General features: G+C 58.0%; 53 protein-coding genes (1 of these 53 running past the window's edge). 40 read left to right on the top strand and 13 right to left on the bottom strand.

Features of this window, described 5'->3' with window-relative positions:
* Positions 1-241: 241 nt before the first annotated feature.
* Positions 242-1,162, bottom strand: coding sequence for a proline dehydrogenase family protein (locus CLV97_RS10520; protein ID WP_106345491.1), 921 nt, complete (start codon positions 1,160-1,162; stop codon positions 242-244).
* A gap of 303 nt (positions 1,163-1,465) precedes the next feature.
* Here CLV97_RS10520 and pruA point away from each other — a divergent pair, with 303 nt between their 5' ends.
* The 13 genes from pruA (at position 1,466) to CLV97_RS10580 (ending at position 16,435) form a co-directional block, all read left to right on the top strand.
* Positions 1,466-3,013 (top strand): L-glutamate gamma-semialdehyde dehydrogenase, encoded by a 1,548-nt coding sequence (gene pruA, locus CLV97_RS10525; protein ID WP_106345492.1) that lies wholly within the window; start codon positions 1,466-1,468, stop codon positions 3,011-3,013.
* Between the two features lie 102 nt (positions 3,014-3,115).
* On the top strand, positions 3,116-3,253 hold the full coding sequence (locus tag CLV97_RS18150; RefSeq protein WP_170070458.1) for a hypothetical protein: 138 nt from the start codon (positions 3,116-3,118) through the stop codon (positions 3,251-3,253).
* Positions 3,254-3,281: 28 nt separating this feature from the next.
* Positions 3,282-5,111 carry a monovalent cation:proton antiporter family protein gene (locus CLV97_RS10530; protein WP_106345493.1) on the top strand — a complete coding sequence of 610 codons (1,830 nt, stop codon included), beginning with the start codon at positions 3,282-3,284 and terminating at the stop codon, positions 5,109-5,111.
* An 81-nt stretch (positions 5,112-5,192) separates the two neighbouring features.
* A complete protein-coding gene (locus tag CLV97_RS10535) occupies positions 5,193-7,013 on the top strand; it encodes a sigma-54-dependent Fis family transcriptional regulator (RefSeq protein WP_170070459.1) in 1,821 nt (606 codons plus the stop codon).
* Positions 7,014-7,115: 102 nt separating this feature from the next.
* Positions 7,116-8,081: a 2-keto-3-deoxygluconate permease gene (locus CLV97_RS10540; RefSeq protein WP_106345495.1), complete on the top strand. Its 966-nt coding sequence runs from the start codon at positions 7,116-7,118 to the stop codon at positions 8,079-8,081.
* A gap of 33 nt (positions 8,082-8,114) precedes the next feature.
* On the top strand, positions 8,115-9,467 hold the full coding sequence (locus CLV97_RS10545) for a four-carbon acid sugar kinase family protein (RefSeq protein ID WP_106345496.1): 1,353 nt from the start codon (positions 8,115-8,117) through the stop codon (positions 9,465-9,467).
* Positions 9,464-10,480 (top strand): 4-hydroxythreonine-4-phosphate dehydrogenase PdxA, encoded by a 1,017-nt coding sequence (gene pdxA, locus CLV97_RS10550; RefSeq protein WP_106345497.1) that lies wholly within the window; start codon positions 9,464-9,466, stop codon positions 10,478-10,480. Before CLV97_RS10545 ends, pdxA begins: the two co-directional genes overlap by 4 nt.
* Positions 10,481-10,736: 256 nt before the next feature.
* Positions 10,737-11,162 carry a PH domain-containing protein gene (locus tag CLV97_RS10555; RefSeq protein WP_106345498.1) on the top strand — a complete coding sequence of 142 codons (426 nt, stop codon included), beginning with the start codon at positions 10,737-10,739 and terminating at the stop codon, positions 11,160-11,162.
* A 450-nt stretch (positions 11,163-11,612) separates the two neighbouring features.
* A complete protein-coding gene (locus CLV97_RS10560) occupies positions 11,613-12,494 on the top strand; it encodes a metal ABC transporter solute-binding protein, Zn/Mn family (RefSeq protein ID WP_106345554.1) in 882 nt (293 codons plus the stop codon).
* Positions 12,495-12,518: 24 nt separating this feature from the next.
* Positions 12,519-13,280, top strand: a complete 762-nt coding sequence (locus tag CLV97_RS10565; RefSeq protein ID WP_106345499.1) for a metal ABC transporter ATP-binding protein — start codon at positions 12,519-12,521, stop codon at positions 13,278-13,280.
* Between the two features lie 14 nt (positions 13,281-13,294).
* Positions 13,295-14,590, top strand: coding sequence for a metal ABC transporter permease (locus CLV97_RS10570; protein ID WP_106345500.1), 1,296 nt, complete (start codon positions 13,295-13,297; stop codon positions 14,588-14,590).
* Complete coding sequence (locus tag CLV97_RS10575) at positions 14,587-15,474, top strand: metal ABC transporter permease (protein ID WP_106345501.1); 888 nt, start codon at positions 14,587-14,589, stop codon at positions 15,472-15,474. The genes CLV97_RS10570 and CLV97_RS10575 overlap by 4 nt, the downstream gene beginning before the upstream one ends.
* A gap of 178 nt (positions 15,475-15,652) precedes the next feature.
* Complete coding sequence (locus CLV97_RS10580) at positions 15,653-16,435, top strand: alpha/beta fold hydrolase (RefSeq protein WP_106345502.1); 783 nt, start codon at positions 15,653-15,655, stop codon at positions 16,433-16,435.
* Between the two features lie 57 nt (positions 16,436-16,492).
* Here CLV97_RS10580 and CLV97_RS10585 read toward each other — a convergent pair whose 3' ends face one another.
* The 6 genes from CLV97_RS10585 to CLV97_RS10605 all read right to left on the bottom strand — a co-directional run bounded on the left by CLV97_RS10585 (position 16,493) and on the right by CLV97_RS10605 (position 23,242).
* The gene (locus tag CLV97_RS10585) at positions 16,493-17,872 is read right to left on the bottom strand and encodes a DCC1-like thiol-disulfide oxidoreductase family protein (protein WP_106345503.1); all 1,380 of its coding nucleotides are present in this window, start codon (positions 17,870-17,872) and stop codon (positions 16,493-16,495) included.
* The gene (locus CLV97_RS10590; protein WP_106345504.1) at positions 17,869-18,477 is read right to left on the bottom strand and encodes a DUF5819 family protein; all 609 of its coding nucleotides are present in this window, start codon (positions 18,475-18,477) and stop codon (positions 17,869-17,871) included. The genes CLV97_RS10585 and CLV97_RS10590 overlap by 4 nt, the downstream gene beginning before the upstream one ends.
* A 334-nt stretch (positions 18,478-18,811) precedes the next feature.
* Positions 18,812-19,543 (bottom strand): hypothetical protein, encoded by a 732-nt coding sequence (locus CLV97_RS10595; RefSeq protein ID WP_106345505.1) that lies wholly within the window; start codon positions 19,541-19,543, stop codon positions 18,812-18,814.
* Positions 19,544-19,702: 159 nt separating this feature from the next.
* On the bottom strand, positions 19,703-20,668 hold the full coding sequence (locus CLV97_RS18365; protein ID WP_211295730.1) for a hypothetical protein: 966 nt from the start codon (positions 20,666-20,668) through the stop codon (positions 19,703-19,705).
* On the bottom strand, positions 20,665-21,474 hold the full coding sequence (locus CLV97_RS18370) for a GNAT family N-acetyltransferase (RefSeq protein ID WP_211295731.1): 810 nt from the start codon (positions 21,472-21,474) through the stop codon (positions 20,665-20,667). Before CLV97_RS18370 ends, CLV97_RS18365 begins: the two co-directional genes overlap by 4 nt.
* 1 nt (position 21,475) lies before the next feature.
* On the bottom strand, positions 21,476-23,242 hold the full coding sequence (locus CLV97_RS10605; RefSeq protein ID WP_106345506.1) for an N-acetylglutaminylglutamine amidotransferase: 1,767 nt from the start codon (positions 23,240-23,242) through the stop codon (positions 21,476-21,478).
* 502 nt (positions 23,243-23,744) lie between these two features.
* Between CLV97_RS10605 and CLV97_RS10610 the strand changes: the two genes are divergently transcribed.
* From CLV97_RS10610 to rlmD, 12 genes are all read left to right on the top strand, one after another.
* On the top strand, positions 23,745-24,731 hold the full coding sequence (locus tag CLV97_RS10610) for a TAXI family TRAP transporter solute-binding subunit (protein WP_211295732.1): 987 nt from the start codon (positions 23,745-23,747) through the stop codon (positions 24,729-24,731).
* Positions 24,732-24,864: 133 nt separating this feature from the next.
* Complete coding sequence (locus CLV97_RS10615) at positions 24,865-25,305, top strand: DUF1850 domain-containing protein (RefSeq protein ID WP_106345508.1); 441 nt, start codon at positions 24,865-24,867, stop codon at positions 25,303-25,305.
* Entirely contained in the window at positions 25,281-27,371 is a 2,091-nt protein-coding gene (locus CLV97_RS10620; protein ID WP_245891476.1) for a TRAP transporter permease, read from the top strand. The genes CLV97_RS10615 and CLV97_RS10620 overlap by 25 nt, the downstream gene beginning before the upstream one ends.
* 373 nt (positions 27,372-27,744) lie before the next feature.
* Complete coding sequence (locus CLV97_RS10625; protein WP_106345509.1) at positions 27,745-28,233, top strand: hypothetical protein; 489 nt, start codon at positions 27,745-27,747, stop codon at positions 28,231-28,233.
* 246 nt (positions 28,234-28,479) lie between these two features.
* On the top strand, positions 28,480-29,121 hold the full coding sequence (locus CLV97_RS17900) for a hypothetical protein (RefSeq protein WP_146130472.1): 642 nt from the start codon (positions 28,480-28,482) through the stop codon (positions 29,119-29,121).
* Between the two features lie 379 nt (positions 29,122-29,500).
* Positions 29,501-29,791: an Asp-tRNA(Asn)/Glu-tRNA(Gln) amidotransferase subunit GatC gene (gatC, locus tag CLV97_RS10645; protein ID WP_106345513.1), complete on the top strand. Its 291-nt coding sequence runs from the start codon at positions 29,501-29,503 to the stop codon at positions 29,789-29,791.
* A gap of 13 nt (positions 29,792-29,804) precedes the next feature.
* On the top strand, positions 29,805-31,271 hold the full coding sequence (gene gatA / locus CLV97_RS10650; RefSeq protein WP_106345514.1) for an Asp-tRNA(Asn)/Glu-tRNA(Gln) amidotransferase subunit GatA: 1,467 nt from the start codon (positions 29,805-29,807) through the stop codon (positions 31,269-31,271).
* A complete protein-coding gene (gatB, locus tag CLV97_RS10655; RefSeq protein WP_106345515.1) occupies positions 31,268-32,701 on the top strand; it encodes an Asp-tRNA(Asn)/Glu-tRNA(Gln) amidotransferase subunit GatB in 1,434 nt (477 codons plus the stop codon). The genes gatA and gatB overlap by 4 nt, the downstream gene beginning before the upstream one ends.
* A gap of 320 nt (positions 32,702-33,021) precedes the next feature.
* On the top strand, positions 33,022-33,321 hold the full coding sequence (locus tag CLV97_RS10660) for a hypothetical protein (protein ID WP_106345516.1): 300 nt from the start codon (positions 33,022-33,024) through the stop codon (positions 33,319-33,321).
* Positions 33,322-33,387: 66 nt separating this feature from the next.
* Positions 33,388-34,167, top strand: coding sequence for a sirohydrochlorin chelatase (locus tag CLV97_RS10665; protein WP_245891477.1), 780 nt, complete (start codon positions 33,388-33,390; stop codon positions 34,165-34,167).
* A 341-nt stretch (positions 34,168-34,508) separates the two neighbouring features.
* Positions 34,509-35,069 carry a GNAT family N-acetyltransferase gene (locus CLV97_RS10670; RefSeq protein WP_106345556.1) on the top strand — a complete coding sequence of 187 codons (561 nt, stop codon included), beginning with the start codon at positions 34,509-34,511 and terminating at the stop codon, positions 35,067-35,069.
* Between the two features lie 162 nt (positions 35,070-35,231).
* The gene (gene rlmD, locus CLV97_RS10675; RefSeq protein ID WP_106345518.1) at positions 35,232-36,596 is read left to right on the top strand and encodes a 23S rRNA (uracil(1939)-C(5))-methyltransferase RlmD; all 1,365 of its coding nucleotides are present in this window, start codon (positions 35,232-35,234) and stop codon (positions 36,594-36,596) included.
* Positions 36,597-36,764: 168 nt separating this feature from the next.
* Here the strand turns inward: rlmD and CLV97_RS10680 are convergent, their stop codons facing one another.
* On the bottom strand, positions 36,765-37,511 hold the full coding sequence (locus CLV97_RS10680) for an NADPH-dependent oxidoreductase (protein WP_106345519.1): 747 nt from the start codon (positions 37,509-37,511) through the stop codon (positions 36,765-36,767).
* A 126-nt stretch (positions 37,512-37,637) separates the two neighbouring features.
* On the opposite strand from CLV97_RS10680, the gene CLV97_RS10685 reads away from it, so the two are divergent.
* The 5 genes from CLV97_RS10685 to CLV97_RS10705 all read left to right on the top strand — a co-directional run bounded on the left by CLV97_RS10685 (position 37,638) and on the right by CLV97_RS10705 (position 42,464).
* Positions 37,638-38,129 carry a MarR family transcriptional regulator gene (locus tag CLV97_RS10685; RefSeq protein WP_170070460.1) on the top strand — a complete coding sequence of 164 codons (492 nt, stop codon included), beginning with the start codon at positions 37,638-37,640 and terminating at the stop codon, positions 38,127-38,129.
* Between the two features lie 431 nt (positions 38,130-38,560).
* Positions 38,561-39,793: an MGDG synthase family glycosyltransferase gene (locus CLV97_RS10690; protein WP_170070461.1), complete on the top strand. Its 1,233-nt coding sequence runs from the start codon at positions 38,561-38,563 to the stop codon at positions 39,791-39,793.
* Positions 39,794-39,880: 87 nt separating this feature from the next.
* Positions 39,881-41,137 carry an O-antigen ligase family protein gene (locus CLV97_RS10695; RefSeq protein WP_106345522.1) on the top strand — a complete coding sequence of 419 codons (1,257 nt, stop codon included), beginning with the start codon at positions 39,881-39,883 and terminating at the stop codon, positions 41,135-41,137.
* Between the two features lie 40 nt (positions 41,138-41,177).
* Positions 41,178-41,762 carry a 5'-deoxynucleotidase gene (yfbR, locus tag CLV97_RS10700; protein ID WP_106345523.1) on the top strand — a complete coding sequence of 195 codons (585 nt, stop codon included), beginning with the start codon at positions 41,178-41,180 and terminating at the stop codon, positions 41,760-41,762.
* 75 nt (positions 41,763-41,837) lie between these two features.
* Positions 41,838-42,464 (top strand): 3D domain-containing protein, encoded by a 627-nt coding sequence (locus tag CLV97_RS10705; RefSeq protein WP_106345524.1) that lies wholly within the window; start codon positions 41,838-41,840, stop codon positions 42,462-42,464.
* A gap of 33 nt (positions 42,465-42,497) precedes the next feature.
* On the opposite strand, the gene CLV97_RS10710 is transcribed toward CLV97_RS10705, so the two are convergent.
* On the bottom strand, positions 42,498-43,226 hold the full coding sequence (locus CLV97_RS10710) for a four-helix bundle copper-binding protein (protein WP_483878494.1): 729 nt from the start codon (positions 43,224-43,226) through the stop codon (positions 42,498-42,500).
* A 164-nt stretch (positions 43,227-43,390) separates the two neighbouring features.
* Between CLV97_RS10710 and CLV97_RS10715 the strand changes: the two genes are divergently transcribed.
* On the top strand, positions 43,391-44,284 hold the full coding sequence (locus tag CLV97_RS10715; RefSeq protein WP_106345558.1) for a DNA-3-methyladenine glycosylase family protein: 894 nt from the start codon (positions 43,391-43,393) through the stop codon (positions 44,282-44,284).
* A 1-nt stretch (position 44,285) separates the two neighbouring features.
* Positions 44,286-44,435, top strand: a complete 150-nt coding sequence (locus CLV97_RS18155; RefSeq protein WP_170070462.1) for a hypothetical protein — start codon at positions 44,286-44,288, stop codon at positions 44,433-44,435.
* Between the two features lie 29 nt (positions 44,436-44,464).
* Here the strand turns inward: CLV97_RS18155 and CLV97_RS10720 are convergent, their stop codons facing one another.
* Both CLV97_RS10720 and CLV97_RS10725 read right to left on the bottom strand, forming a co-directional pair.
* Entirely contained in the window at positions 44,465-45,400 is a 936-nt protein-coding gene (locus tag CLV97_RS10720; RefSeq protein ID WP_106345525.1) for a mechanosensitive ion channel family protein, read from the bottom strand.
* A gap of 90 nt (positions 45,401-45,490) precedes the next feature.
* Entirely contained in the window at positions 45,491-46,477 is a 987-nt protein-coding gene (locus CLV97_RS10725; protein WP_106345526.1) for a metal-dependent hydrolase, read from the bottom strand.
* Between the two features lie 148 nt (positions 46,478-46,625).
* On the opposite strand from CLV97_RS10725, the gene CLV97_RS10730 reads away from it, so the two are divergent.
* The 3 genes from CLV97_RS10730 (at position 46,626) to CLV97_RS10740 (ending at position 49,659) form a co-directional block, all read left to right on the top strand.
* On the top strand, positions 46,626-46,952 hold the full coding sequence (locus CLV97_RS10730; protein WP_106345527.1) for a hypothetical protein: 327 nt from the start codon (positions 46,626-46,628) through the stop codon (positions 46,950-46,952).
* Positions 46,953-47,025: 73 nt separating this feature from the next.
* A complete protein-coding gene (gene mutY, locus CLV97_RS10735) occupies positions 47,026-48,150 on the top strand; it encodes an A/G-specific adenine glycosylase (protein ID WP_106345528.1) in 1,125 nt (374 codons plus the stop codon).
* Between the two features lie 69 nt (positions 48,151-48,219).
* On the top strand, positions 48,220-49,659 hold the full coding sequence (locus CLV97_RS10740) for a VanW family protein (RefSeq protein WP_245891479.1): 1,440 nt from the start codon (positions 48,220-48,222) through the stop codon (positions 49,657-49,659).
* A gap of 63 nt (positions 49,660-49,722) precedes the next feature.
* Here CLV97_RS10740 and CLV97_RS10745 read toward each other — a convergent pair whose 3' ends face one another.
* On the bottom strand, positions 49,723-51,783 hold the full coding sequence (locus CLV97_RS10745; RefSeq protein ID WP_106345529.1) for a molybdopterin-containing oxidoreductase family protein: 2,061 nt from the start codon (positions 51,781-51,783) through the stop codon (positions 49,723-49,725).
* A 381-nt stretch (positions 51,784-52,164) separates the two neighbouring features.
* Between CLV97_RS10745 and CLV97_RS10750 the strand changes: the two genes are divergently transcribed.
* From CLV97_RS10750 to CLV97_RS10760, 3 genes are all read left to right on the top strand, one after another.
* On the top strand, positions 52,165-52,830 hold the full coding sequence (locus CLV97_RS10750; protein ID WP_106345530.1) for a hypothetical protein: 666 nt from the start codon (positions 52,165-52,167) through the stop codon (positions 52,828-52,830).
* Positions 52,831-52,977: 147 nt separating this feature from the next.
* Positions 52,978-53,427, top strand: coding sequence for a GNAT family N-acetyltransferase (locus CLV97_RS10755; protein WP_106345531.1), 450 nt, complete (start codon positions 52,978-52,980; stop codon positions 53,425-53,427).
* A 173-nt stretch (positions 53,428-53,600) separates the two neighbouring features.
* Positions 53,601-54,899 (top strand): S8 family peptidase, encoded by a 1,299-nt coding sequence (locus CLV97_RS10760; protein ID WP_106345532.1) that lies wholly within the window; start codon positions 53,601-53,603, stop codon positions 54,897-54,899.
* Between the two features lie 161 nt (positions 54,900-55,060).
* On the opposite strand, the gene proC is transcribed toward CLV97_RS10760, so the two are convergent.
* Positions 55,061-55,897, bottom strand: coding sequence for a pyrroline-5-carboxylate reductase (proC, locus tag CLV97_RS10765; protein WP_106345533.1), 837 nt, complete (start codon positions 55,895-55,897; stop codon positions 55,061-55,063).
* Positions 55,898-56,361: 464 nt separating this feature from the next.
* On the opposite strand from proC, the gene CLV97_RS10770 reads away from it, so the two are divergent.
* A complete protein-coding gene (locus CLV97_RS10770; RefSeq protein ID WP_170070463.1) occupies positions 56,362-56,904 on the top strand; it encodes a DUF402 domain-containing protein in 543 nt (180 codons plus the stop codon).
* 8 nt (positions 56,905-56,912) lie between these two features.
* Positions 56,913-56,930, top strand: the 5' end (the start) of a protein-coding gene (gene lepB / locus CLV97_RS10775; RefSeq protein ID WP_106345535.1) for a signal peptidase I. Its footprint extends 504 nt past the window's final position; the window shows 18 of its 522 coding nt (coding positions 1-18); it begins with the start codon at positions 56,913-56,915; the stop codon falls past the right edge of the window.

Genomic DNA, 56,930 nt, shown 5'->3' on the forward strand with positions numbered 1-56,930 from the left:
TGGGTTCGTCCTGAACATATAAAAACCTTCCTTCGGAATTGTTTTATTCCGAATTCAACAAAAAAGGCTGTTGACCCTTCTTTGTCAACAGCCTCAGGTTGCCAACATGGTTGGCAACCTTTTTTTCGACAAGCTGAAAGTCGGCTCCGCAGGCTGCGTCCCTCCGATGGCCCTGCGCGCTTTTCCGACCGAAAGGGAAAGAAAAGCGGTCCCAGGCGCGGGGGACTCATCCCTTCCTTTCTCAATCCCTGACGAGATTTTTGAGTATGAACAAGGCGTTGGCGGGCCGCTCGGCGATCCGCCGGGTGAAGTAGGGGTACCAGTCTTTCCCGTAGGGGGTGTAGACGCGAACCTTGTACCCTTCCTCGGCCAGTTGCCGCTGCAGTCCGCCCCGCACCCCGTAGAGCATCTGGAATTCGTACAAATCCTTCGGGATATGGTTTTCCTTCACGAAGGATTTGGTCCATTCGATGATCTTTTCATCATGGGTGGCCACCGCTGTGTAACAGCCGTTTTTCAGGTGCATCGCCACCAGCCGCTTGTAATTTTCATCCACGTCCCCTTTGTCCGGGTAGGCCACTTCCTTCGGTTCCTTGTAAGCCCCCTTGACGATCCGCAGGTTGACACCCAATTCACCGAGATCCTTCACGTCCGATTCGGACCGGTACAGATAAGACTGGATCACCAGGCCGATATGTTCCTTGCCCACCTTTTTCAGCAGGGTTTTGAATATGTCGATGGTGGCCTTCACCCTCGGGGAGTCCTCCATGTCGATCCGCACGAAATTTTCGCTTTCCTTGGCCTTCAGGGCGATCCGTTCCATGTTTTCCAGGCAAAACTCATAATCGATGTCGAGCCCCAGCTGGGTAAGTTTTACGGAGACGTTGGAGTCGACCCCGCTTTCCGCGATGGCGTCGAAGATGTCGATGGCGGATTGGGTGGCTTCCAGTGCTTCCTCCCGGGTGGTCACGCTTTCGCCCAGGTGGTCCAGGGTGACCAGAAGTCCGTCCCGGTTGAGGGATTTGACCGTTTCAATCGCCTGTCCCAGCGTTTCCCCCGCCACAAACCGGGAGGCCCCCAGGCGCATGCCGTACCGGGTGACGAAGCGGGACACCAGCCGGTTGCCGGCGAGGGTGAGTACAGCTCTTCGGGACAACGACATGTTTCCACCTTCTTTCGTTGGTTGAACGGGTGTCTTGAACCGTAACCATTATACGAGTCCTTCGTGGGAGTGACAATAGGAAACGCTTTCAAAGTTAGTATGGATCAGTCAGGGTTCCTTCATTTGAAGAAGAAAAAAACCTTGGGTTAAAATAAGGGGGGACTGGGGCCTGATGGAACTTCCCCGGTGGAAGATCTGTCCGGAAGGAGCGTCTTCGGGCCGCAAGCAGGTGGCCTTTTTCCGTACGGGTGAGGAAAACGGCCAATCTGCGAACTTGCCGAGCCATATCAGAGGAGGGGTAAAATGGTCGTTGATTTTCGGAACGAGCCGTTCACCGATTTTTCCAAGGAAGAGAACCGGCGGGCTTTTGAAGAGGCTTTGGAAACCGTCCGGGCCCAGCTGGGAAGGGAGTACGACCTGATCATCGGCGGCGAGCGGATTCGGACGGAGGAGAAAATCCGCTCCATCAACCCGTCCAATGTGGACGAGACGATCGGCTATGTCTCCAAGGCGAACCAGGAACTGGCGGAAAAGGCGATGCAGGCGGCGGCGAAAAAGTTCGAAGAGTGGAAAGCGGTTTCACCGGAAGCCCGCGCGCGGATTTTGTTCCGGGCGGCCGCCATCCTGCGCCGCAAGAAACACGAGTTTTCCGCGTGGATGGTGCATGAAGCGGGGAAAAGCTGGCCGGAAGCCGATGCGGATACGGCGGAGGCCATCGATTTCATGGAGTTTTACGGTCGTGAAATGATCCGGTTGAGCGAGCGGCAGCCGCTCACCCGCATTCCCGGAGAGGACAACGAATTGTACTACATTCCCCTGGGCGTGGGTGTGGTGATCCCCCCGTGGAACTTCCCGCTGGCGATCATGGTGGGGATGACGACGGCCTCGCTGGTGGCGGGAAACACGGTCGTGCTCAAACCGGCCAGCAACACGTCGGTGATCGCCGCCAAGTTCATGGAGATTTTGCAGGATGCCGGCCTTCCCGACGGTGTCGTCAATTACGTGCCCGGTCCCGGCGTGGAAGTGGGCGAGTACTTGGTGAAGCACCCCCTGACCCGGTTCATCGCCTTTACGGGATCCCGGGACGTGGGACTCCGGATCAATGAACTGGCGGCCAAAACCGTTCCCGGACAGAAATGGATCAAGCGGGTCATCGCCGAGATGGGCGGAAAGGATTCGATCATCGTCGACAAGGATGCGGACCTGGATCTGGCCGCCCAGACCATCGTCACGTCCGCCTTCGGCTTCTCCGGCCAGAAGTGCTCCGCCTGTTCCCGGGCGATTGTCCTCGAGGACGTTTATGACGAGGTGTTGAACAAGGTCGTCGCGAAGACGAAACAGCTGAAGGTGGCCGAGGCCAAATCCTTCGGCATCGACATGGGTCCGGTGATCGATGAGAACGCCTACCGGAAGATCCTCGACTACATCGAGATCGGCAAGAAGGAAGGTCGCCTGATGACCGGAGGAGGCAAGGCGGAAGGCAACGGTTACTTCATTCAGCCCACCATTTTCGCCGATGTCTCCCCCGACGCCCGGATCGCCCAGGAGGAGATCTTCGGTCCGGTGCTGGCGTTCATCAAGGCCAAGGATTTCGACGACGCTCTCCGCATCGCCAACAATACGGAATACGGCCTCACGGGATCGGTGATCAGCCGGAACCGCGCCAACCTGGAAAAGGCGCGCACCGAATTCCACGTGGGGAACCTGTACTTCAACCGCAAGTGCACCGGCGCCCTGGTGGGGGTTCATCCCTTCGGCGGCTTCAACATGTCGGGCACCGACTCCAAGGCCGGCGGCTACGATTACCTGCTCCTGTTTACCCAAGCCAAGCTGGTGTCGGAGGTGTTCTGATCACCGCCGGATTTCCCTTGTCGCTGGCATTCAAACCCCATCCCCCGGCTTCCCCGGGGAGGTGGGGTTTTTTCTTCTAGATGCGACCGGGTGGAAGCAAGCATGAAAATCCGCCTGCGATTGGCTGCCCTCCGTCCTTCCCGGGAAGGAAAGCGTCCGTTGGCAGGTTTTTCTGTTGACCGCCCCGGAAAAAGTATGATTTATTGGTTGGCGCAAAGGATATTGATGAAACATACATAAATAATCAATCCCTTTCCCGGAGGAGATCATGGAAGAATATCAATCGGTTACGTCCCTTATGATCGTGGTTCTCGTCTCCTTTTTTGTCCCGATCGCGATGCATCGGCTGAAGTTGAATTGGATTCCCGTCGTGGTGGCGGAAATCATCGTCGGGGTGGCGCTGGGCAAGAGCGGTTTCCAACTGATTCACGAGGACAATCTGCTCCAGCTTTTGTCCATGTTGGGCATCATCTACCTGATGTTTTTGAGCGGTCTGGAGATCGATTTCGATCTGATTCAGAAGAGTCGAAAGCACTCCGGCAAAAACGGAAACCCCCTGGCGATCGGCACCGTCAGCTACATCGGGATTTTGCTCCTTTCCCTGGCTCTGTCATGGATCATCCACGGGCTGGGGTATACGAAGGACGTCTTTTTCATGACGCTGATCATTTCCACCATTTCCGTCAGCATCACCTTGCCGGTGCTGAAGGACAAGGGGCTTCTCAATGATCCGGTCGGGCAATCCGTGTTGCTTACCGCCGTCATCGCCGATTTTTTCACCATGTTGATGCTGGCGGTCCATGTCTCCCTTCACCGTTCGGAGGAAGGGGCCTTCAACACCTTGTGGCTGTTGCTGCTCTTTGTCGCCTTTTTCGTCGTCTACCGCCTGGTTCGCCTCTTCCGGGCTTCCCGAATTACGGAAAAGATCAGAAGAGAGACCATTTCCATCGGCACGCGGGGCGTTTTTGCGCTGATTCTCTTTTTTGTGGCGGTATCGGAGGGGGTCGGGGCGGAGAACATTCTGGGCGCCTTTCTCGCCGGCGTGATCGTGTCCCTGATGTCCCCGAGCAAATCCTTTGTGCAGCAGCTCAATGCCTTTGGGTACGGTTTTTTGATCCCCATCTTTTTTGTGATGGTGGGGGCCGACCTGGATCTGATCGCTCTGGCGCAGGATGCGAAGGCTTTGACGGTGTTGCCTCTGCTGCTTTTGGCCTTTTATGTTTCGAGACTCCTGGTCGTTCCGATTTTCCGCCGATGGTTTTCCTGGAAAGAGTCGATCGCCTCGGGGGTGCTGCTCAGCTCCACCCTGAGTTTGGTCATTGCCGCGGCGAAGGTCGGTGAGGAGATGGGAATCCTCGATCGCACGATGAATACCGCGCTGGTGTTGTCCGCCGTGATCGCCACCCTGGTGTCCCCCGTGCTGTTCCAACGGCTGATGCCGGATCATCGCGAGGAGCGGCGGACGAAGGTCGCTCTGGTGGGCATCAACGCGGTCACCCTGTCACTTGCCCGGGACCTGGTCAGGGATCAGTACGATGTCACGCTCTACGGTTCGGACAAATCCAATCTGGAGGTCATGAATGACCGCCCCTTTGCCATCGTGCAGTTGCCCGGCGTGGAGCGGGAGCATCTGGAGTCGCACCGAGTCTTTGACAGCGACATTGTGGTGTTGTTTACCGCCGATGACAGCAAAAACTTCCGCCTTGCCCTGGATGCGGAACAGCAGGGTGTGGAGCGGATTATCGCCCGGGTGGAAAATCAAATGGAAGTAAGCCTTCCCGAGGATTCCCGGATCCGGTTGATTTCCAGCTTCTTCGCCAACAAAACGCTCCTTCGCTCCCTGATCGAGTTTCCGTCGCTGGTTCGGTTCGTTTCCGAGAGCGAGGGGTATCTGCAGGAGGTTCCCTTGTACAATCACCATTTCAACGGCCGTCGAATCCGGGATCTCCCCTTCATCGGCGACACCTTGATCATCCGCATTTACCGCGACGGCGAGGTGATCATGCCGCGGGGGGATACGGAGCTGCGGGTGGGCGACCGTCTGATCATCAGCGGGACGCCGGCCCATGTGCGCAAGGTGGAGCGGCTGTTGAGCTGAGGACCTGAGGATTGAACTTGTTCGGATTCAGAAGTTGTGATAAGTATATAGTGTTTAAATTTGCAACAAAGAGGGATGGCCATGAGGGTCAAAGCGATCGGGATCGCTCCTTATGCGGGTTTGAAGAGGCTGATGGAGGAACTGGCGAAGGAAGACCCGGAAATGGATTTGGTTGTTGAGCAGGGCGACCTGGAAGAAGGGGTGGATATCGCCAGGCGGGCGGAGAAAGAAGGGTACGAGTTGGTAATCAGTCGCGGCGGAACCGCCTCCCTCATCCGGGAAGCGGTCTCCATTCCCGTCGCCGAGATTCCGGTTTCGGGGTATGACATGCTTCGGGTCCTTACGCTCTTAAAGGATTATCGAGGAGAAGTGGCGATTGTCGGTTTCCCCAACATCACCCGGGGAGCGGCGGTGATTTGTGATTTGTTAAATCTTTCTGTGCACACCGTCACCGTCCGGAAACCTTCCGAGGTCGAGGAGCAGCTCGAATCCCGGCGAAGGCAAGGGATCCAGGTGGTGGTCGGTGACGTGGTCACTGTAAAGGCTGCCGAAAAACTTGGGATGCACGGTCTCTTGATCACTTCCGGAAGAGAGGCGGTGTTGGACGCATTCGAGGAAGGAAAGCGCGTTTATCGTCTCTTTTCCCGCCTGAGAAGGGAAGCTTCGCTGTATCGGAACATCCTGGACAGGGATCGGCGGGGCATCGTCGTGTTTGGCGGAAAGGAAAGAATCCTGTTTCGAAATCCGGCTGCGGCGCGCTTCCCCCTTTCCGCCCCCGCGGTGGAAAGGGCGATTCAGGAGTTGGTGGAGGAAAGTCTGCGGCGGGGCCAGTCCGAATCCCGCCTGCTGCCGCTGGAGGAATCCGGCGTACAGATTGCCGCGGTGCCCCTCGATGACAGGAGCGGGGAGACCAGGGTTGCCATCCATTTGGAGAAATGTCGATTCGCCGTATCACCCGAGAAATGGGGATGTGTGGAAATTCGGCACACCCGTTCCGAGCCGAAGGAAACCGCATTTCATCGGTTTGTGGGCAAAAGCGGTGCTCTTCGCGAAGCGATTCAATCCGCCCAAAAATACAGTGAGTGGGATGTCCCTGTCTGGATCTCGGGAGAAGAGGGGACCGGCAAGGAAATGTTCGCTTTGGCGATCCATCAGGCCAGTCCGCGGGGAGACCAACCCTTCATCGCGGTGGACAGCGGTTGTTTGAAACCGGAGGAATGGAACGAACTGATCGCCGATGCGGTCGCAGGTCCCTTCCGCCGGGGAACGCTGTATTTGAAAAATGCCGAGAAGATTCCGGCAAAGGTTCAAAAGCGGCTTGGCGCACTGATCGCCGATGAGGGGGATGGACCGCGTTGGCTGATTTCAACCGTCGTGGATTTGGGGAAAGAAGTTCGCCGGGGAGCTTTTGACCGCAAGCTTTATCAGTTGTTGGGGCGGGCACATCTCCCGCTGCCTCCCCTTCGAGAACGAAAAGAGGATATGGACGATTTGATCCCCCTGTTTATTGCCGAGGGCAATTCCAAGTATGGAAAATCCATCGTCGGAATGGAGAGTGAACTGATCGAAGAGTTGAAAAGGTTGACCTGGCCGGGGAACATTGAGGAGTTAAAAAGGGCGGTTGAGGCGATGGTATTGAAATCGGATGGCCATTACATCGGCCGGCGTGAAACCGCGGACATCCTGGAGCGGTTGAAACAGGAAGCATCCCGGCCGGTTGGTCGGGAGCTGGACTGGACGGGCACTTTAGAGGAAATGGAAATACAGATTATTCAAAGGGTGTTGGTTGAGGAGGGGATGAATCAAACCCGCGCCGCCCAACGCCTCGGCATCAATCGGTCCACGTTGTGGCGCAAATTGCAAAATGTCCATCGTGAAACACCTCCCGGAAATAAAAGGTAGTCCATAAAATATTGCAAAATGGCACAACATAAACTATCATTTTTAATGAAAGCGCTATTTTTCGTTGTTTTGTTGCATTTTTAAACATCCGGGGGTGTGCTGATGAGAATAAAGCGGGCCATGGAGCGAATCCCTGGTGGATTGATGGTGATTCCCCTGTTGCTGGGGGCCTTCATCAACACGTTTTTTCCCGATTTGCTCCGAATCGGAAACTTTACTCAGCAGTTGTTCGTGGATGGGTCCGGAACACTGATTGCTTTATTCCTGTTGTGTACAGGTGCGCAGATCAACTTGCGCAGTTTTGGTGTCAGTCTGGCGAAGGGGGCAACTCTGCTCACAGTTAAGTGGGTGGTGGGTGCGGCCTTCGGACTGATCGCCTATTTGTTGGCCGGACCGGACGGTCTGTGGTTGGGACTCGCACCGCTGGCGATTGTGGCGGCAATGACCAACAGCAACGGAGGATTGTATGTCGCCCTTGTCGGCCAGTATGGAAAGGAAGACGATCGGGCGGCCTATTCACTGCTTGCCTTAAACGACGGGCCTTTTTTGACCATGGTGGCGTTGGCTCTTTTCGGGGCGATGGGATTTGTCGAAGGCATGTTCTCCATAAAGGATTTTATTTCCGTGCTCCTCCCGATTCTCGTCGGGATGGTGCTGGGCAATTTGGATGAGGAAATGCGCTCCTTCCTCGCCAAGGGGAGTGACATGCTGATTCCCTTTTTCGCCTTTGCTTTGGGAATGGGCATCGATTTTGCCAAGATTGTGGAGGGTGGACTGGGTGGAATTTTGTTGGGCATCATGACGGTGTTCTTTACGGGAACGGCCGGTTATCTGGTGTTCAAGTGGTTCGGTTGGAATCCCATCGTCGGCGCCGCTGAGGGTTCAACCGCCGGAAATGCGGTGGCGACGCCGGCGGCGATCGCCGCGGCCAATGCCTCCTTCGCTTCCATCGCTCCCCTGGCCACGGTCCAGGTGGCGGCTTCAACCGTCACCACGGCGTTTCTCCTCCCGCTTTATATCGCCTTTCTGGTGAAGCGCTTGGAACGAAAAGCGGCCATGAAGAAGTGAGATCGAATCTTTCTTGAACGGAAGGGGATCCCGATGTCCGACTTTACAGGATACAAGGAAAAGGTCATGTCCAATCCAGCTTCCAACCGTTCTTTGATCACACATTCTGTCGGGATTATCGCCGATGACTTGACGGGAGCAAATGATTCGGGGAGCCAATTTTCCGCTAAGGGACTTTCCGCTGCCGTCCTGTTCGATTCCGGGCTGACAGAGGCGAAAGATCTTTCCCGGGTGGATGTGGTGGCAATCGATACGGACAGCAGGGCCTTGTCGGCCGGTCGCGCCTATGAGAAATCGCGACGGGCGGCGGAATGGTTGTACGCTGCGGGAACTCGCCATATTTATAAAAAGATCGACTCTTCACTTCGGGGGAATTGGGGAGCAGAGGTGGATGCCGTAATGGATGTTTTTCGTCCGGATTTTGCGGTCATTGCCCCCGCTTTCCCCCGGATGGGGCGAACCACACGGAACGGGATTCATCAAATTGACGGGATTCCCGTGGACCGGACGGAAATGTCCCGGGATCCCAAGACTCCGGTGACCGAATCCGATCTGCTCCGGATATTGTCCGCGCAATCCCGTCGAAGGGCGCACCTCGTCAGCGAACAGGAGTTGGATCGGCTAAAGGAAAAGGGGTCGGAGTGGAAGCGGCGGGGCGTGGAACTATTGGTGTTTGACGCGGAAAGGGACGAACATCTGGGGAAAATCGCCCGTTCCGTCGCCCAAAGCGGGTTCCGTGTTCTCTGGGTTGGATCTGCCGGTCTGGCGGGATGGTTGCCGGAGGCCCTTTCCCTGACCGGGAAGAGTTCGATTTCCGCAACAGGGCAAAGGGCACCACAACGGCGGGCCGACCGGGTGCTGGTTGTTGCCGGGAGCCAGTCATCGGTTACGAAGAGACAAATCCTCCGTTTGGTGGAAACCAATGAGGTGCAACCGCTGGTGCTGGATGTGCCGGCAATTCTTGATCCTGCGGAATGGAAAGCGCGTCGAGGTACCTTTGTCGAAGAAGCGAACAAGGCGTTTGCTTCGGGAAAGGATGTAGCGATCACCCTGAACTCGGAAAAAAGGCGGCTGAATCAGGAGGGATGGGCGCATCGGGACGCCGCCCTTAGGATCGTCGACCGGTTGGGGGAGCTGACTTCCCGGTTGGTCGCTTTTCATCCGAGATTAGGGTTAGTATTGACGGGAGGGGATACGGCCCGGGCGGTATGCCGCCATTTGGGCATAGGAGGTATACGGTTGATGGAGGAAATGGCGCCAGGAATCCCTCTGGGACAATTGGTGGGTCCCCATCCCCTGTATGCGGTGACCAAAGCCGGGGCTTTCGGCGAAGAGGACGCATTGGTAAAGGCAGTGAATAAGTTGAAGGGAAGCGAGATGGGATGAAGGAAGATCGACCGGTAATCGGAATCACGATGGGCGATGCGGCGGGAATCGGTCCGGAAATTATCATGAAGGCATTGAACGATCCGGCATTTTATCGCATGTGCCGCCCCTTGGTTTTGGGAGATGCGAAAATGTTGGAGCGGGCCGGCAGGATTCTTGGCCTCCCCGTCGAGGTGAAGGCGGTGCACCGATTGGAGGAGGCGGAATTCCGGCACGGGGTGGTGGATTGCCTGGATCTTGATCTTCTTCCGGACGATCTTCCCTTCGGAGAGGTTTCGGCAGAAGCGGGGGATGCGGCGTTTCGCTATTTGGAAAAGGCGGTGGAGCTCGCCCGAAAAGGGAATTTGTCCGCGATCTGCACGGCTCCTTTAAACAAAGAGGCACTGCACAAGGGAGGGCACCACTATCCGGGCCATACCGAGATATTGGCACATTTAACCGGTACCAAGGAATATGCGATGATGCTGGCATCTCCTCAGTTAAAAGTGATTCATGTCACGACCCATGTCGGCTTGATTGATGCGATCCGGCGGATTAACCCCGATCGGGTATATACCGTCATCCGGTTGGCCCACGAGACACTCCGTCAAGCCGGTTTTCCCAAACCTCGAATCGGGGTATGCGGGATCAACCCCCATGCGGGGGAAAACGGGCTGTTTGGAGATGGGGAAGAAGAGGAAAAAATCGTTCCCGCCGTGACCGAAGCCAAGGCGCAGGGAATCCTCGTAAGCGGTCCCCATCCCGCCGATACCTTGTTTTATCGGGCAGTGCGGGGAGACTTCGATATCGTTGTCGCCATGTATCACGACCAAGGTCATGTTCCGGTCAAGGTGTTGGGCTTGGAAGCCGGTGTAAACATCACCGTGGGTTTACCGATCCTCCGAACCAGTGTGGATCATGGAACCGCCTTTGATATCGCGGGAAAAGGGATTGCCGACGAGGGCAGCCTGAAGGAAGCGATTCGTCAAGCGGTATTATTGTCCTCGAAAGAAAACGTGTCACGGTCAGACTAAATGCAGAATCCTTCCCGAAAGACCGGGAGAAAACGGCTTACCATGCTTTAGTCCGGAGTCGTCATCCTGTCCCATGACCACGTAGCGGCGGAGTTCCCTTCACATCTCCGTCCGCTCGGAAAACGAGGAAAGTTTTTGGATGCTTTTCAGCTTCTCATCGGTGGCTTTTCAATTGACGTTTTCGTTTCCCTTGACACTTCGCCGGGAAGAGATAGAGTGAAAATAGCGGGAAATAACCGGTGAGAGGAGAGTCTGCATGCAGGAAGAAACGATTTGGGAAGGGTCCCCCTCCCACGTGGCCCGATTGGGAACCTATATTCTCTGTCTGTTGTTCTGTTGGTTGATCGTTCCCATCTTCATCGGCCTGTGGACGGCCTTGAAGCTGAAGACGACGAAGTATAAGCTGACGACGGAACGGCTTCGGGTAACCGAGGGGATCTTGTCCAAGCGGACGGAAGATCTGGAATTGTACCGGGTCCGGGACATCACCCTGGAAAAGCCCTTCATCTTCCGTCTGTTTTCCAAGGGGAACATCCGCTTGATCACCTCGGATCACAGCTCTCCCGACGCCCTGCTGATGGCCGTTCCGGAAGCGGACGAATTGATGGACCTGATCCGCAAGCACGTGGAAATCTGCCGCGACCGCAAGCGGGTCCGGGAGATCGGCATCGATACGCTTTAACGGGCAGGGATCGGCCCAAGCCGAAAGGCTTGGGCTTTTTTTCGGGTGCAAACTCTTCAGATATGACGGCCGAGGGAACACAATCCCGCGCACAATCCCCCGGCCGTTTCGATTTTTTCGGGTCAGAGAGGCTTGCATGCTTCCGCCGCCTCCGCGCTTGGCCGCCGGAGGCTGGACATTTTTCTGGGCGCATTGACACCTCCCTCGCCCCTTTAATAAAATGGAAATAAAGATTTGCACTACGGAAACTTATGTGCTCTACAGCAAATATCTTGACCTAGAGCCAATCAGGGCTTCGGGACTCCCTTGTGGCCATGCATGACTTGAATTCCCGCAGGAGAAACTGTTGGTTCCAGGTAAGATCGCCGTCGGCTTTAGAGGAGGAATTTCGCCGTGAAATTTCCGGAAAAGATCGGTCGGAGCTTCGCTCTCCTTTTTCTCGTCGCGGCGATGTGGACCGTCTCCGCCTGCGGAAACACCCAGGCCGATCCTTCGGAGGACGGCGTGATACAGGTTGCCGCAACGACGGGGATGGTGGCGGACATCGTCAGGGAGGTGGGCGGAGACCGCGTCCGGGTGACCAGCCTGATGGGGCCCGGCGTCGATCCGCATCTGTACAAGGCCACCCATGGGGATATGGTCAAACTGGACCGGGCGGAGCTGATCTTTTACAACGGGTTGCATCTGGAAGGGAAAATGACCAAGATCTTTGAACGGATGGGACGGATCAAACCGGTAGTCCCCGTCGCGGAAACGATCGATCCGAAGCGGCTGATCCGAACGGAAGACGGTCAGCCCGACCCGCACGTCTGGTTTGACGTCCGGCTGTGGATCACCGCCGTGGAAACGGTCCGGGACCAGCTGATCCAGGCGGATCCCGAGCGGAAGGCGGATTACGAAGCCCGCGCCGCCGCATATATCAAGGAATTGGAGGAACTGGACCGGTATGTCCGGGAGCAAATCGCCTCCATTCCCGAAAAGCGAAGGGTCCTGGTCACGGCCCATGACGCCTTCAGCTATTTCGGCCGGGCCTACGATATCGAGGTGGTCGGCCTGCAGGGCATCAACACCGCTTCCGAATACGGGCTGAGAGATGTGCAACAACTGGTGAATCTGCTGACGGAACGAAAGATCAAGGCCGTCTTTGTCGAGTCGAGCGTTCCGAAACGCTCCATCGAAGCGGTGGTCAAGGGGTCCTCGGAGAAGGGACACCGGGTGAGGATCGGCGGGGAGCTGTTCTCCGACGCCCTGGGAGAAGCGGGGACGCCGGAAGGAACGTATGTCGGCATGATCCGACACAATGTGGATGCCATCGTCTCGGCGCTGAAATGAGGAAATCGTGGGAGGGAGAAGGACATGGAGAAGGAGTCGGTTCCCATATCGGTGCGAAATTTGTCCGTCGCTTACCACCGCAAGCCGGTGCTCCGGGACGTTTCCTTTGAAACGCCGGAAGGGAAGCTGATCGGGATCGTCGGTCCGAACGGTGCCGGAAAATCGACGCTGATCAAGTCGATTCTCGGCCTTTTGCCCCTGACGTCCGGACAGGTCCGCATTTATGGAAAGCGATACGAAGAACAGCGGTCCATCGTCGGTTACGTCCCTCAGCGGGAATCCGTCGATTGGGATTTTCCGACCGATGCGCTGGATGTCGTCCTGATGGGGCGGTACGGACGGCTGGGGTGGCTGAGACGGCCCGGGAAAGCCGATAAGGAATTCGCCCTCGCCTGTCTGGAGAAGGTGGGCATGGCCGACTACGCTCACCGCCAGATCAGCCAGCTTTCGGGCGGACAGCAACAGCGGGTTTTCCTGGCCCGCGCCCTGGCGCAGGACGCCAGAATCTACTTGATGGATGAACCCTTTGCGGGTGTGGACGCCGCCACGGAAAAGGCAATCATCCAGGTGCTGAACGACCTGAAAGGGCGGGGGAAGACGGTGATGGTGGTTCATCACGACCTGCAGACGGTCAGGGAATATTTCGACTGGCTGCTCATGCTGAACATCCGTCCGATCGCCTTCGGCCCCGCCTCCCAGGTGTTCACCGCGGACAATCTGCAAAAAACCTACGGAGGCCGGTTGACCGCCCTGCCCGAACTGGCGGACCCGGCCTATACGGGGTGAGGACGGTGGATGGAATGGCCGCCCTTCGCACCTTTTTCACCGATCCGAACGCCCTGTGGGTTTTGGGAGGGACCACCCTGCTCGGCGTGAGCAGCGGGGCGATCGGCTCCTTCGCCTTTTTGCGAAAGCGCGGGTTGATGGGCGACGTGCTGGCCCACGCCGCCCTGCCCGGCATCTGCATCGCCTTTATGTTGACCGGTTTGAAGCACCCCCTGGTCTTTCTGGTCGGGGCGATCGCGACGGGAATTTTGGCTTCCCTGTCCATCAACGGGATCCTTCGCCATTCGCGCATCAAGGAGGACACCGCCCTCGCGCTGGTGCTGTCTGTCTTTTTCGGCGCGGGAATTGTCCTCCTCACCCTGATTCAGCAGAGCGGAGCGGGAAACCAGAGCGGTCTCGACAAGTTCCTGTTCGGTCAGGCCGCCTCCCTCGTGGATGAAGATCTGGCGGTGATGGGGGGCGTCTCCGCCCTGCTGCTCCTGATCTGCGCTCTGTTTTTCAAGGAATTGAAACTGCTCTGTTTCGATGCCGCCTTCGGCCGGAGCCTGGGTTTTCCGATGGGAGCGATCGATCTGTTGCTGATGACGATGCTGGTGATCGGCGTCGTGATCGGACTGCAGGCGGCCGGAGTCGTCCTGATGGCGGCCTTGATCATCACGCCGGCCGCCGCCGCCCGCTATTGGACGGACCGGCTGGACCGCATGGTGATTCTGTCCGCGCTGCTCGGGGGAGCGTCGGGAGCGCTGGGAACGGTGATCAGCACCTTTTCCCTTCACCTTCCCACCGGTCCGCTGATCGTCCTGGCCGCGACGGCCGTCTTCCTGTTTTCCCTCGTTTTCGCACCCCGGCGGGGACTTTTGGCCAAGGCGCTGAATCTGGCCAAAAACCGCGCGCGCACGGCCCGGGAAAACCTGTTGCGCACGCTGTATGAGGAGGGAGAGCGCACGGGGGAAAACCGGTTTTCCATCGCCGAACTGGAAACCGTCCTGGCCCTCTCCCGCCGCCGTTTGGCGGCCACCTTGCGCGCCCTCGCGAAGAAAGGGTGGATCGAGTTCCCCTCGGATACGGAAGTCGCCCTGACGGAGAAGGGATTGCAAGCCGCTTATGATATCGTTCTCCGGTGGCGGATGGTGGAGATGTGGCACATGCATGAAAGCCGGTTGGGCTCTCCCGGCGCCGATGTCGATTATCTCACCGAACGGATTCCCGTCGAGATCTTCAACCAGCTGTGGGATCTGCTGGCGGATCACGGTCGCCTGCCGAAATGGCAGCCGCTGGAGCCGGGGATGAAGGGGGGCAGGACGGGATGAGCGATTTATGGATCATTCTGACCGGCGCGCTGGTTGCCTCCGCCTGCGGATTTCTCGGCTGCTTTCTGATTCTCCGGCGGATGGCGATGGTGGGGGATGCCATCAGCCATGCGGTTCTGCCGGGGATCGCCGTCGCCTTTTTGCTCATCGGGAGCCGGGATTCGCTTCCGATGTTGCTGGGAGCGGCCGCTTTCGGCCTGCTGTGCACCTTTTTGATCCAGACGCTGCGCCGGCGCGGGGTGCAGAATGACGCGGCCATCAGCATCTCCTTCACCGCGCTGTTCGCCATCGGCGTGGTGCTCATCTCCCTCTATTCGCGCCAAGTGGATCTGGATCTCGACTGCGTTCTCTACGGGGAAATCGCCTACGTCCCCTGGGATGTCCTGATGGTGGGCGAAATCGCCATCGGCCCTAAGGCGGTCTGGGCCAACGGTATCGCCTTTTTCCTCAGCCTGGCCGTGGTCGGACTGTTTTACAAGCAGTTCAAGATTTGTGCCTTCGATCCCCAGATGGCTGCGGCCATCGGCATCCCGGTCACCTTTTTCCACTATCTGCTGATGGGCCTGGTGTCGATCACCACCGTTTCCGCCTTCGAAAGCGTCGGTGCGATCCTGGTTGTGGCCATGCTGATCGTTCCGGGGGCGACCGCCTATCTGCTGACCGACCGTTTGGGGCGGATGCTGGGTCTCAGCGTCCTGATCGGAACCCTCAGCTCCGCGCTCGGCTACGCCTTGGCCGTGTGGCTCAATGTCTCCATCGCCGGTGCGATGACGGTTGCCGCCGCCCTGCTGTTTCTCCTGGCGTTTCTGTTCTCGCCTCTCCACGGAATCGTCACCCGCCGGATGATCCTGCGGCGGCTGAAAGCGTCCGGCGCGGAAAAATGACCGGGAGCGCCCGATCGGTTGGCTTTCCCCTGACGACTGGGCCGCGGTTTCGGCCGCGCTCCCGCCGAGTACGGCAAAAAAAAGAACCTCCGCACACATGGTCGTCTTTGCGGATACTCACCCATGCATTCCGGGTGAGTATTTTAATTGAGACGACAAATGGAACGGAGGGATCGGCATGGGTTATTTTGTCTGTGTGGAACCGGGAGTGAGCCTGTACGTGGAGGACCTCAACCCTGCGGGAGAAAAGACCGTCGTGTTTCTGCACGGCTGGCCGTTCAGCCACAAACAGTTTGAGTACCAGTTCAATGTGCTTCCCGCCAAGGGATACCGCTTAATAGGGATTGACTGGAGAGGTTTCGGCAAGTCGGACAAACCGGCGAACGGGTACAATTACGACCGGCTGGCTGATGACATCCGGGAAGTGGTCGACGCGCTCCTGCTGGACGACTTCACCCTCGTGGGCCATTCCACGGGCGGAGCGATTGCCATCCGTTATGCGGCCAGGTATCGCGGTGGCGGGGCCTCCAAGCTCGTCCTCATGGACGCGGCGGCTCCCAGAGGCTTTACGAAAGGGACTGCCGATCAGCTTCTCGCCCAATCGCTAAACGACCGACCCAAGATGGTGCGGGGAGTGATCGACGACTTTTTCTTTCAGTATATCAGCAGGCCCTTTTCGGACTGGTTTTTCCAATTGGGCCTGCAAGCGGCGGGATGGTCGACGGCGGCGATCATCCGGACGCTGAGAGATGAGAGGCTGGATGCCGATCTGCCCAAAATCCATATCCCCACTTTGATCATTCACGGCGTGCACGACAAAGTAATTCCCTTTTCCCAGGCCGAGGAACTGAATCAAAAAATAAGCAATTCACGGCTGGTCCCGTTTCGGTACAGCGGTCACGGCCCATTCTGGGAGGAGCGGGACAAGGTGAACCGGCTGCTGATGAAATTTGTCGGATGATCTTCCTTCGTACGGTCTGAAGGACCCGCCCTGAGAAAGACCCCGCGCGAAACCGGGTCACTCGCCGAGGGTGACCGATTCCTTTTTCCCTTCTTCCAGCGAGCAATGTTTGCCGCACCCGCCGGTGAGAAGAATCGTGCGCCGGCTGGCGATGAAGTCGTAGGCTCGCTGGCCGATTCCGATCCATCGGGCGAGCAGGAGAAGGGGAACCGCCGGCCACAGGGGGAGGAGCCGGGTGGCCATCTGGATCACGGCGTCGATTCCCTCGGCGAATCGCCGCCCGTCCGCCGTGCTGTGCATGCGTCGTTCCGCCTTGTCTGCGTCCAGTCCGTACTGTTGGATGACGCCGGGTTCCCGGAAGGAAACGAACCGGATCAGGGAAAACCAGTCCAGCTTTTTGGAGGAGGCGACGCTGGCCCGGCACAGGGGGCACCAGCCGTCGTAAAAGACGATCATCTGCCTGCGCTGAACCGCGGGAAGGGCGGAGATTTTCTCCCCCAGGCGGCGGAACGGTCCGGCGGCCCTCGCTCCCACCCTCCGCGCGGCGGTGCCGATGAGGCGGTAATCCTTGTCGGTCAAAAGGATCAGCTCGCTTCCGATCATGATCCAGGAAAACCCGGTCAGTCCCATGAACAGGGCGATGCCCCCATGAAAGAGGATCGCGCTTCCCACGGCGATCAGTTTGGTTACACGGTTCAGGAGCAGAAAGGGAAAAGCGACCTGAAAGATCACAGTGGCGTAGCTCAGAAATACCAGAAGGAATTCCGACTTCCAGATCCATTCGCTGATCCCCGGCCAGTAGAATTCCTGGACGCGCATGGCGTAGTACAGGGCGGTTCCTTCCTGCCAGTAGGATCCCATCACTTTATACATCCCCGCCGTGAAGTACAGGAAGGCGAGCTGAACGACCGCGGCCAGGACGGCGGCGTTGTGAAGGACCGCCGACATTTCTCCGGCGATCCCCTTCTCTCCGGAAGAAGGCATGTTTCTTCTCCGGAGGGCGTCCAACGAGAAGCGCGCCCCCACCTGGGCGAACATCAGGTAAAACAGCTGGATGCGCAGGATGTTGTCTCCGCCGTTGGTGAGGTGGGGATTCCGGAAATAGAAGGACCAGAACAGGATGAAGGTGAGCACGCCGGTCAGGCGGGTGCGGTATCCGACCAGGTAGAGAAAGACGATGACAAACCCCGCGTGGTAGATCAGCTCGAAAAACCAGGAAGCTCCGCTCAGATGGAACAGGGTGAGGATCCCCCGGGTCTCGGCCATCTCCAGGAAGGAATCGTGGGGCAACAGGCCGCCGGGTCCCCACAAAAGGTGCCGTTCGGCATAATGGCTGATGAGATAAAAAAGCAGGAACAGGCCGTAGGCGATGCGGGCCAGGCTGACACCCGTGAGCAGGTGTTCGGTGGTGAGGAGGCGATACAGCTTCCGGATCACGGCTTCCGCCCCCCGGAGGCGCCCCGGGCCGTTTCCCGCACCGTCATCCAATCGGTTTCGTCAAAATAGAGGGTGCCCATTTGGTCGGGCTTTTCCCGTTCCGGATATCGCGGGAACCGATTGATCACGATCCGCACCTTGACCTGTTCCACATCCCGGAGTTCGTCATTCAGGGAGTGCAGGGCGATGCGGCGCAGCATCTGAAGGCCTTGGGCCTTCCTGTCCGGGTCCTCGCTCTGATACATCTTGATGGCGGAAGTCTGGAAGCGGAGGGCCCGGTCGCCGTTGAACAACCGGTTTTCCCACACGTCCCGAACCTGAGGCCGGGTGATGTCCTTCCACGGCGTTTCCCGTATTTCACCGGTTCCCGGATCGCGGTATTTCGCCTTGATCACGAGGGAGCGGTGCTGGGAAATCGGGTTTGGGGCAAACAATTGCCAGTTTTGAGCGAAGAGGGGGTCCATGTACCGCTGAAGGGGTTCAGAAAAGCGCCTCTTCAGCAGATTGTCGGGGGCCAGATAAAGAATGGTCATCAGGAAGTGGATTCCCAAAAGCAGCCCCAGCCCTCCCGCCCAGATCCAGACAATCCTGCGACGGCTGCGCAAACGGATCCCCCCAGTCGGCCGGCATATCCATCGTAACCATTGTAAGCTTTCTCATCCGGAGAGGAAAGGGAGGGGGAGGGTGTTCATAGATCTGTGCCATTTTGCGGAAAATTGCCGTCGGGCGGGACGGTCCGGCCCGGTGTCCCTTCGCGCCTTTCGACGGGGAGGAATCTTGTCGTCGGGGGCAGTCGGCGGGAGGTTCCGCGCCATGGACTGCGGGGGACGAGGCGTGCAACTACCGGACGATATCAGCAAACATTGTGAGGTCCGCGCGGACCATTTTTCGGACCCGCCCGCCGATATCACCTGATGAACTCCCTTTCCGGCTTGCGAGTCAAAGAGGCGACCGCGTTTTCGAGGTTGATTCCGCCCCAGGAAGGGATCCCGGATCGTCCCGCAGTCCCAACGCGGGATCGATGCCCAACCGGGCGAGGGCGTGGCGGTATTCCTCACGCAATTCGGCTTTCCCCCAAACCTTTGACCACAAGATCTTGGCCGCCTGTCCCTCGCGCCCCACATCCAGGCAGGCCGCCACCATCCGGATCCAACCGTCCGGCGGAGGGCCCAATCGCTCGTCGCCGGCTTCCCATCCGTCGACGATGTCCCGGCAGGATCGGTAGCGGTTGAGAAAGGGGATGACGTGGGTTTTCACGTATTCCCCCAGGGAATGGCCGAGGTCCGAAAGATCTTCTTCGTCGAACAGGATCCAGCGGGTATCCGCCCGATCCGGGCTGACGAGTCCCACGGACTGGTGGAGAAGGACATCCGGATCGTTCTTCATCTTCTTATTGTCCCCGAGCAGTCTTCGCATCTGTTCGCCGATGCCGGGTTTCCGGACGGTGATTCGGGGGCATATGTAGGCCAGAACCGGATCGGTCCGTTTGCGGGACATGCGGAAAGCAAATTCCAGCGTCTGGCGGCCGGACGAATTTCCCCTCCAAAAACGGAGGGACCCCCGCCAGGAGAACCCTTCCGGTTCAAGCAACGGCCAAATGTGTTCTTCCAAAACCGGTACCAACAGGTTTTTGACGTGCTGTCGCCTTTTCCGCGTCTTTTTAATGGTCATGACCGCTCTCCCTCAAATTTGGATCGCCCTTGCAGAATTCCTTGAGTCAAGGGGATAGGTCCCCTCTCGCCGGGGGATTTCTGCCGGGTTCGTTATCACGCCTTCGATTTGAATGGCCGTCTCTTTTTTCACAATTGTCTCAATATCGTGCAGGCCTTGTCAACCGGCCCGCTCCTGCGTCCTCTCCTTGGTTTCCGGAAAAAGGAAGTCGATGAACCGTTCCGCCGTAGGCTGGGGTTCATGGTTGGCCAGTCCGGGCCGTTCATTGGCTTCGATGATGGCGTATCTTTCCCCGGTAAAGTCGGGGACGATGAAATCGAAGCCGACGACGGGGATGTCGAGGATGCGGCTCGCCTCCTCGGCGATTTTCCGCAGCCGGGGGGACACCTGGTCGGTCACGTCCCGGATGGTTCCCCCCGTGTGGAAATTGGCCGTCTTGCGCAGGGGAACCGTTTTTCCCGCGGGGGGAACCGCATCCAGGTCGAAACCGGACTGCCTGACCACCCGGCGGGTCTCTCCGTCCAACGGGATTCGGGCTTCCCCGCCGGTCTGCTCCTGGAGCTTCCGGTTGGCTTCCTCCGCCAATTGACGGACGGTGTGACGACCGTCTCCGGTCACCCGGGCGGGGGTCCGCTCGATGGCCGCCACGAAGGAGTGGTCGATGGCGATGATTCGGAGATCTCTTCCCCTTACATACTGCTCCAAAACCACCTCATCCCCGCATTGCGCGGCGAAACGGAACGCCCGTTCCACCTCGTCGGGAGCGGACACATCCACGGTAATGCCTGTTCCCTGTTCGCCCCGAAGGGGTTTGACGACGGCGCTTCCCCATTTTTCCAGGTGCGTCTCCGCGGCGGAGCGGACTTCCTCCGGCTTTGCCCCCCGGCTGAGAACCACCTGTTCCGGCACGGAAAATCCCTCCCGCTTCAGGAGCCGGCGGGTGAGCGCTTTGTTTTCGCAGATGGTCATGGCGACGGCGGAGGTCCGGTCGGTGAGGGATTCCCGGCAGCGGATCCGCTTTTCTCCGTGTTCCAGGATAAACATGCCTGCCGCTTCGTCGATCACCGTCACCCGGATTCCCCGGCGCTTGGCTTCGTCGATGAGAATTTGCGCGTAGATGTTCACGGTTTGGGCCCTCCCGTGTAAAAGATCCGGTTGATTTCGTTTTTCCGTTTGACCGTGAAAACGGGCACTCGGCGGAAGCCGAGGGAGCGGTAGAGCCGGATGGCCTTGTGGTTGTCATGGAGAACGGACAGGTCCAGGTATTCCCGCCCTTTAGCCAGGTAATGTTCCGCCACGCAACGGACGAGGGCGCGGCCGACCCCCCGGGCCCGCCGGTCCGGGTCCACCGCGAGACACCAGAAGCTGGCCCCGTTTTCCGGATCGTTGAAGGCCTCCTTGTGGTCGATTCCCGTGATCGTGCCGATGATCTGCCCGTCGGCGGAGTCCTCGGCGACGAAATAGCTGAAGGTGTGGGTTTTTTGATTTTTCACGATGGTGGAGACGGGGCTTTCGATCAGGCCGCATTTCCGGTAGATGGCGTTCACCTGCTCTGCGTCCTCTTCTCCCCGGAGCAGGCGGATGCGGAAAGAGGACGGCCGTTTCCTGGGCATCCGGTAATGGTGCAGCCACAGGCGGTAGGTGTGGGAGGGATCGACGAACAGCAGGTCGGGGGCTTTAGCCAGCAGCACGTGATGGTTTTTGATGTAGATGGCCAGATCCCGCCTGCCCGCCGGCTCCGAGGAGAAGATGTCGATGATCCGGTCATGGTCGTCGAAGGTTTGGCCGAAAATCAGCCTTCCCCATCCGCAGGGGAGGGCGACGTTGCGTTTGATCCCCCGGGTTTTGACCGGAGGCGGTTCTTCGACCCATTCGGACAGGGGCGTTGAAAAGGAGCGCTTCAAATGTCGGACCAGCGTGCGCTGAGTCATGTCAACACCCCATTTCCTGGAGCCAGAATTCCAAGAGGGCGAGCTGCCACAGCTTGCTGCCTCCCAGCACGGTGATGTGCCGTTCCGGGGCGGCGAGCAGTTTTTCCACGTACGCCGGGCGGAACAGACCGCGCCTCCGCGCCCGGTCGGACAGGAGAATATCCCGGGCGAACTCCAGGTACTCTCCCCGCAGGTATTTCAGGGCGGGTACGGGGAAGTAGCCCTTTTTCCGGAAAATGATCTCGCGTGGAAGCAGGCGTTCCGCCGCTTTTTTCAGGATGGCTTTTCCTCCTCCGGACAGCTTGATTTCCGGCGGCATGGCGGCCGCCAGCTCCACCAGCTCGTGATCCAGGAAGGGCACCCGCGCCTCCAATCCCCAGCTCATGGTCATGTTGTCCACCCGCTTGAGGGGATCGTCCACCAGCATCACGGTGATGTCGAGCCGGAGGGCCTGGTCGACGGGATGGGAGGCACCGGGCGTGCCGAAGTGGTCCCGGACGAATTGTTTGGACCAGTCTTCCCCGTGATATTCCGGTTCCAGCGCCTCCAGGATTTCAAGGTGATCCCGGTCGAAAAAGGCTTTTTCGTAGCGGTCCGCCGGGTGGCCGGATCCGTCGTTTATCCGGGGATACCAGTGGTATCCCGCAAACACCTCATCGGCGCCCTGACCGCTCAGCACCACCTTCGTCTCCCGGCTCACCTCCTGGGACAGGAGATAAAATCCGACGGCGTCGTGGCTCGTCATCGGTTCGGCCATGTTTCGGATGCACTCCTGGAGGCGGGGGAGGAGCTGCTCGGAATCGATGAAAATCTTGCGGTGCTCCGTGCCGAACATCTCGGCGACCTGATCGCTGTAGCGGAACTCGTTTCCCTCTTCTCCGGCCACATCCTCAAAGCCGATGGAATAGGTCCGGAGGGACTCGGGTTCCATCCGGGCCATCAGGGCGACGATCAGGCTGGAGTCCACCCCCCCGCTCAACAGCGCGCCGACGGGAACGTCGCTCACCATCCGCCGCTTGACGCTGGTTTCAAGGGCGTGGAGGAGCCGTTCGATCCATTCCTCTTCACTCAAATTCCATTTTTCGTCGAAGTTCAGTTTCCAGTAGGTCTGCTTTCTTTTCCGCCCGTTCGATTCGATGACGAGCAGGGTGGCCGGCTCCAGCTTCCGGACATTCTCGAAAAGGGTCAGGGGAGCAGGGATGACGCCGTGAAAGGTGAGAAAGTGGTGGAGCGCCCGTTTTGAAAGCCGGGGGCGAACGACGCCCGCCCGCATCAGGGCCTGGATGTTGGAGGCGAAATAGAAGGTGCCGTTTTCATCCGCGTAATAGAGGGGCTTGATCCCCAATCGGTCGCGCCCCAGGATGCACCTCTTCCGCTTCCAATCGTAGAGGCAGAAGGCGAACATCCCCATGAGGCGGGTGACGAAGGATTCTCCCCAGGCGTGGTAGGCCTTCAGGAGGACCTCCGTGTCGCTGGAGGAGAAAAACCGGTATCCCAGGGCCGTAAGCTCCCGCTTCAATTCCCGGTAGTTGTAAATCTCTCCGTTGCACACGACGGAAAGCCCCAGCTCTTCGTCCACCATCGGCTGACGCCCTTTTTCCGTCAGATCGATGATACTGAGTCGGCGATGACCCAGGGCCACGCCGGGCCGGACCAGCCAGCCCTCATCATCGGGGCCGCGTCGCTCCAAAGAGGGGAGCATCGAGCGCAACTGATTTTTTTCCACCGGGTTCTCGTCCAGATCGATGATTCCGCAAATGCCGCACATGGGTCTTCACATCACTCCTCAATGAAAAGTTATGGGAATAGGAAAACAAAGCACCGATTGGAAAGGTGAAAGAGGGGAAAGCGGGGGTATTGAAGAGGTGTTTCGACGGATTTTTCTTCGTTCGGTCGGTGTTTCCTGTCAGATTTCGAAAAGAAGGGGGCTATGGCAGCATATAATGGGGGATGGGGCGGGTGCCCCGGTGATCGACTGGAGGAAATCATGGAAATCTCAATCGGTTATGTATTGCATGGATTGATTTTTGCATCAAACTTTGGTTTTGAAGGATAGGACGACAGGTACGGTATGTTATTTAACCGGAATCGAACCGGATCAAACGGGTTTTTTCAGGGCCGTTCAGGGGATCGATTATGCGGAATATTGAGAAATAAGAAATCGATTCCATTTACATGCAAATCGATCATATTGTACAATTATGCTGACAGTATATTGTATAATAAGTATGTTGTATCGGCTTGCATCGATCACAAAGGGGGTCATACAAGTGAAAAAGTGGTCCGTACTACTTACTCTTGCTCTCATTGCATCGGTCTTTTTGACAGCCTGCGGCCAAAGCGGGTCCGGTGGCGGTGAGAGTGGAGGAAGTCAGGATCTTTCTCTGGCGACGGGTAGTACCGGAGGCACCTACTATCCGTTGGGCGGTGCCATTGCCAACGTATGGAACAAAAATGTGGAGGGTGTGAACGTCACGGCCCAGGCGACGGGGGCGTCCGTCGAAAACCTGGCCCTTCTCGCCAAGGGGGAAGCCGATTTGGCGATGGTGGTCAACATGAACGCCGATGATGCCTACAACGGCCGGGCGGATTTCGAGGGCCAGAAGGTGACCAACTTCGGGGCGATCGGCGTCGTCTATCCGGAAGTGGTGCAGGCCGTGGTGGCCAAGGATAGCAACATTAAAACCGTTTCCGATCTCAAAGGGAAACGTGTCGCGGTAGGTCCCCAAGGAAGCGGCACGGTCAACACCACAAAACATATCCTTGAGGCTTATGGACTCACCTTTGACGATATTCAGCCCTTCTACGACAGCTTCGGCGATGCGGCCACCAAGCTGAAGGACGGCCAAGTTGATGCGATCTTCGGCTTGTTGAGCCTGCCGGCGTCCAACATCGAGGATATCACGACCGCCAAGGAAGTGCGCGTGCTCGAAGTGGACGACAAGGCGATGAAAAAATTGCAGGAAAAATACCCCTTTTACCAGCCGCTGACGATCGAGGGCGGCACCTACAAGGGGCAGGACGAAGATGTCCAGACGGCGACCCTGAAGGCCGTCATGTACGCCAACAATGATCTGAGCGAAGATCTCGTCTACAATCTGACCAAGACCATGTATGAGAAAAAGGACGATATCGCCAGCGCGCACCAGGCCGGAAACCAGATCGATCTGGAAAAAGCGTTGGAGGGTGTGACCACTCCGATCCATCCGGGTGCGAAGAAGTACTTTGAGGAAAAGGGCATTCCCCTGCCGGAGTAATCTGAATGGAAAAGCGCGGATTGAAACCCCGTCTCGGTTGGAAGAAGGGGGCCGCTCTCGGCCTCCTTCTTCTCCTGATGGGGCCCTTCTCGCTTGGTCCCTTTCCGGTTGGGCGGTGCTGGAGGTTGTGGACATGGACCGGGAACGCGTCGTGTTTTCGCGCTTGATTCCTGTCGGGGAAACCTTTTCCATGGTTCACACCCACTCCATCACCAAGCGCCCTGTCCGGGAAACATTCAGGGTGACGAAGGATCGCCGGATCGCCATCGTGGAGATGGAGTTCGACCATTTTGGAGCCAATCTGCCGGTCCGGCCGGAGAAGGACGGAAGCGGCATGACGGAGTTTCTCGTCCGGGACGGGAAATATGTGGTACGCTATGACGAAACCGTCTACCCGGCTCTGGATCTGCGGGTGGGACAGGTGGTCGCCCACCATCGCTTGCATTTCAACGACGGCACCACCGCCGACCTGGTGCGGCTTGCGGGGGGTGGCACCTATGTTCAAATTCGGGCAGGCTCCCTGATATCAGTGGTTGAGGAGGTGTTACCGTGGCAGATCAAGCGGCAAAAGTGACGGAAACCGCCAACGGTTCCAATGTGGAGCGCGTGCTGGAGAAATATGACCGGGAACATGCTTTCCGAAAAAATCTTGGAAAACTCAAATGGGTCGTCACCGTGCTGGCCGTCGGACTCGCCCTGTTTCAGCTGTACACGGCCTTTTTCGGAACCTTGCCCTCCCAGTTGCAGCGGGCTCCGCACCTGACCGTGGCGCTGGCCATTATTTTTCTGCTTTATCCCTGGAAAAAGGGAAAAACGGATAGCAAAGTATCCGTACTGGATATTTTGCTCGCCCTGCTCGCTCTGGGTACCGGCGCTTACCATGTGATCTACTATGATGAATTGGTGAACCGGTTTCTCTATACCGATCTGGATATCGCCGTCTCCGTCATCGGTGTGCTGCTGACCCTGGAGGCCGCCCGGAGGGTTGTGGGACTTCCCTTGGTAACTGTGGCGTCCCTCGCCTTGCTTTACGCCTATTTCGGGCCTTACATCCCCGGGTTTGCTCAACATCAGGGCTTCAGCCTGGAACGGATCAGCACCTTCATGTTTTTGGGGACGGAGGGGATCCTGGGTATTCCCATCGCCATTTCCTCCACGTTTATTTTTCTGTTCCTTTTCTTCGGCGTCGTGCTGCGCCATACGGGGATCAGCCAGTTTTTCAACGATCTGGCCTTTGCCATCACCGGGCGGATGGTGGGGGGGCCGGCCAAGGCGGCGGTGGTGGCCAGCGCCTTTCAGGGGATGGTCACCGGGAGCTCCGTGGCCAACACCGTCGGTTCCGGCAGTTTCACCATCCCGCTGATGAAGAAGACCGGTTATCGACCGGAGTTTGCCGCGGCGGTGGAAGCATCGGCCTCCACCGGGGGGCAATTGATGCCGCCGATCATGGGAGCGGCCGCTTTCCTGATGATCGAGTTCATCGGGATGGAGTACGGGCAGATCGCCCTGGCGGCGGCGATTCCGGCGGTGCTTTATTTCTCCGGTATTTTCATCGCCGTACACCTGGAGTCGAAACGGGTGGGCATCCTCGGCATGCCCGCCGACCAGATCCCCCGCCTCAAGGAAGTGATGTTGGATAGGGGATATCTGCTTCTGCCGCTGCTGGCGATCATCGGCGTCTTGATCATGGGGCAATCCCCCAACACTGCGGCCCTGATCGCGATCCTCATGGCGGTGACGGTGGGATTGTTCGAGGGCGGGTCGCTGAAACAGGCGCTGGTTGAGCGCTGGTACCTGCTGCTGCCCCTTTTGGGACTGCTGTATCTGGTGTTTAGCAAGGTGTCCGTTCCCGCCGTCTGGGGCGCCTTGGGTCTGCTGTTTGTCGCCTTTCTCATCCACCAATTCCGGCATTCCCAATTCACCTTTAGGGACTTGATCGCCGTGTTGGAAGAGGGGACCCGGACGGCCCTCGGAGTGATCGCCGCCTGCGGCGCCGCGGGAATTATCGTCGGGGTGGTCACCCTGACCGGGCTGGGGTTGAAGGTGGCCGGGGGCATTATCGAACTGGCCGGGGGCATCTTGATCCTGACGATGTTCTTCACCATGATCGCCTGCATCATCCTGGGAATGGGCGTTCCCACCACGGCCAACTACGTCATTATGGCGACGATGGCGGCCCCGGCGATCATCAAGTTGGATCCGACGATTCCGCTGATCGCTGTGCATCTGTTCGTCTTCTATTTCGGGATCGTGGCCGACATCACACCGCCGGTGGCGTTGGCCGCCTACGCCGGCGCGGGCATCGCCAACTCCAACCCCTTCAAGACGGGAGTGACGGCCACCAAGCTCGCCGTCGGCGCCTTCCTCATCCCGTACATCTTCGTCCTGAATCCGGTGTTGGTGTTGGAAGGGGCCACCTGGTGGAACGTCCCCCTGGCGGTGGCAACCGCTTTGATCGGGATGTTCGGAGTCAGCGGTGCGATGCTCGGATACTTCCGCACAAATTGTAACCTGTTGGAGCGCTTCATCCTGTTTGCCGGCGGGATCAGCCTGATTGATCCCGGATTGGTCACCGATGTGATCGGGATCGGGATTCTCGCCCTGATCTACTTCCTGCAGGCCCGGAGATCCGCCCGGTAACCGCCGGGCAGGTCAACATGTGAGCAGACGGCTGCTAAAAAGGGAGGCTCCTGATGCCTCCCTTTTTTACGTTTTTGGTTATAAGGTCATAACCCTATCGACAAAATGTCGTATTATCGGATTATCCGTTACAATCTCTTAACTGTTATGGAGAAAATGTCTAAGAAAAAAGAAAAAAGTGTTGACGTTTGTCGTTTCTATTAGTATATTCCTGGTAGGTAGAAACCATCAGAGGAAGAACTTCTCGGCTTTCCCGGGGAGTTCGATCCATTTTTCGGGCTTGCGGAGGTCTTGCTTTCTCCGCGGATCGCTAGATTTTTCCCACGGTTGTCGCGCCGGGACAGCGCAATAACATAAGGGGGTTTTTAGGCGATTGTTTAGGAAATCGCTCATTGCTGCCTTCATCGTATTTTTCGGCACCGCCTTCGTGGCGATGCCCGTCGCTTCTGCCAATCCGTTATCTGATCTTTGGAATGCCCTCACCGGTGGCAATAACGGTGACATGGAGGAAGAGCCGGTACCCGGTGATGAACCCGGAGATGAGACCGGCGAAGAGCCCGGTGAGCAACCCGGTGACGAAAATGGCCAAGAGCCTCCGCCGGAGGATTCCACCGATGATGATGAACCGGTGGAAGAGCCGGAACTTCCTGAATCCCCTGCCCAAGAAGGTTCTCAGTCCAAGTCCGGGAAGTCCAGCACCCAACCTCAATCCGCATCCGGAAACACTTCCGGCAATGCTGCTTCCGGCAACGGAGGGCAACTGCCGAAAACCGCCACTCCTTATCCGATGATGCTGCTGATGGGCGGTCTGGTCCTGGCGGCCGGCTTGGCGCTGTTGAGGGTTCGTCCGTCCCGGGGCTGACGCGTCATCGGGGCGGCGACTTCAGGATACCGACGCGGAACTCCAGTTGGAAAGAGTTTTTCCTGGAGAATAGCGGGTAAGAATTTACGCTGTTTCCCGGGACGACAGGGAGTGCGATCCTCCGGAACAATCGTAGGCGATGCAAACCTCCGCTATCCCGACGGATGGATTTCCATCCGCTTCTTCCCAAGGTTCTCCGCGGATCGTCTCAAGGGCAGCCCATTACGCGAGGAGGTAATCAAGCGGTTGAATAGGAAATCGCTGTTTGCTGCCTTTATCCTGTTTTTCGGCACCGCTTTTATGGCGACTCCGATCGCTTTTGCCAACCCGGCGGAGTCGGAGGAGCCGGTTGAAGAGTCCGGAGTGGGACTGGACTTGGAGTTGGGCCCGATCGATGTGGAGTTAGGGATTAACATCCCCACCCCGAATGATTCGCCGGGTGATGAGCCGCCTGGGGAAGAACCGCCGAGTGAAGAGCCTCCGGTTGAGGAGCCTCCGAGTGAGGAACCTCCGAGTGAGGAGCCCCCGGGTGAAGAGCCTCCGGGCGAAGAGCCCCCGGGTGAAGAGCCCGGTGACGATCCCGACGAAGAACCCGGTGAGAATCCCGGCGAAGAACCCGGTGACGACGAAGAACAGCCGGGAGAAAATCCGCCTGCCGAAGATCCCTCGGGAGAACAACCTCCGGTGCAAGAACCGGAGCTTCCGGAATCTCCGGCTCAGGATGGTTCCGAGCTGCCCAAGTCCGGACAGTCTGGCCAATCCGATTCCGGGGATGAAGGCGGAGAATTGCCGAAAACCGCCACTTCGTACCCGCTGATGTCTCTGGTGGGCTCGCTGATCCTGGCGGCCGGCCTGGCATTGTTGAAACTTCGTCCGTCCCGGGGTTGAGGCCCCTTTGGGGATTTCCCGTGTCTTGCATTTTTGAAAAGCCGTAAGTGATGATGCCCTCGGAAAATCCGCGGAGCCCGTTGAGCACCCTTTGCGGGTGCTCTTTTGTTTTACCGCGCGATAAAGGAGACCATTTTCCACCGCGCCATCCTTCGGCAAGAAGAAACGCCTCATCGACGGAGGGGGCCATTTCCTTGAATAAAACGATGGTGCCCCAGGGATGTTTTTGATCTATTAAGGGGCCGGAAGGAGCCTTGGGAAACCTTGTGCGACAGAGGGGTTGAGCCGCCCCGTTTGTGCTATACTGTCATAGGAAGGCAGCGGACAGGATGCGCTGGGATACCGCGTCCGGCATGACTTCACGGAAGGAGGCAGACCTGTGTCGATTTCGAAGGAACAGGTGCAACATGTCGCCCGATTGGCACGGTTGTCGCTGACCCAGGAGGAAGTGGAGCGCTTTACGGTCCAGCTGAACGATATCCTCCGTTTTGCGGAAAAATTGAACGAGTTGGATACGGAAGGCGTGGAACCGACCAGCCACGTCTTGCCGATGGCCAACGTGCTCCGGGAGGACGAGGTGCGGCCCTCCTGGCCGCGGGAAAAGGTGCTCATCAACGCGCCGGAGCAGAAGGACGGCATGTTCCGGGTGCCGCCCGTATTTGAGGAATAAAAGGGGGGATACGATGTCGCTGCTCAAAGAACCGCTCAAGGAAATACATAAGCGGCTGTCGGAAGGGGATTGTTCCGCCAAGGACCTGGTGGACCTCTCCCTGAAGCGGATTGACGAAGTGGAAGACCGCGTGGGCGCCTTTATCACGGTGGACCGGGAAGGGGCGCGCGCCCGGGCGGAGGAGCTGGATAAACAGCTGGCGGAAGAAGGTGAGCGGGGGCTTCTGGCCGCCATTCCGGCGGGCATCAAGGATAACATCTGCACCGAGGGATTGCTCACCACCTGCGCCAGCAAAATCCTGGCCAACTACACCCCGATTTACGACGCCACGGTCATGAAAAAGCTGCGCGCCGCCCAGGCGATTCCCGTCGGAAAGACCAACATGGACGAGTTTGCCATGGGTTCCTCCACGGAAAACTCGGGTTTTCATCTGACGCGCAATCCTTGGGACCCGGAACGGGTTCCCGGCGGATCCAGCGGAGGTTCCGCCGCCGCGGTGGCCGCCGGAGAAGTCTTTTTCGCACTGGGATCGGACACGGGGGGGTCGATCCGGCAGCCGGCCGCCTTCTGCGGGGTGGTCGGGTTGAAGCCGACCTACGGGCGGGTTTCCCGCTTCGGTCTCGTCGCTTTCGCCTCTTCGCTGGATCAGATCGGTCCCTTGACCAAAAATGTGGAGGACGCCGCCTACGTGCTGCAGGCGATTGCGGGGCATGACCCCATGGATTCCACTTCCGCCGACGTGGAGGTGCCGGATTACCTGTCGGCCTTGACCGGCGATGTGAAGGGATTGAAAGTGGCCGTTCCCCGGGAGCTGATGGGGGACGGAATCGATCCCGGCGTTCGGGAGCAGGTGCTCAAGGCTCTCCGCGTGCTGGAGGGAGTGGGAGCGGTGTGTGAAGAGGTTTCCCTGCCCCATGTCCGTTATGCGGTGGAAACGTACTACCTGCTGGCTCCCGCGGAGGCTTCCTCCAACCTGGCCCGCTACGACGGGGTTCGGTACGGGGTTCGCGCGCCCGCGGACAACCTGATGGAGTTGTATTACAACTCCCGGAGCACCGGTTTCGGGGCGGAGGTGAAGCGGCGGATCATGCTGGGGACCTACGCGCTCAGCTCCGGCTATTACGACGCCTATTACCTGAAGGCGCAGAAGGTGCGGACTTTGATCAAACGGGATTTCGACCAGATCTTTGAAAAGTACGATGTGGTGATCGGTCCGACCACTCCGACCACCGCCTTCCGCATCGGTGAAAAGGTGGACGATCCGCTGACCATGTATCTGAACGACATCTGCACCATTCCGGTCAACCTGGCCGGTTTGCCGGCGATCAGCGTTCCCTGCGGCTTGAGCGGGGGGCTTCCCGTCGGTCTGCAGGTGATCGGCCGCCCCTTTGACGAAGAGACGGTTCTTCGGGTGGCCCATGCCTATGAGCAACAGGCCGAGCCCCTTCCCGAACCCCCGTTGGGAGGTGACCGTTCATGACCGCCTATGAAACGGTAATCGGATTGGAAGTGCACGTGGAGCTCTCTACGAAAAGCAAGATCTTCTGCGGCTGTTCCACGGAGTTCGGCGCGCCGCCCAACACGCACACTTGTCCCATCTGTCTGGGGCATCCCGGCGTGTTGCCGGTTTTGAACCGGCAGGCGGTGGAATACGCCATGAAGGCGGCCATGGCGCTGAACTGCCGCATTGCCGAATACAGCAAATTTGACCGGAAAAATTACTTCTACCCGGATTTGCCCAAGGCGTATCAGATTTCCCAGTACGATCAGCCGATCGGAACCGAGGGATGGATCGAAATCGACGTGGACGGGGAGCGCAAGAGGATCGGAATTACGCGCGTCCATCTGGAGGAGGATGCGGGGAAGCTGATCCACGCCGAAAACGGTGACGGATCCCTGGTGGACTACAACCGGGTCGGCGTGCCCCTGATCGAGATCGTTTCCGAACCGGATCTCCGCTCCCCGGCGGAGGCCCGGGCGTATCTGGAGAAATTGAAGGCGATCATGCAGTACTGCGAAGTCTCCGATGTGAAGATGGAGGAAGGATCTCTCCGCTGCGACGCCAATATCAGCCTCCGGCCCGCCGGGAGCAGTTCCTTCGGGACCAAGACGGAGCTGAAGAACCTCAACTCCTTCCGCAATGTGGAGCGGGCCTTGGAATATGAAGAGCGGCGCCAGCGGGAAGTGCTGGAATCGGGGGGGACGGTGGAACAGGCCACCCTGCGCTGGCTGGAGGACGTGGGTCGGACCAAGCTGATGCGCAGCAAGGAGGAGGCCCACGATTACCGCTATTTCCCGGAGCCGGATCTGGTTCGGCTTCACATCGACGAGGAATGGAAGGAGCGGGTGCGGTCCACCATCCCCGAACTTCCCGACGCCCGTCGGGATCGTTATATGCGGGAGTACGGCCTCTCCGCCTACGATGCGGGATTGCTGACGGCCTCCAAGGCGATCGCCGACTTCTTTGACGAAGCGGTACAAGCGGGAGCGGATCCGAAGGGGGCCGCCAACTGGATCACCGGCGAGCTCCTCGGTTACCTGAACGCCACCGGCAAGGAGCTCAAGGAGACCCGGATCACCCCCGCGGGCCTAGCAGGGATGCTCGGCCTGATCCAGAAGGGGACGATCAGTACCAAGATCGCCAAAGATGTGTTTAAGGAACTGGTGGAAAAGGGCGGCGATCCGGAAAAAATCGTGAAGGAAAAGGGATGGGTGCAGATCAGCGATGAGGGTGAACTGGCGAAGATCGTCGCCCAGGTGGTGGAGGCGAATCCCCAGTCGGTCACCGATTTCAAAAACGGGAAGGATCGCGCCCTCGGCTATCTCGTCGGCCAGGTGATGAAGGCCACCCGGGGGAAAGCCAATCCGCAGATGGTCAACCGGCTCATCCGGGAACAGATCGGGCAGTGAAACAGGCACAAGCTGCAAAACACCTCCGCCGCGTGTCTCCGGCGGAGGTTGTTATTTTCCTGAAAGTGCTTGGTTTTTCATTATGGCGGCAAACATGGTAAGATAAATATCTGGGCATTTCTTTTTTTGGACGACCATCGCGGTCGAGATCGGTTCAGGGATGAGGGAGAAATTTCACTCGTTGCCGGAGGGTGTGCCGCTTCGATTCGACCTGTTGCTCGACGGTGCACCGCTTTCTTCATATTTTGAGGCTCACCGGCTTCCCCTGGCTTGACGAAAGTTTGATTTGCTGTTGAACTCGGTCGAATGGGGTGTATGGTTTGCTGATCTTTTACCGCATTCTGATCCTCCTCATGCTCGTGTGGGGGACCGTGTATCTCGCAGGAGAACCGGCTTACTCGGTACACCTGTACCTGATCGCTCTCTATCTGTTCGTCACCTACTTCGAACTGCGCGGCAATCCCTTTCATCGAGGGGTTTATCATTTGCTGATCATCCTCCTCTTGGCCAATGCGGGGATACAGTTTTTCTTCTTGAAGGAGCCCAACATTCTCAGCGGTTTCGTCAGTCTCTTCTTCGCCTTCTTTGCCTGGCAGGCGGTTCGACGGTTTTCGCGCTAGCGGAGGGGATGTCACAAAGTCTTCCCGGGAAGGATTTTGTACAAGTGGTATAATGGGGAGAACAGCATGGAACGAGGTGAGACGATGAAGAAACGGGGTGCGCTGGTCATAGCTCACGGTTCCAGCAAATCCGAATGGGTGGCGATGGTGGACGATGCCGTCGAACGGGTGGATCTGGAGGTGCCGGTCGCTGTCGGATTTCTGGAGATGGTGGAGGGACGGGGGATTCCGGACGCCATCCGGTCCCTGGAGGAACAGGGAGTGGAGGAGATTGTGGCCGTCCCGCTCTTCGTCTCCTCCGGCAGCGGCCATATCGCCGAAATCGCCCGCATGCTGGGTGTGGAGCCGCCCCATCCCGTCGAGGCGGATGTGCCGCCCATCGAGTTCAATGCCCGGGTGCGGTTTTGCCGGCCGATGGACGATCACCCTTTCATCGCCCGGATTTTGACGGAACGGGCGAAGGAGCTCAGCGCCGATCCGCAGGATGAATGGGTTTTGCTGGTCGGACACGGCAACGAAACTCCCGTCTTGCGCAAAGAATGGGAACGGGCGATGGATCGCCTGGCCGGTCAGATACAGCGGGCGGGGGGATTTGCCGGCGTTTCCAGCGCCACCTTTCATCCGGACAACCTGCGCGAGCGGGCGGAGGATCTCGCCCGGGATTACCGCCTGTTGGTGGTCCCCCTGTTTCTGAGCGAAGGCTATTTCACCCGGAAGGTGATTCCCTCCCGGCTGGAGGGCATTCCCTACGTCTATTCCGGGCACACCTATCTGCCTCATCCCCTCGTCTCCGAGTGGATCACTACCTCCGTGCGAGAGGCTCTGGAGGAGCAGCCGGTGGCGTGATGCGTCGAGGAAAGGTGCATGGAACAAATCCTTTTAGGGACGGTACGCAAAGTGCCGTCCCTTCTTGTTGGGGACAAGCGCCCGCTGCCGATGGACGGGGTTCGTCCTCAAGGCGCATCCCGGGAGCCGCCGGGTGCCGCTCCTCCATTCGGCGCTTTCCGCGCCGGCCGTTTTTTTGTACATCGCAATCTATCACCGGGGCTGTGCTATAATACCCAAGGTCAATGCGAGCTTGACAGAGGTCAACAGGGGATGAATCCGGGGCTAACCCTTTGACCGTTTTCGGTTTATCATCCGTATTTGTGCATCTGATATGATGGAGGGAAGCATCATTGAATGCGATGCCCTGTCCCGATCTGGAAACCCGTCGTTTATTGCTAAGGAAATTGTCATTGGCTGATGTTGATGATTTGTTTCAAGTTTTTTCGGATGAGGAGGCTACCGTTTATGTACCGAGAAATAAACATGTTGACAAGACGGAAACGTTAAATCACCTGAAGAACCTGATCAAAAGAATGGATGAGGGCAAAACGTTGGTCTGGTCAGTTGTGGATAAAAAAGACAAGCGGGTAATCGGAACCGTCAATTTGTACCTTAAACAAGATCGAGCAGCCTCGATTGGTGCGGTTATTTGCAGAGAACGATGGGGAAAAGGAATTGCAACCGAAGCGTTAAGGGAAGTGATATCCTTCGGCTTTGATCAAATGGAGCTCATCCGAATAGAAGGAAAATGCGAATCAAATCATGCTGCTTCTGAGAAAGTGTTAAAAAAACTGGGGATGACTTATGAAGGAACCCTGAGAAAAGAAGTGATCATCAACGGCATACCGAGAGATGTGAAGGTGTACTCGGTGTTGATCGATGAATGCAATGCGTCGTTCAGGGACGTATCAATGCGGTGATTGAGGTTATAATAGCCGGGTATTTCAGGGGAGCGGATCGCAACCTTTCCGCGGGGGGTTTTATACAGCGTCCGGCAAGGGGCAGGACGTGAACTTTGAAGTGGGGCTTCATTGCCTTTGGAGTGAAAGCGGACCCATTTCTCGCAAAAGAGGGAGCAGGATATGGGAGATCAACCGGTGCATACGGGACAGAAAATTGAACTGACGATAACCGGCTACAGCCACGCCGGCGAAGGGGTGGGGAAATACGAGGGGTTTACCCTGTTCATTCCCTTTGCCGCCGCCGGGGAACGGGTTTTGGCGCAAGTGGAGGCGGTGAAGAAAAACCACGGCCGCGCCCGGCTGGTAAAGGTGATTCAGCCGTCTCCGGAGCGCTCAACGCCTCCCTGCGGCGTCTTCGGAAGGTGCGGAGGTTGTCAGCTGCAGCATGTGTCCTACGCGGAACAACTGCGGATGAAAGAAAGGCAGGTGCGCGACAGCTTCTCCCGGATCGGGCGGATGGAGGTGAAAATTCGCCCGGTGATCGGGATGGAGAACCCCTGGGGTTACCGAAACAAGGCCCAGGTTCCCTTCGGGATGGAGGGCGGGAAGGCGGTCGCCGGTTTTTACGCTTCCGGGACACACCGGGTTGTGGACATGGATACCTGCCTGATCCAGCACCCGCTGAACGATCGGGTGGTCCGGATGGTGAAGCAACTGGCGCGGCGCCTGGACACCCCCATCTACGACGAACGGACCCACCGCGGCATTTTACGGCATGTGATGGTGCGGACGGGCTTTCATACCGGCGAGTGCATGGTGGTGCTGGTGACGAACGGGGAGAAACTTCCCCGCCGGCAACAATGGGTGGAAGCATTGCGCAGGGAAATTCCCCAGTTGAAGTCCATCATCCAAAACGTGAACCGCAGACGGTCCAGTGTGGTCCTGGGGCCGGAAAATCGGCTGTTATGGGGCCGGGAAGTCATCTATGACCGGATCGGGGACGTCATGTTCGCCATTTCCGCGCATTCCTTTTTTCAGATCAATCCGGTGCAGACAAAGGTCCTGTACGACCGGGTGGCGGAATATGCCGGCCTGACCGGCGGCGAAACCGTGATCGATGCCTATTGCGGGATCGGTTCCATCGCGCTTTATCTCGCCCGGCGCGCCAAGCGCGTCTATGGCGTGGATGTCGTCGGCGCGGCGATCCGGGATGCCGAACGCAACGCAGCCCTCAACCGGATGAACCACGTGACCTTTGAAGAGGGGACTGCAGAAGAAGTAATGCCCCGCTGGTTGCGCGAGGGGATCAAACCGGACGTCATCGTGCTCGATCCCCCGCGGAAGGGATGCGATCCCGCGCTTTTGGAGACCGCAGCCTCCATGCGTCCCGACAGGATCGTCTATGTGTCCTGCAATCCCGCCACCCTCGCCCGCGACGCAAAATATCTGGCGGAGCTGGGGTACAGGGTCCGGGAAGTGCAGCCGGTGGACATGTTCCCGCATACGGGGCATGTGGAGTGCTGTGCCCTGTTGGAGCCGAAATAGCCTGCGTCCGAGGGGGCAATAGCAAAAAAGCCGAGGTAATCCATTCCGTGGAAAGAGAGAGCTTTCCGGGCCAGGCAGGCGAATGCGCTTGTCCCTGCGGGAATTCCATGACCGGGATGATGAGTACAAACCACAAGCCCTCTTCGAAAAAGCTTGTGGTTTGTCGGTTTATTTGAATATAAATCCTTTCCTTCTGATATACTCGCTGTAAAAGCCGAGTGGAAGATCTCTCGCCAGCATGCCGATAATCTTTTTGGACCAGTTCTCGTTTTTCCGGTTGCTGGTCCGCGCTTGGTAATATTCCTCGATTTCTTTATCATACCGTTCCACTTTTTCTCGAAGATCACGGTCATATTTGTTCTCGAAAAATATGGCATCCTGAGGCAAACGAGGTTTTTGCTCCGGCTGTTCATCTGGCACACCCAATGCCAAACCCGCCAGAGGAATCACATATTCCGGCAGATCCAGCCATTCATCCAGATCCGGCAACGCGCCGTTGATTCCTCCAATGATTACTGTTCCTAGCCCCATCGATTCAGCTGCCAAATTTGCATTTTGCAGGGCGATTCCCACACTGAGAACGGCAGTCTGATTAAAATAGGAAAAGCTTAATGTGTTCCTCATTTTTACTTTTTCCTCGGCACTGGCGGATACCATGATCCGATAAAGATCCAAACAGAAGATGAATAAATACCCGCATTGATTGATGGTGTCCTCGTTTCCCGACCTTTTCGCCAAGAATTTCTTCAGGTCGGGATCTGTCACCCCGATAATGGTAAACGGTTGTAAATTCGAAGAGGTTGGCGCCATCCGGGCGGCCCGAACGATGGTGTCGATTTGTTCCCGGCTCAACGGGATATCTTTGAACTTTCGAATGGACCGGTGATTTAGTATGGTCTTGATGACGTCGTTCACAGACGTGCCTCCTTACCCATTTGGTTTCCTTGGAAACCATATTACCGTACGCCTGGGGGAAAGTCAAATGGTTTCCGAGGAAACTATGCTATACTCTTTTCTAGAATGAGGGGAAGGAAGGTCTTTATGACGGATGCCAGTAATGATGATTTGCAAAGGATTAAGGGTCGGATTGAAAAATCTTTGCTTCGGTTACTGGCCAGCGAGTCCGATGATGACGCCGAGAAAAACTGGTTAAAAGAGCACGCATCCGATTCTGAGCTGAAACGGCTGGTACCGCATATCACGATACTGGGCCTTCATGCTTTGGATGTCATCAGTGAAGGGGAAGGGGTAAGAGCGGTCGACATTGCCAAGGAATTGGGTGTCACCAAGGGTGCAATATCAAAAACGACGCGAAAACTGCTGGATCACGGATTAATCAAACGGGAGAAACGCCCGGACAACCTGAAGGAAATTTATTATTACGTTACCCCTCTTGGAGCTGAGCTGGCAAAGCTGCATCGTCAATTGCACCAGGAAAAGGATCAAAGAGCGCTTGAACTTTTTCGGGGCTATGATCTGGAATCCCTTAAACTGATTGCGGAATTTATGGAAAAACTGGCTCGTTTGCGGTGAAGGAACTCGGGCGTCCTGATTTCCGGAAGAGCTCCATTTCCGTCGGCATTGTTCTTCCGGGATCCTTTCCGATATCCTTGTCACACCGGGAAAGGATTGGCCATTTCAAAGCAGTGGAGCTCATCGCGGCGGTGTCAGGGCACAAAGTGAATAGGTACACCCCGCTTCATCAAGATCGCCTCCTTGCAGGAAAGATCTGCGAGCCTAATGAAAAAACAGCGCCCCTGGTTTCGGTGTGATGATGTCGAATAGGGGGTGCTGTTTTGCGCTTTCATCCACTCGAAATCCCTGTAGGGCGCGAGGTCCGGCCCCCTTGAGAAAACCCGAAGGGGAAAAGTGGTATAATAAGTCCGTGAAACGGATCGGCCGGGAAAGACGTTTTGCCGAAATAGGGTGTTGTTCACGCTTTTCATGTCAAAGGGGAGATGGTAATGGCTCGAGTTGCGTGGCCAAGGGCTTCCCTCGTGGAAGATGGGTGGCCGGTCCAAACATTGGATTCTGTCGGGCAATGCGACATCCTGTTGGTATCGGAAAATTTCGGCACCGGCCACACCCGGGCGGCGGAGGCCATCCTGCGGGGGATTCGGTCGGCCGATGCGGACGTGAATGCCCGTCTGGTGGAGATCGGCCGGGTACTTCGTCCCCGGATGAGCCGTTTGTTGGTGGATTCCTACCTGGGGATCATCCGGAAAACCCCCTTTATCTGGCGGGCCTTTTACGGTTGGCACCAGGGGAAGTCGTTTCCCCGTTCGCTGCAATCCTTTATCCGCTATGCCCTGTACACACGTCTGGCGGAGCTGATCACCCTTCACCGGCCGCGTCTGGTCGTTTCGACCCACCCCTTCGCCGCCTTCGGAGTGGCCCGCCTGAAGGAGCGGGGATGGGATTTCAAGCTGTGCACGGTCGTCACGGACTTTTCCGCCCACGGCTCCTGGGCGCATCCTCAAACCGATCGGTACCTGGTGCCGGCTGAGCACGTGCGGAATCAATTGATCCGAATCGGAACGGATCCCGAACGGATCTTGGTCACGGGTATTCCCACCGACCCGATCTTCTGGGAAGAAGAAGATCAGGCCGAAGTCCGCCGACGCCTGGGGCTGCGCCAAATTCCCACCGTGTTGATCATGGGTGGCGGTTTGGGGCTGGGCGGCATGGAGCAATTGGTAAACATGATGGCCAAGTGGCGGAATCACATGCAGATTTTGGTGGTCACCGGGCGAAACCATCAATTGTACCAATCCCTGACGACGGATCCAAAGCTCGACCATCCCAATATCCGAATCGCCGGTTACATCCAGTCCCTGTCCGAATGGATGGAGGCGGCGGATCTGATTCTCACCAAGCCGGGAGCGATGACCTGCACCGAAGCGATTGCCAAGGTGAAGCCGCTCCTCCTGTACGGAACGATTCCCGGCCACGAGGAGAAAAACGGACAGTTCCTGACAAGAAACGGCCTGGCGCTGCGGCTCGAGGGGGAGGATCACCTGGATGAGATCCTGGATCGCTTTTTGAGCGACCCCGAATGTTTCTCCCCGATCCGCGAAGCCATGCTCCAGTGGCGGAAGAAAATCCATCCGTCCCGCAGCGTTGAAGCGGTGCTTCAGATGATCGGCGAATCCCCTGCTTCGCTTTCGGCCCCGAGCATCCACGTCGGTCAGCGCTGACGCGAATGCCGTCGGTTGCCAAATCAGGAAGCGCTGGTATATAATCCATTAAGTACTCAAATATGATTGCAAAAGGAGTTTGTACCTTTGAGCAGAGATCTTCCTAACAACCTGGCAGCCCGGTTGATTCAGGCTCTGATCTTGTCCATCATCATTTCCCCGTGGTTGCCTCCGGTTGTTCTGTTGATCATCGGCCTTCTCACTCCCTTCCTCGTCAAGGGACGCTGGCCGATCCGGGGTTTCCCGGAAGGGATTTTCATCGGATTCCTTCTTTGGACCGCGATCAGTTGGTATTTCAATCCTTACTGGATTTCCTGGATTCCCGTCGGTTTGATCCCGATTTTGGTGTTTTTGACCTATTATCTGCTCACGGTGTGGATCAAACGGGGATTGGACTGGTCGTGGCATGAAATACAACGGTTGTACCTATTGTTTTGGGTAGCCGGTTTTTATATCGCTGTCGTCGTCCTTCTGCAGGGGTTCGGCTGGCTTTCGCAGGAGGCATCCTGGTGGGGCCGGCTGTTGGGGTATTCCGCCATTTACCAGAATGACATGACGCGCAGCGTGGGAACATCGACCAATTCCAACTTGGCGGCCGCATTGTTGATTTGTCTGGCTCTGATCAGCACCTACGCCTTTTCGGTTTTGAAAAAGCGTTGGCAGAAGGTTGCCGCCCTAGCTGCCTTTTTTTTATTTTGCATGGCCATCTGGATGACCGGATCCCGCGGAGCGTGGGTGGGATTGACCGTCGGGCTGCTGGTCCAGGTGTGGATGACCGGAAACCGTCGCCGTACGATTTTGCTGTTCGTCTTCCTCGTTCTCCTGGGCTGCGTGATTTACACCAATCAGACATTGATCCCCCGGGAAGAGACGCTCTTTGCGACCATCAGCGTGCGGATCTTTGTCTGGCAGAACGCCTTCCGCATTTTTCAGGATCACTGGCTGGTCGGGGTGCTCCCCCTTCATTTTGGGCAGGTTTTCGCCGAATTGACGGGCAAACATATTTACCACGCCCACAACATCTTTCTGGGGGTGGCGACGGAATTTGGCGTGGTGGGACTTGTTCTCTTTTTGCTGATGCTCGTCATGACCGTATACCGGGCCCGGAGATGGCGGAAAATGGCCATCCGGCTCGAGGAAAAGCGTCTGTCCGGCATGATGTTGTCGCTCATTTTCGCCTTCCTCGGCCACGGTATGTACGATTACACGATCATCGCCCCGCAGGTGGGAAGCCTGTTTTTCCTGAGCGTAATCCTGATCAACTGGCAGTATGAACGGCGGTGCCGAATGCCCGCCCCGTCCCCGCACGTGACGGAGGAACAGCAGAACTCGACGGCATCTTGAGGCGGCGATCCATCGAAGCTTTACGGGGGGATGGAAGAGGATGAATCCCTTTTATGCGTACCTGTACCGGTTGCGCCTGATTCGGCGCTGGGGGCTGATGCAAAGCGCCGTACCGGAAAATGTGGCGGAACACTCCTTTCATGTGGCCCTGCTGACCCACGCTTTGTGCACGATCGCCGTCCGGGTGTTCGGGAAGGAGGTGCCGGTGGAACGGGCGGTCATGCTGGCCCTCTACCACGATGCGACGGAGGTGATCACCGGGGACATTCCCAGCCCGGTGAAACATCACAACCGGACCATCCTGAAGGGGTTTCGGGAACTGGAGGCTTTGGCCGCGGAGCGCTTGTGCGAGATGGTGCCCGGGGAGCTTCGGGAATCGTACCGCCCCTTTTTCCGGGATCCGGATCCGGAGCTGCTCCGCTGGGTGAAGGGAGCGGATCTGCTGGATGCCTATCTTAAGTGTGTGATCGAGATCGCATCGGGCAACCGGGAGTTTCTCGTGGCGAAAAGGGAGATCGAGGAGCGGATCCGCAAGCTGGAGATGCCGGAAGTCGATTATTTTCTGGAACATTTCGGCCCCAGTTTCGAGAAGAGTTTGGACGAGCTGTCGGAGAGCGAAGGATGAGATCCGGGTATAAACAGCTTCGAAACCGGTCATGATGGACAGTGAATCTACGAATCTAGCACAGGAGGATCCGTCATGACCAAGCGCTGGTTGATTCCCGCCCTCGGCCTGGCCCTGGCCGTCGGATTGTTTGTCGGAGACGGGCGGGATCTGCCCCGGGCGGCGGCCGAGGAAAGTGGATGGACGACGATCAAGGTGGAGAAGGGGGACACGGTGTACAGCATCGCCCGCCGGTTCGGGACCGACGTTGAGACCGTCTCCCGCATGAACCGGCTGGATGATCCCTCCTTTATCCGGGTCGGTCAGGCGCTCCGCGTTCCCCTCCGAAAGCGGGAGGCGGAAAGCGGGGAGAGAGGGGAATCCCGGCCCGCCCTGCTGCCGATGGCTTACGGACGGGACCTGGGGGATTTCACCCTGACCGCCTACACCGCCGGCCCGGAATCCACCGGCAAATCGCCGGGGCATCCGGCCTACGGGATCACCTCCAGCGGCGCCCCCGCCGTGGAAGGAGTGACGATTGCCGTCGATCCATCCGTGATCCCGATCGGCTCCCGGGTGTATATCGAAGGGTTGGGTTACTTCGTCGCGCAGGATACGGGGAGTGCCATCAAGGGAAAACGAATTGACGTGTTTATGAACGATCTGGAGGAAGCGCTGCAGTTTGGCGTGAAGAAGGGCGTTCGCGTGGCGATCGTCGATTGAAAAGGCCCGCCTTCGAAAGAGGCGGGCCTTTGATCATCTTTCCGCTTCCTCCGCGTCCCGTTTCGTTTTGTGAACCGTACCGAAGGGATGCTCCGGCGGCGCGTAAATGGAGTAAAGCTTCAGCGGCACATCCCCCGTATTGATGACATTGTGCCAGATGCCGGCGGGGACCATGATGGCATCATCATCGTGCACTTCCGCTTCAAAATCCAGCCTGTCCCTGCGCCTTCCCATGAGAACCCGTCCCCGTCCCTGTTCAATGCGCAGGAATTGATCCGTGTCGGGGTGCCTTTCCAGGCCGATGTCCTCCCCGACATCGATGCTCATCACGGTCACCTGCAGATGCTCTCCGGTCCACAGGGCGGTGCGAAAGGTGCGGTTATGCCTGGCCGCCCGATGAATGTCCACCACAAAAGGTTTTCCGCCGTGGTCCTTTAATCGGGTCCTCCCCTTCCGGGCGCAGTGCCGGCAGATGAAGGCGGCGTACAGACAGACCTGGGCGCAGTGCCGGGAGAAAGGGTCCCAGTGTTTCGTGCATTCCCGGGCGCATTTCCTGAAGATGCGGGCGCAGCGAAGGGCCGTCTCTTCGGAAATGCGGCCGGATCGAGACAGGGTCCGGGCGACCGAGGCGCAGGATTCGGCACATTCCCGGAGCAAGTGAAGCTGTTTTTTGCGAAGGGCGGCGTCGGGCGCAGCGACCATCATGGCGGCCGCCTGTTCGCAGATCTCCTGGCAGTGGCGTAAAGCGGCGATCATGTTCATTCCCCCCGGGGCAAGTGGTATCACTCCTATTCGTATGCCCGGAGCCCCGTCCGGGAGACTTTCCCCGAGGACTTTCCTTTTGCACCCGCCAAAAGGATGATAAAATGAAAAAGATGAAGCGGGAGGTCCATCTTTCCTGACGGCTTCGATCGGTGGTGTGCTTCATGGAAACCCTACAGATAGAACCGCGGCCGCCCTTTTCCTTCGAACGGACGATCCGGCGGCTGTTTCACCTGCAAAAGTCGGGTTATTTTGTGCGGAAGGGAAACCTTTACCGAACCCTTCGCGCGAAGGGGCGCCCCTTTGTGGTGGAGATCGGCTGGAGGGAGCCGTCCCTGCTGTTTCGCATCCACCAGGCGGTGACACCGGAGGAGCGGCGGGAGCTGGAGGAGCAACTCCGCCGCATGTTTTCCGCCGATGTGGATTTGACTCCTTTCTACCGCCGGGCGGATCAGGATGAGCTGCTCGCCCCGGTGGTCCGGGAGCGGGAAGGGCTCCGTCCGGTGCTGGATCCGACCCTGTACGAGTGCCTGATCAAGACGATCATCAGCCAGCAGCTCAACCTCTCCTTCGCCGGCACCCTGATCGACCGCCTCATGCGGCTGGCCGGGGAACGGGTGGAATTTGAGGGGGAGTCCGTTTGCGCCTTTCCGACGCCGGATCGGGTTGCCGCCCTTTCCTATGAGGACTTGACCCGGCTTCAGTTCAACCGGCGGAAAGCGGAGTACGTCATCGACATCTCCCGAATGGTTGCGGAAGGCAGGCTGGATTTGGAAGGACTTCGCCGACGAAGCGACGAAGAGGTGATGGAAATCCTGCTCCCCCTGAGGGGAATCGGCCGGTGGACGGTGGAATGCCTGCTCCTGTTCGGAATGGGACGCCCGGATTTGCTGCCCGCCGCCGATATCGGCCTGCGCAGGGCGGTGCAAAAGGTTTACGGTCTGGCGGAGCGGCCGGGGGAAAAGGAGGTCCGAAGGATCGGAGAGGCCTGGGCACCCTGGCGCAGTTACGCCACCTTTTATCTGTGGGATGCGATAACGGGAGGCAAGGAGGGTTAAAATGGCGCGAAGGCAGCGGAGAAAAGAGAAGAAGCCTGCCGTGGACCCGATGGTCGCCTGGAGAAGGGACATCCGGGGTATCGGAGTGTGGACGGTCATATCGGTGGCTGCCGCCGGAGGAGTCGCCTGGATCGTCAATCTGTTGGGTTGATCGAACGAAAAACGCCGGGCTGACGTGCGTCAACCCGGCGTTTTTTCGTTTCCTTCGGAGTTCCCGTTGTTTGGAGGCTGGAGGACGCGGCGCGGATAGGCGATTTCGATCGCGTGTTTTTGAAAAGCGATGACGACCGCCCGGCGCAATTCCCGCTCGATCAGCCAGTATTGGTCCGGATGGCTTAAGGCCATCAGCGTGTACTGGACGCCCGATTCTCCGAGATCCGTTACGCCGTAGATAGAGGGTTTCTCCACGAGGTGAGGGGCGTACCGTCTGCCGATTTCCTCACACACTTCGCTTAAAATCCGTTCCACCAGTTCCGGATCCGATTCGTAGGGGACCGTGACGGAAACCAGGGGGCGCATCTGAACCCGGTTGTAATTGGCCACATGGTGGATTTCGCCGTTGGACAGATAATGGAGGCGTTGGTTCCACTCGCGGATCTTGGTGACGCGGATTCCGATCTCCTCCACTGTCCCCGAAATCTTGCCGTTTATCTGAACGTAATCGCCTACTTCCATCTGATCTTCAAAAATGATGAAGAAGCCGGAAATCAGATCGCGAACCAGGTTCTGGGCACCGAACCCGATGGCCAGCCCCAGGATCCCCGCGCTGGCGAGGACGGGCGTCGGATCGATTCCGATGTTGAACAGCAGCGTGAGGGCGGCGACGAAGTAGATGGCGTAACGGGCGAAGGATTTGATCAGTTTGCTCAGTGTCAGCGCCTTTTTCCGGTCGATTCGCTTGAGCTGGAAGATCCGGTCGATCAGTTTGCCGGTGAACCGCAGTGCCACATAGGTGAGGAAGAGGATCAGGATGATCCGGGCGATGGGCAGGAGCAGGGCGTCCACCGGATTATTGATGATGGACCACATCTTTTTTTCGGCCCCTTCTACCCAGCTGAAACCGGAGAGGTTGGCGGTGTTCGAGGATTCGTTGATGGCGGGCATCTTGGGGTTCATAAGTTCACCTCGGTTGCGGCGTAGTGAGTACGACAGGGATCATTATAGCACAGCCCCGCCCGAGGCGGGGCTTGAATGAAGTCTCCTGTTTCAAGGGGTTTCGATCGTGCATGAATTGATCTTCTTCTCCAGACGCTGTTCCGAGGACCAGCCGATGTAGGAGCGGATCACGTCCAGGTTGTGGTCCAGATAGGCGACGGCGACGAAGGGAAAGCGTTTTTTGTGGTAATAGCGGACGTCCGCCCAGCGCACCTTGTATCCGTCCCCGAAGGGTTGCACCTGCACGTGCCCGTAATCGCTGAAGTAGAGAAAGGAGGCGATGTCCGGATCCTTCAGGGATGCCAGGGCGGCGGGATGTTCCCGATCGGTGTCCGGGATTTCGTCCGTCCACCGAATTTTTCGCCGGTGAATCTCTCCGAAGCGAACCCGGCCGTCTTCTTCAACCACCAGTTTCCACAGGGAGGGACGGATCGTGGGGATGACGCTGATGCGTTTGGCCTGTTCCGCCTGCATTGCAACCTTTCGCACGAGGGAGCGGTGAATTCGCCACCGCCATGCCGTGTAGAGGATGATGAGCGAATAAATGGCGGCAAACAAAGCGCCCGGATGGATCGGCGTCAACCACCAAAGAAGAAATCCCGCAAGGTGGACGGTCAAGATGAAGGGATCGATGATGTTGAGCACATCCCATGCGATCCACCGGCGGGACAGAGGACGAAGGGCCTGGGTTCCGTACGAATTGAAGCAGTCGATCAGAACGTGCACGGCGACGGCGAGAAGCGTCCACATCCAGAGGGAGAGGAGCGATGCTCTCTCATGGGTGAGGAAAAGGATGAAGGTGATCAGGGATGCCCAGACAAAGATCATCGGGAAGGAGTGGCTGAGCCCCCGGTGCTGCCGGATGTAAGCCGCACCGCCTTTGAAGCGGAACAATCCGTCGAAATCCGGAGCCTGGGAGCCGAGAACGGTTCCCAAAAGCACGGCCTGCGCCGTGACCGGATGGGAAGTCACCGAGGGATCCAGGTGTGCCAGTCCGAAGAGTCCGATGCCCATCGCGAAGTGAGTCCCAGTATCCATGACAACCTCCTGCAAGCTGCTTGCCGGTTATAAGCCTATTATAAGCGATAAACGCTCCCGGTGAACTTTATTCGTCCATTCCATTCGGACCGTATAACAGGCATTGTCCGGTTTGGTAAACTGGACATCGGAAAGGAGCGGGTTCAGGATGGAAGACCACGGTACCGAAACATTCACGATTTTTGTCGAATACCGGATCGATCCGTCCCGACGGGAAATCTTTTTGCGTCACGCGGAAGAAATCAGGGAAGAGACGGCGCGAATCGCCCCGGTGGAGGGGCATGAAATCCTGGAGGGGTGCGATCAGCCGGGACTGTTTGTGGAAGTGATCCGCGTGGGGGAAAAAGATGCTGCCGAGCGGCTTCTTCATCGCCGCAGAGAACCGGAAGGGGGGATTTTTTTAAGGTTGAAGGACTGGGTCTCCGGAAGGGGGATTCAGGCCTGGGCTTTTAGCAGGATAACGGGACGCGGTTGAAGAAAAAGGATAAAATCGGTCAGCGATTGTCGAAGCGCATCATGTTTTCAGGGGGTAAGGGAGTTGAGAGGCTGTGGAAAAATCCGACGAAAAACAACTGGATCCCGAAGGGGTGGAGCAGGTCCGCACCAAACTCCTGTCCTGGTATGACAAAAACAGGAGAGATTTGCCTTGGCGAAGGGAAAGGGATCCGTATAAAATATGGGTATCCGAAGTGATGTTGCAACAAACACGGGTTGATACGGTGATTCCATATTACGAACGTTTCATGCAACGGTTTCCTACGCTGAAGGATCTTGCCTCCGCACCCGAAGAGGAGGTGATCAAGGCGTGGGAAGGGCTGGGATATTATTCCCGCGTCCGCAACCTGCACGCGGCGGTACGGGAGGTGGCGGAATCCTACGGAGGCAAGGTACCCGATGACCGGGAGGCGATGAGCAGGCTGAAGGGAGTGGGTCCCTACACCGTCGGCGCCGTGCTGAGCATCGCTTACAATCAGCGCGTTCCCGCGGTGGACGGAAACGTGATGAGGGTCTTCTCCCGGATCTATGCCATCGAAGAGGATATCACCAAGGCCGCTACCCGGCGCCGGATGGAGGCGCTGGCGATGGATCTGATTCCGGAGGATCGCCCCGGCGATTTCAATCAGGCGCTGATGGAACTGGGAGCTTTGATCTGCAGCCCTTCTTCCCCGGCATGCGACCGTTGCCCGCTGGTGCGGGAATGCCGGGCCTACGAACAGGGGAGGGTGAAGGACTTTCCCGTCAAGCGCAAGGGGAAGGCTCCGCTGCCGGTCTCCGTCGTATTCGGCTGGGTTGTCGACGGCGAGGGGCGGATGTTGCTCGAGCGCCGGCCCGACAAGGGTCTCTTGGCCGGAATGTGGGGACTGCCGACGGTGGAAAGGAGGAAAGACGACTCTCCCCAAAGGATACTGGAGCGGTATTTTGCGGAGAAGGGCTTTCCGATTGAACCGGGACCGGTTTTGGGGCATGTGGAACATGTCTTCAGCCACCGCCGTTGGCAGGCGGTGGTGGTGAGCGGCAGGGCATCCGACGCGACTCGATCCCTTCCGCCGGGATGGAGGTGGGTAGCCGAGGAAGAGCTGGATTTCCTCGCCTTGCCCAAAGTGTATGAAAAGGCGCTGTCCGCTGTTAAGGATCCGGTTCAGTTGGAACTGGGCTTGGAAGTGGAAAATTGAATGAGCGGTGAAAGGGAGGAAAGTTCTCCCTCCACCCGCTTTTTAGAAACCAAAGGGAGAGAGGAAACTGTGGACGAGCGTGAACGAATGGAGAAATCCGGTGACGGGGTTTCATCGGATGATGGGGGAAAGCGTGCCGATTCGGGTTCGGCCGCGGGGGAAGCGGGGGAGATGAGGCTCGAGAGGATCAGCTATTCCCGCAAGGATCGGTTGGGGGAACAAAACCCCTCATCGGTCTTTGACCGAACGGGACAAGGCCTGATCCGACTGCTGGGGCGGATTCCGCTCATCAACCGCCTGCCCCTGGACAGGATGAATCCCCGCGCCGTTTCCGTCGTGACGTTGGCGTTGGTCATCGTGTTGGCCGGGTCCCTCACCGCCTTCGCCTTTATGGGCGAGCCCGAGACCACGGCGGCCGTTCAGCCGACGCCGCAGGAGACGGAGAGTTCGCCCGAAGAGCCGCCGGAACCGGCGATGCTCATCCTTCAACATGAAGAGAAGAAATGGGAGATGGACCTCCGGTCGATCGGATATGACGGAGAAGACATTGCCACTGTCGACCAAACGAAGCTGATGAAATGGCTGAAGGAAATCAAGGAAGAAGTGGATGAACCGGCGAAGGACGCCCGCATGGAGCGATGGGGGGCACCCATCCAGCCGTCCAAAGAGGGAAAGAGGATGGATCTGGAGGAAATCGAAGAGAGCTGGCTGCCTCATCTGTCCGATTATATCAACGAACCCCAGGAAATTCCCTTCATCGCGGAAAAACCCCGGGTGACGGAGAAGGACCTTCGCGCGGTCAACCAAAGGCGCATCGGCCGCTACACCACCTATTTTGATGCGAGCAACGTGAACAGGACGACCAATATTCGCCTGTCCGCCGATGCGATCAACAACCTGGTGCTGAATCCGGGCGAGTCCTTTTCCTTCAACCGAGTGGTCGGGCAGCGCACGCCTGAGCGGGGCTACAAGCCGGCCGCGGTGATCGTCCGGGGCGAATACAGCGAGGGGATCGGGGGCGGAATCTGCCAAACCTCCTCCACCCTCTACAACAGTGTGGATGCGGCGGGGCTGCGGGTGACGGTTCGGTATTCCCACAGCAAGGAAGTGACCTATGTCCCCGCCGGTCGGGATGCCACGGTGTCCTGGGGCGGACCGGACTTCCGGTTCGTGAACAGCCTGGAGAAACCCGTCATGATCAAAACCTATGTGGGTGAAGGCTTTATCACGGTTTCCATCTACACCACCCCGGATGCCAAGGTGGTTCAGCGTTCTGTGCCGCCGGCCCCGAAAATGAAGGCGAAACAAGTTCAAGTGGATCCCGATAAGCCGTCGAATGAAACCCCCGCAAACGGCTCCGATCAGGCAGGAGACACCGGGAATTCCACCGGTTCCGGCGGTGACGCCTCCGGTAATACCGGCGGAAATCAAGCGGGGGGCGATCAATCCGGAAATCAAGATGGGGGTCAGGGAGCCTCAGGCGGTGACTCCGGAACGGGTTCACCCTGAAGCGCGATGGGCAAAAAACCGGCGCCTTCGGAAGAGGCGCCGGTTTTTCATTGTGCCGAAGCTTTACGTCAACTTTTCGATGCGGACGGCAGTGGAGAAGAATACCGCACCGCCCGCCAGATCGGCCTCCCGATCGGGCGTCAGCTGGTTGACTCCCTTGCTGTCTAGGGAGGCGTCTCCCCACCACAATCCGTTGCTTACGAGGACCCCGGGAAGCGTGTTTTCCGTCACCCTGGCCTTCAAGATGCAGCTTCCGCGACGGTTGATCACCCGGACGGCCTCGCCGTCGGCGATGCCGTACCGGGCGGCGTCGGCCGGGTGGATCTCCATCCGGGGTTCGCCCTCCAGCTTCCGCAGTTTGGGGATATTGCCCATGGTCGTGTTGAGAAACTGGTGGTTGGGCCCCGCGATCAACATGAAGGGGTGCTTCGCATCGCCGTTCCTCCGGGCGTCGAAGCCCTCCTTCAGCGGCACGTGGTTCGGGAGCGGATCCAGTCCCTCCTCCTTCATCCGCTCGCTGTAGAGGGCGATTTTGTTCCTTTTTAAGAGGTCGGGGAAAAGAGGCTGTTTGGCGAGATTCAACTTGACGATGCCCTTTTCGGCCAATTCCTCGTAGGTCACATCCTCCATCCAGGGATTTTCGGGCTGGTCCGCAACCTGGCGGATGATGTCCTCCGGCGTGTCGTCGAAACAGGGCTCGGTGAAGCCCATCCGCTTGGCCAGGGTTTTGAAGAGGTCAAAGTTGGACATGGCCTCTCCCTGCGGCGGGATGACCGGACGGGCCATCTGAAGGTACAGGTGCCAATAGGATTTGTAGACATCCAGGTTTTCAAAGTGAGATGTGGCAGGCAGGACCAAGTCGGCATACCGGGCTGTGTCGGTGATGAACAGATCGTGCACCACGGTGAACAAATCCTCCCGGGCGAGGCCCTGAAGCACCTTTTCCTGGGCGGGAGCCACCCGGGCCGGATTGGCGTTGTAAACGAAAAGGAAGCGGACGGGCGGATCGGCTTGGAGCAGGGCGTCTCCCAGGCGAATCATGTTGATCGTCCGGACCTCCGGGTTCGGCAGGAGATCGGGGCGTTCCAGCCTCGCCTTGTCGACGGTGGCGACCCCGTTTTCCTTGAGGGCGCCTCCTCCGCGTACCTTCCACTGCCCCGTCAGGGCGGGGAGGCAGGCGATGGTGCGGACGATCATCCCGCCGTTGTCATGGTGCTGAAGTCCGTTGCCGATCCGGATGAAGGAAGGAGTGGTCCGGCCGTATTCCCGGGCCAGACGGACGATCTCCTCCGCCGGGACGCCGGTGATGCGGGACGCGCGTTCCGGCGTGTATTCGGCGACCCGCTTCCGGAACTCCTCCCATCCGGTGGTGTATGTTCGGATGAAGTCGTGGTCCAGCAGATCCTCTTCGACCAACGTGTGCATCATCCCCAGGGCGAGGGCGGCATCGGTTCCGGGATAAAGTTGGATGAATTCGTCGGCCCAGCGGGCGGTCCGGTTCCGGTGAACATCGATGGCGATGATTTTGGCCCCCCGCTTGCGGGCCTGTTCGAAGAGCATCACCTGATGCATGTTGGTGCTGACAATGTTTCCGCCCCAGACGATGATGAGGCGGCTGTGGACGGTCTCCTCCGGATCGATCGCCCCCTTGAAACCCATGGTCATTTCGAAACCGCGGTTGCCCGCGACGTTGCAGATGGTGCGGTCGAGCCGGCTGGCGCCCAGGCGGTGGAAGAAGCGGCGATCCATGCTGCCGTTGTTCACCAGTCCCATGTTGCCGTAGTAGCTGTAGGGCAAGATGGCTTCCGCCCCGTGTCGGCGGATGATCTCCTGCATGCGACGGACAATTTCATCCAGCGCTTCCTCCCAGGTGATGCGGGTGAAGACGCCTTCGCCCTTGCGGCCGGTCCTTTTCAGGGGATGAAGGACCCTGTCGGGGTGGTAAACCCGGGCGGGAAAATGGCGCACTTTGTGGCAGATGGTTCCCCGAGTGACGGGATGGTCCGGATCGCCGTCCACCCGATGGATCCGCCCATCCTTCAGGGTGACGGCGAGCCCGCAGGTATCGGGGCAATCCAGAGGGCAGACGGACCGGACGACGGGTTGCGGCCGAGAGGAAGACATGGTTTCTCTCTCCTCGTTTTTTTCCCCATTGTATCATTTTTCGGCAGAGGGGGAAGAAATGTTACCATAGGACAGTTTCCCGCCGGAAGGGAACCATTTTTCTGTTTTTTTCGTTTTAGTTAATAATAGGAGAGGTTTATCTCCCCGTTCTCCCTCAAGGTGCCGGATTTCTGCGATCGGACCGTCCCCTGCTCGGAAGTTCCCATGGGGAAATTGAACCGTTATCGGGAAAGATGTCCGTTCGCCGCTTTTTTGTTTTGCGTTTGCGCGAGGGCACCGGGATATTGTCGATTGTTGTTTTTTCCTTCCGTTTTTTTGGATATATAACATATTGGGTGTCCTCAGAATCGATAAAAAATTTGGGGCATGGGGGCGTGGCCGATGAATTGGAGCCGAACCCACAGGTGGAAGGTGGCGGAATGGCATCCCTGGGTGTTAAAGGGAGCGGCGTTAAGCCATGTGGCCGCGCTGACCCTGATGGGAGTGTTTCTTACCGGAACGTTTCGCGGTACTCAGACGGAGCGGATGTATTACATCGCTGAACACGAGACGGCCGTTTTCTGGTCGTGGGCAAGCTGGATGTTTGCCACGCTGGCGATCACCCTCGCCTTTTACGTTTGGCTGGCGGGATTTCATTCGATGTACCGTCCCGTCTTGCAGATGGCCCTCTTGATCTGGATCATCGGGGCCGCGACGGAGATCCTGCACGATCTCATTCAGATGACCATCATTCCGGCCCTTTCCGAGCTGTTCCTGCAGATGCCGTCGCCGGAGCTGGCGGGCCATTTTAACGCCTGGGACCGTTTGCTGATCCGCATGACCGGCGTGTTCAGCAATACGTGTTATGCGATCAGCGGGTTGATATCCACGGGCGTCATGTTCCAGAACAAGCGAGTCTCCAACGGTTTGGCCGGATGGTCCCTGTTCATCTGGGCCCTCGTGCTTCTTGTCGCCCTGTGCGTCGGTTGGCTGGAGGTCCCGGTGCGGGGCGTCGTGTCGATATCGCTCCTGCTCTTTCTCCCCTGGGCGGGAATGGCGGCGAAGTGAAGAAGGGGGTGAAAAGGTTTGATTTTCAAAGCCCCTCCCGGGAGAAGTTGACAAAACAACACTTTTATGCTTCGAAACCACACATTGTCAACAGGAGAGCAATTATATAAACTAAAAGAATCGGGCCATCAGAGGAGTGATCGTGTCATGCTGCTTCGTTCGTTTCAACTGTCCGACGTCCATGACGTTTCCCGGATATGGCAGTTGACCGCGTCGCGCGATTCGGAATGGGAAACCCTCCAGGAGCTGTCAAAACAATTGGCGCGGGATCGCGATCTGGTCCTGGTGGCCGAAGTGGACGGTCGTATCGTCGGGGCAATTGTCGGCACCATGGACAGGAGCACCGGCTTTTTCTATTGTCTGGCGGTGCATCCCGATTACCAGGGGAGAGGAATCGGAAGGCGCCTGGTCGCCTCATTGGAGGAACGTTTCCGCCAAAAGGGAGTGAAGCGGATCTGGATCACGATTGACGAAGGGACGAGGAAGCTGCTCCCTTTTTACTTGCACTTGGGATATGCCAATATTTGCGACACCACGCTGGAAAAGGAACTGATGTTCCAAAACGGAAGAGTGAAGGGAAAGGCGCATCCCGGGTGAAGGGCGGGAAAGGGAGGATCACTCCCTTGAATTTTTTCAATTCGCTTTGTGAAAGGCGCGGGAATTAGGAAGTGTTCCCCGTCCTTCTCAAGGTGAATTGTTTTTATTTTTTGTTTATTGGAGGAATTTACCTTTTCCCCATAGAAATAAATGTTTAGAGGGGGTGAAAAAAATTGACCAACAAAGCCTGGTTTGAGGAGCCTTCCTGCCCGCTCGATCCGGGTTTGGTTCATCAGCTCCGGGAGCAGCGCGGGAAGCGAGCGCGGGACGAGGCGATTCCGGTCATCGTCCGCTTCCGGAGGGATGCGGAGGATGAGAAGCGAAAGGACGCCCTCCATCTGTGCCGAAAAAGGTCCTGCGACTCCATCGGCGGGGAGATCCGACTGTTGAACGGCTACTACGGCCGGCTTCATCCCGACACGATTCGCGGCCTGGCCGATCATGAAGGAATCACACGCATCTATTACGACCGCAAGGTGCACGCATTTCTCGATGTGGCTTCCAAGACCACAAAATCCTTTGAAGTTCACGAACAGCTGGGATTTACCGGGAAAGGCGTCACCATCGCCGTTATCGATACCGGGATCCATCCTCACGACGATTTGACCCAACCGGATAACCGGATCATCGCCTTTGCCGACCTGGTGGGAAATCGGGAGGAAGCCTACGACGACCACGGTCACGGGACCCACTGCGCCGGGGATGCGGCGGGAGGAGGGCACCAATCGGAGGGATTGTACGTCGGTCCCGCCCCTGAAGCCAACCTGGTGGGCGTGAAAGTACTGGACGCCGAAGGCGGAGGGCGTCTGTCGACGGTGATTCGGGGGGTGGAGTGGTGCATCGAGCATAAGGAAGAACTGGGCATCCGGATTCTCTCCCTCTCCCTCGGGGCGCCGGCCTACGAATCGTACCGGGACGATCCTCTCTGTCAGGCGGTGGAGAAAGCGTGGCACAGCGGGCTGGTTGTCTGCGCCGCCGCCGGAAACGAAGGTCCCGCACCGCTGACGATCAGCACCCCGGGCATCGATCCGGTCATCCTCACCGTCGGCGCGGCGGACGATCGAAACACCCCTGACCGGAGCGACGACGAGAAGGCATCCTTCTCCAGCCGGGGGCCGACGATCGATCAGCTGGTGAAGCCGGATGTGTACGCTCCGGGGACCGACATCGTCTCCCTGTCCGCCCCCGGTTCGACCCTGGAAGAGCTGCTTCCCGAAAACCGCGTCGGCGAACATTATATCCGCCTTTCCGGCACATCGATGGCCACGCCCATCTGCGCCGGAGTGGCCGCCCTGATGCTGGAGGCCAATCCCTATTTGAGCCCGAACGACGTAAAGAGCATTTTGATGAGCACCGCCCAGCCCATGGCCGGCGATCAGGCCGGGTATCTCGATGCTCGGAAGGCGGTGGAAATGGCCCAGGCTTATCTCGAATTCCAGAGGCCGAAGGTTTCCGGCGGTGCGACGGGATAATGCCTTTAAGGCTCGGGGCGAAAAAAACGACGGGGGCACCATATTATTTAAGGAAAAAAAGCCGGGCGAGGTTTTGTCCCGGCTTTTTTTCCGCAATGATTCCGCGCCCGGGGAGCATCGGCGGTTCGGATATGGATGAAGGGAAGGAACCCGGAGGATCGTTACTTCACCCCCTGACCCAATAGGCTTCCCAGCTCCCGGGAACGGGATTTGGCCCGCAGGACGGCGCTTTTGACCGCTTCATCGAATTGGCGGCGTTTCAGTTCCTCCAGACCGGCCATCGTCGTTCCGCCGGGGGAGGTGACCCGACGGCGAAGTTCTGCCGGTTCCTCCCGGGTCTCCATCAGCATATGGGCCGCGCCGAGGAGGGTTTGCAGGGTGAGCTCGCGGGAGATCTCCTTCGAAAGCCCCGCTTCCACTCCGGCCTGTTCCAGGGCTTCGACCATGAAATAGATATATGCCGGGCCGCTTCCCGAAAGGGCGGTCACGGAGTCCATCGCCTCTTCTTCCACGATGACCGTGGAGCCGATGGCGGAAAACAGGTATCGCGCCGCTTCCATGTCCTCCGGTTTCGCCCACCTTCCGGCACAGAGGGCTGTGGCGGAAAGTCCGATGGTGCAGGAGGTGTTGGGCATGGCACGGATCACCGGAATTCCTGCGGGAATCAGCTTTTCCACCGAATCGGTGGAGACGCCGGCGGCGACGGAGATGATCCGCTGGCCTTTGTGAAAAAAGCTCCTCCACTGCATGAGGGCTTCCTGCACATCCTTCGGCTTCACCGCCAGAATCACGGTGTCCGCTTCGGAAATCGCCCTTCCCCGGTTTTCCGGAATCCAAACGCCGTAGGTCCCTTTCAGTTTGTCCAACCGCTCCCGCTTGTGACGGTTGAAGACGCTCACCCTGTCGGCGTCGATCCGCCGTTTTTTCAGGAGACCGGCCAGCATCGCCTCCGCCATGGAGCCGGCCCCGATAAAGCAGATGCGTTCCACTCCGTTCATCCTGGTGCTCCCCCCTGTCGTCAGGAATCGAGAAAAAAGAAAACCCTCCTTCGCCCCAAGGACGAAAGAGGGTTCCTCTTCCGCGGTACCACCTCGTTTGGCACGAGCGTGCCCACCTCGTCGCGGCCGGAGAATTCCGGCCGCCTCCTTGATAACGGAGCGTGCTCCGTGCCGATTCGTCACCGTCCGCTCGGGAGATGGGTTCCGGGCGGCATCCCGGCGGCACCTCACAGCCGGCGGGTGCTGCTCTCTGAACGGTAAGCCGTCCGTACTGGTCTCCGTCATTGCGTTTATCGCGTGTTCCGTCCGGTTGTTTAACACATTATGCCTGAGGGGCGGCCACATGTCAAGGGGTGGACGGCCGCTCGTTGAAAAGATTTTGGGTATTTTATGTTTTGTCTTGTTTTAATCTGTCAACGTTTTGGCAATAAAGAGAATGTGCAAAGATGACGGAGGGGAGAGGCATGATCGTACCGGAAGAAGGGGCGGTCATACGGATCGAGAGTTACAAGCACGGGGAACATTTGCACCGGACATGGAAAAAGTCGATTGTATTGGAAAAGGGAGAACCTCTCGTCATCGCCAATTACAATGTGGAAGTGGTGGAGGCGGACGGCCGGGAGTGGGTTTTCCCCGGCTTGACCATCGGCGGATTCCACCGCTTTTCCTGGCATCACACCCTCGTCGTGTTTGGTGAGGATGGCAATTACCGGTTTTACACCCACATCGCATCCCCCTACCGGTATCGGGACGGGGTGCTGTCTTACATCGACTACGATCTGGATCTGGTGGTTGAAAAGGATGGGACCCGCAGGTGGGTGGACCGGGAGGAATTCGACCGAAACCGCGTCCGGTATTCCTATCCTGACGAGGTGGTGAAAAAAATCGAAGAGGCGGTCGACCGCGTCGATCGCATGGTTTGCAGAGGGGAAGAACCCTTCACTTCCGAATGGGCAAGCCGCTGGTATCATCGTTTTCAATTCTATAAATCCCGTTTGATGGAGTGAAGGTGAAGATGAGGAAGAATCGAGTG

The sequence above is a fragment of the Planifilum fimeticola genome, assembly GCF_003001905.1.
In the GTDB taxonomy this organism is placed as follows: Bacteria; Bacillota; Bacilli; order Thermoactinomycetales; family DSM-44946; genus Planifilum; species Planifilum fimeticola.

Excerpts from the sequence above, each read along its gene's own strand:
- CLV97_RS10750 (WP_106345530.1), top strand. The coding sequence starts at position 52,165 with ATGAATTGGAGCCGAACCCACAGGTGGAAGGTGGCGGAATGGCATCCC.
- CLV97_RS10725 (WP_106345526.1), bottom strand. The coding sequence starts at position 46,477 with ATGGATACTGGGACTCACTTCGCGATGGGCATCGGACTCTTCGGACTG.
- CLV97_RS10535 (WP_170070459.1), top strand. The coding sequence starts at position 5,193 with ATGAGGGTCAAAGCGATCGGGATCGCTCCTTATGCGGGTTTGAAGAGG.
- CLV97_RS10615 (WP_106345508.1), top strand. The coding sequence starts at position 24,865 with ATGGACCGGGAACGCGTCGTGTTTTCGCGCTTGATTCCTGTCGGGGAA.
- CLV97_RS10705 (WP_106345524.1), top strand. The coding sequence starts at position 41,838 with ATGACCAAGCGCTGGTTGATTCCCGCCCTCGGCCTGGCCCTGGCCGTC.
- CLV97_RS18150 (WP_170070458.1), top strand. The coding sequence starts at position 3,116 with ATGAAAATCCGCCTGCGATTGGCTGCCCTCCGTCCTTCCCGGGAAGGA.
- CLV97_RS10690 (WP_170070461.1), top strand. The coding sequence starts at position 38,561 with ATGGCTCGAGTTGCGTGGCCAAGGGCTTCCCTCGTGGAAGATGGGTGG.
- CLV97_RS10530 (WP_106345493.1), top strand. The coding sequence starts at position 3,282 with ATGGAAGAATATCAATCGGTTACGTCCCTTATGATCGTGGTTCTCGTC.
- pdxA (WP_106345497.1), top strand. The coding sequence starts at position 9,464 with ATGAAGGAAGATCGACCGGTAATCGGAATCACGATGGGCGATGCGGCG.
- CLV97_RS10730 (WP_106345527.1), top strand. The coding sequence starts at position 46,626 with ATGGAAGACCACGGTACCGAAACATTCACGATTTTTGTCGAATACCGG.
- CLV97_RS10540 (WP_106345495.1), top strand. The coding sequence starts at position 7,116 with ATGAGAATAAAGCGGGCCATGGAGCGAATCCCTGGTGGATTGATGGTG.
- CLV97_RS10685 (WP_170070460.1), top strand. The coding sequence starts at position 37,638 with ATGACGGATGCCAGTAATGATGATTTGCAAAGGATTAAGGGTCGGATT.
- proC (WP_106345533.1), bottom strand. The coding sequence starts at position 55,897 with ATGAACGGAGTGGAACGCATCTGCTTTATCGGGGCCGGCTCCATGGCG.
- CLV97_RS10575 (WP_106345501.1), top strand. The coding sequence starts at position 14,587 with ATGAGCGATTTATGGATCATTCTGACCGGCGCGCTGGTTGCCTCCGCC.
- CLV97_RS10545 (WP_106345496.1), top strand. The coding sequence starts at position 8,115 with ATGTCCGACTTTACAGGATACAAGGAAAAGGTCATGTCCAATCCAGCT.
- CLV97_RS10565 (WP_106345499.1), top strand. The coding sequence starts at position 12,519 with ATGGAGAAGGAGTCGGTTCCCATATCGGTGCGAAATTTGTCCGTCGCT.
- yfbR (WP_106345523.1), top strand. The coding sequence starts at position 41,178 with ATGAATCCCTTTTATGCGTACCTGTACCGGTTGCGCCTGATTCGGCGC.
- CLV97_RS18155 (WP_170070462.1), top strand. The coding sequence starts at position 44,286 with ATGGCGCGAAGGCAGCGGAGAAAAGAGAAGAAGCCTGCCGTGGACCCG.
- gatB (WP_106345515.1), top strand. The coding sequence starts at position 31,268 with ATGACCGCCTATGAAACGGTAATCGGATTGGAAGTGCACGTGGAGCTC.
- CLV97_RS18370 (WP_211295731.1), bottom strand. The coding sequence starts at position 21,474 with ATGACTCAGCGCACGCTGGTCCGACATTTGAAGCGCTCCTTTTCAACG.
- CLV97_RS10665 (WP_245891477.1), top strand. The coding sequence starts at position 33,388 with ATGGAACGAGGTGAGACGATGAAGAAACGGGGTGCGCTGGTCATAGCT.
- CLV97_RS10670 (WP_106345556.1), top strand. The coding sequence starts at position 34,509 with ATGCCCTGTCCCGATCTGGAAACCCGTCGTTTATTGCTAAGGAAATTG.
- CLV97_RS10605 (WP_106345506.1), bottom strand. The coding sequence starts at position 23,242 with ATGTGCGGCATTTGCGGAATCATCGATCTGGACGAGAACCCGGTGGAA.
- CLV97_RS10520 (WP_106345491.1), bottom strand. The coding sequence starts at position 1,162 with ATGTCGTTGTCCCGAAGAGCTGTACTCACCCTCGCCGGCAACCGGCTG.
- CLV97_RS10555 (WP_106345498.1), top strand. The coding sequence starts at position 10,737 with ATGCAGGAAGAAACGATTTGGGAAGGGTCCCCCTCCCACGTGGCCCGA.
- CLV97_RS10595 (WP_106345505.1), bottom strand. The coding sequence starts at position 19,543 with ATGACCATTAAAAAGACGCGGAAAAGGCGACAGCACGTCAAAAACCTG.
- CLV97_RS10570 (WP_106345500.1), top strand. The coding sequence starts at position 13,295 with ATGGCCGCCCTTCGCACCTTTTTCACCGATCCGAACGCCCTGTGGGTT.
- rlmD (WP_106345518.1), top strand. The coding sequence starts at position 35,232 with ATGGGAGATCAACCGGTGCATACGGGACAGAAAATTGAACTGACGATA.
- pruA (WP_106345492.1), top strand. The coding sequence starts at position 1,466 with ATGGTCGTTGATTTTCGGAACGAGCCGTTCACCGATTTTTCCAAGGAA.
- CLV97_RS10580 (WP_106345502.1), top strand. The coding sequence starts at position 15,653 with ATGGGTTATTTTGTCTGTGTGGAACCGGGAGTGAGCCTGTACGTGGAG.
- CLV97_RS10755 (WP_106345531.1), top strand. The coding sequence starts at position 52,978 with ATGCTGCTTCGTTCGTTTCAACTGTCCGACGTCCATGACGTTTCCCGG.
- CLV97_RS10720 (WP_106345525.1), bottom strand. The coding sequence starts at position 45,400 with ATGAACCCCAAGATGCCCGCCATCAACGAATCCTCGAACACCGCCAAC.
- CLV97_RS10745 (WP_106345529.1), bottom strand. The coding sequence starts at position 51,783 with ATGTCTTCCTCTCGGCCGCAACCCGTCGTCCGGTCCGTCTGCCCTCTG.
- CLV97_RS10710 (WP_483878494.1), bottom strand. The coding sequence starts at position 43,226 with ATGAACATGATCGCCGCTTTACGCCACTGCCAGGAGATCTGCGAACAG.
- CLV97_RS10560 (WP_106345554.1), top strand. The coding sequence starts at position 11,613 with ATGTGGACCGTCTCCGCCTGCGGAAACACCCAGGCCGATCCTTCGGAG.
- CLV97_RS10770 (WP_170070463.1), top strand. The coding sequence starts at position 56,362 with ATGATCGTACCGGAAGAAGGGGCGGTCATACGGATCGAGAGTTACAAG.
- gatA (WP_106345514.1), top strand. The coding sequence starts at position 29,805 with ATGTCGCTGCTCAAAGAACCGCTCAAGGAAATACATAAGCGGCTGTCG.
- CLV97_RS10715 (WP_106345558.1), top strand. The coding sequence starts at position 43,391 with ATGGAAACCCTACAGATAGAACCGCGGCCGCCCTTTTCCTTCGAACGG.